Origin of the sequence: Butyrivibrio hungatei (assembly GCF_900101605.1) — a bacterium.
Classification (GTDB): domain Bacteria; phylum Bacillota; class Clostridia; order Lachnospirales; family Lachnospiraceae; genus Butyrivibrio; species Butyrivibrio hungatei_B.
On record NZ_FMUR01000016.1, the window covers coordinates 1 to 57,671 of the forward strand.

Below are 57,671 nucleotides of genomic sequence, written 5' to 3' on the forward strand. Positions count from 1 at the left end.
CGTTTAAGACGGGCTATTTCCTTGGCTTCGTCAGATGAGTAGTTACCTGATCCTCTGGTAGGGATATCACCATCATTATCTTTGAACTGGGTTTCCCACCTTGCTAAGGTACTGGTACCTATTCCGAGATTCTTAGCACATTCAACCTGTGTGAGATCAGGATGTTCCTTGCGATAGTTGACAGCATCCAACTTGAACTGCTTTGTGTGTTGTTTGTTTTTTCTTGGCATAATGAGTTCCTCCTCTTGTATTATATGCTATTTAAAGGATTAACTCATTTTAAAATGTACTAATTAGATGCTAACACTAGGGAAATATAAAACATTTTCCGATGGAATCTTTTGTTGTTACGCCAAGAGCAATGCTTGACATCGTTCTGGAAAATATTGATGATAATTATTATGGAAACATTTATTGAGACTCCAAATATGAGTGAAATATTGTATGAAGAATTCATGGAACCGTTAGGAATATCTGCTTATAAGCTGGCACAGGCTATTCATGTTCCTGTATCAAGAATTCAAGATATTCTTCATGATAGAAGGAAAGTGACTGTTGATACATCTCTGAGATTGGCGAGATTTTTTGGGGTGTCGGATCGATATTTTTTAGACATCCAAAATGATATAGATATAAGAAATCTTAGAATATCTATGGCGGATGATATTAAAATGATTCATCCGTATAATACAGCGGTGATGTAAGTGAAAAAACGAACGAATTAGTAGGTCTGAGTTGAGAAAATCAATTCAGACCTTTCTTTCAACTACTGCAAGCTTTTTAAATTATGGTATTATATTTATACAAGAACATGTCGAAAAACCATATAGATATTTCTGATATATAACAGGGGATTTTGGTTTATGAAGAAGCAAAGGATGAGGACAACTGCATTGTTAACGGGAATTTGCACGGCATTCATGTTGCTTGCTGGTTCTGTTGATGTGCGGGCGGTTGACACGGTGACTCTTCCACTTGAAGTATATGGAAAAGATGTGGTATCTGTAGCGCTACCTGCCATCAGCGAAGACGGTGAATCGCCTTTTGACTTTATTATAGATCCGCAGGGCCTTATTTTTGCTACCGATGCGGCCAAGTACGGAGGCGGAAAGGTCGAGGAGAACGCAACGATACTGTTTAGAAATCATGATGGAGAGTATGATTTTTCAAGGCGCAGCGATTCCCTTACGGTAAAAAACAGAAGTAACGTCCCTGTTGTTGTCACGATAACGGCAAGTGTTGAAAATCTCGGAGATATTGAGATTGCAGGAAATACTGACTTTGGCGATTCGGATGCATGCAGCATGTATCTTGCCGTTGTAGATGATGAAGGAAATGAAAAGCCAATTTCGGAGGATGGCGAAATATCAATCAGTACCGAGATGCGCAGCGCGCCTGATGATGCTTATATTTACAGAATTGATGAGGAGAGTGGAAGCTATTCTTATGAGCTTTCGAGGTCTCCCGAAGAGATAGATTTTGATTCGTATTCTTTTGGACTTACGGGATATTGTAATCCCAACGGAAATTGGCAGGATGTTGCTGTTCATCCGGTTGTGAAGGTTACCTGGAAGGTTGAGCCTGTTCTTTCTGATGAAGAAGAGGAAGAACCTGAACAGCAGGAAGAGCTTGAAGAAGCTGCAACTGCAGCAAGCAGCGAACTGACAGAGGAACAAGAGGAGGCAAAAGAGCCTGAATCCGATACACCTAAAGCTACGGAAGAATCCGGGCAGAAAGATTCCGAAACTACGGTGAATAAGACTGAAGCGGCGTCTACTGAAACTTCAGTTACAGAAAAAAGACCTGTTCTGGGCGAGCAGATAAATACTGAACAGGCAAATACAGCAGCAAGCGTGATTGCTTCTGTAGAAGAAAAAAAAGAAGATAAAGAAAAAACATCAGAGGATGAAGCAACGGTGATGCGTGACAGTGAGCCATCGAATGTTCAAGAGGGCATAGACGTTTCAGAAAGTATGCAGCCGCCTACTCAGGATGAAAATGCTGCGAATACAGCTTCTGCTGAACAGAGTAATGAGTAGTGAGACTGCATAAGAATAAGGATTTTTTTTACAAAAATTATAGTTTATAAAAAGTTTATATATTATTTTTTTAAAAAGGGGTTATTTTTTTAGATTTATAGTCGATAATAAAAGTGTAAAACAAAACAGAGATGGTTTTTAGGCCAGCACTAAGAACTATTTCGAAACGAGCAAACGAGTGGCAAGGAAGCCACCGTACAAATTCAAGGAGGAATTATATTATGGTAGTACAACACAACGTAACAGCAATGAATGCAAACAGACAGCTTGGAATCACAACTGGTATTCAGGCTAAGTCAAGTGAGAAGTTATCATCAGGTTACAAGATCAACAGAGCAGCAGATGATGCAGCAGGTCTTGCAATTTCCGAAAAGATGAGACGTCAGGTAAGAGGTCTTACACAGGCTTCTGCTAACGCTCAGGATGGTATCTCAGCAGTTCAGACAGCTGAAGGTGCTCTTAACGAAGTACACGATATGCTTCAGAGAATGAATGAGCTTGCTACAAAGGCAGCTAATGAAACTCTTACATCAAAGGATCGTGAGTACATTGACGCAGAGATTACACAGCTTAAGACTGAGATTGACAGAACTTCTTCAGCAACAAAGTTCAACGATCAGGAACTTCTTGATGGAACTTTCAAAGAAAAGAAACTTCAGGTTGGTGCTGACACAAAGGATATTAACCAGATTACAGTTACTATCGGTTCTATGAGCACATCAACTCTTGAGATTAAGGGAAGTAAGTGCACTGTTACAGGAAAAGATGGTTCAAATGCACTTAAGGCTATGGACGCAATCAAGGGTGCTCTTGAGAAAGTATCAACTCAGAGATCTGATCTCGGTGCTGTTCAGAACAGACTTGAGCACACAATCAAGAACCTTGATAACGTAGTTGAGAACACACAGGCTGCTGAATCACAGATTCGTGATACAGATATGGCTACCGAGATGGTTAAGTATTCGAATAACAACATCCTTGCACAGGCTGGACAGTCAATGCTGGCTCAGGCTAACCAGACAAATCAGGGTGTTCTTTCACTTCTCGGTTAATCCTAGATGGTTCACAAGAAAACTTGGTCATTTGCATAATTGCAACTACCAAAGAGGGCTCCGGAAACGGGGCCCTTTTTCAAAATGAAAATTATCAGGGGATAAAAATAATGGACAATTCCATTAATTTTTTGCGTGACGAAGTCAGAAACGGCTTCTATATACCTACAGCGATAAAGCAGGCGTGGTCTGCTACGCTTGACGTTTTAAGTAAAATAGACAGTATATGTGAAAAGCATGGAATAAGGTATTTTGCGGATTGGGGATCGTTTCTTGGTGCGGTAAGGCATGGCGGATTCATTCCGTGGGATGATGACCTTGATATTTGCATGCTTAGAGACGATTATGATAAATTCAGACAGGTCGCGGATGCAGAGCTTCCGGAGAATTTCGTTATCCACGACTATGAGAGAAAAGATAATCATTGGCTCTTTCTGGCAAGAGTCGTCAATAATTCCAAGATGTGTTTTGATCTTGAATATCTTAATGAACACAATAATTTTCCGTGGCTTGCGGGAGTGGACATTTTTATCAAGGACTATCTATATGAAGATGAGGAAAAAGAGAAATCCCGCTGTGATGAGATCCTTAATATCCTCGCGGTGGCAGATGGCATCATAGACGGACAAATTAATAAAAATGCGGTGTTACAGAAGCTTAATGAGTTTTCCGCAAAATATAATACAAAATTTCCAAAGTTAAATCCGGACAAAAAGTCTGAAAGAGAAGTTGCTGTTTCGCTGTATCGCCTTGCCGAGAAGCAAATGGCAAGAGTTAAGCCCGGAGATACGCATCGTGTCGGACAGATTTTTCCCTGGGTAATTAAATATGGAAGTAGCGCGGGCGAAACGAAATCGTGGTATGAAAAAAGTATAAGACTTCCTTTTGAGAATACCACAATTCCTGTGCCGGCCTGCTACAACACGGTACTTACCAAAAGATACGGCGATTATTGCACGGTCAAAAAGAACTGGGACGGACATAATTATCCTTTCTTTGAAGGGCAAAAGAAAGAGATGGAAGAAATCTCAGGAGAGTCTTTTGGCGGATATAAGTTTGATCCGAAAATTCTTGAAAGAGATGTCCCTGATAAAAGTAATTCTCTTAAGACGATTGCAAAAGAATGTGTTTCTGAGCTTAAGAAGATGCTTGCAGATGCGGATAAGATATGCTCGGGAAGTGAGCTTGCCGCAGAGGCTTTTGATGAACTTACAAAGCTTGTGGGTGACATTCAGCAGCTTGCGGCAGATTTTGGAACGCTTACCGAGAATGTTAAAGGTGCGGACAGAGATTGTACCGTCAAACTTGTAGGTGCGTTGCAATCCTTGTGTGATGCGCTTTGGGAAGATTATATAAAAGTAAAAGAAAAGGCAGAGAGCGGAGCCACAGAAGAAACGGCTGCAAATAACGCCGAAACCGATTTTTATAAGAGCAAAGATGCTTTAGATAAGGTGGAACAATCGGTAAAAGAAAACATTCTAGATAGAAAAGAAATTCTCTTTTTACCCATAGGAATCAGAGAATGGAAGGCTTTTGAAGACTTATATGAAAAGGAGATATCAGATCCGGACACAGACGTATATGTTGTTCCGCTTCCTCTTTTGAAAAAGAATTTTGTCGGCGAAGTTAATATGACTGATGAGGAGATTGCGGAATCTGCGCATATGAGCGAGTATCCCGTGGAACTTTCATGTATAGATTTCAGAAACTATGACATTGAAATGCATGCTCCCGATGTTGTTTATATTCAGAATCCATATGATGAAGCAAATTCATGCCATACGATTCCGCCATATTTCTATGCAAGTAATGTCAGGAAATATGCGGATAATGTGGTATATGTTCCAATCGCACCAACGGCGGAGTTTTCGAAGGATGACGGAAGCGATATGTACAATATGCGCCATTACGTTACGGTTCCGGCTGTGATCGCTGCGGACAAGGTTCTTGTTCAGTCGGAGAATATCAGAAGCTTGTATATTGATGTGCTTTCCTCTTTTGCGGGGCAGGAAACGGAAGATATATGGAAAAAGAAAATCGAGGTTGCGGATAAATATATAGAAGCGTTAACTGAAACTCTCGGTGAAAAAGCTGATAATAAATCTGATAGCGAAGCGGGAGAGAGCAGAAGGAAGAAACTCCTTGTCTGTATAGGTGCCAATGAACTTCTTGAGAGCACGGAGCGGGGAATTTCACTTACAGAGGCACTTAATTCAAAGTTGGAGATATTAAAGGAGTCGGCTGATAATATTGATGTCTCGATTTCTCTTTATCCCGAAGATAAAGAAGAATGGATTAAAGTGCAGGATTCTTTGGCAAAAGAGATATTTGATGCAATGGATAGCGCTGTTTCAAAAGGCTACATAAAAGCTACATTTGAAGATTCTAAAGATGCGGATGCGATAGCGCAGGAATATGATGCGTATTACGGAAGTCCGTCGCCGTTCGTGCCGGCGTTTTCTGTTATCGGAAAGCCCGTTATGATCGCAGATTTTGGATTAATGTGAAAATTCTTACAGTTCAGATGCAGCAGAACGCTGACAAAAGAGTTATCTATGATAAAATGTATATGATATAAGTGTCAAATGAACGGAATAATTCATATATCATATATTGTTGAGGGGGTAGTATGAATAAATTTGTACTTACGGCGTCCATGATGTGCGCTGATTTCGGTAATCTAGAGAGAGAGGTTAAAGCTCTTGAGGCAGCCGGAATAGATTCTTTTCACATAGATATCATGGATGGTAGGTATGTTAATAACTTCGCCATGTCGCTCTATGACATGGTGGCGATTGCAAGATTGAGCAGTAAACCTCTGGATGTGCACCTGATGATCGAGCATCCGAGGAATAATATAGAGCTTTTTCTAAGGTATCTTCGCGAGGGAGATACGGTCTACATTCATCCCGAAGCGGAGTATCATCCGTCTGCGACAATCCAGAAGATAATTGATCACGGAATGCATCCCGGTATCGCGATAAATCCCGGAACCAGCGTTGAGTCTGTAAGAGAGCAGCTTCGCATTGTTGACAGAGTTCTTGTAATGGCGGTTAATCCGGGCAACGCCAGCCAGATGTTTCTTCCTTTCGTTGGTGAGAAAATTGACGCGCTCCTTCACCTCAGGAAAAAAATGGGATTTGAGCTATACTGGGACGGAGCCTGCGGCGCAGAGAGAATGAAAGAATATGTTCCAAAGAAGATGGACGGTTTTGTCCTCGGTACAACTCTTTTGTTCGGAAAAAACACCGGGTATTCGGAAATTATCCCTGCGATAAGAGAACTTGATTTTTCATATCTGAAAGAGGAGCGAGTTTGATCTGATGAATATAAACAATTCCGAAGAAAAAAATATTGTGCCGCTTGATGAGATCAGTTTTCCTGATTCTTTTTTCAGAGAGGAAGTCAGAAACGGCTTTTATATCACAACGATGATGAAGCGCTATTGGGCAGGTCAGCTTCAGATGTTGTCTGATATTGATAAACTGTGCAAAAAACATGGTATTAAGTGGTTTGCCGATTACGGAACGCTCCTTGGCGCAGTGCGTCACGGCGGATACATTCCGTGGGATGATGACTTTGACATCTATATGCTCCGCGATGATTATGAGCGCTTTTTTGAGATCGCTCCAAAAGAGATGCCGAGTGTGTATATTTTTCTGTCACTTAGGGATATTGAAGAAGGATATGATAATTTCCTCGGAAGGATAGTCAATTGCAACACCATAGATTGCAGCGAGGATCATCTTTCGCAGTTCAGCGGATGCCCTTACACCGTGGGCGTTGATATTTTTCCCATGGACGGAGTCTATAATGACGAAGAAAAAGAAAAAGAGCGCTTGGAGAGGGCCCAAAAGGCAATATTGGTACATGATGCCGTTGATGCAGCAGACGAATTGGGCAATCTTGCGAAGAATATAGAATCGCTTGTCATAGATATTGAGAAGGAGAACCATGTTCATCTTCGTAGGGGAAAAAAGCTTAAACATGAGATTCAGAAGCTGATTGAAAAAATATACATGGAGTGTCCCGTATCTGAGGCGGACAGGGTAGCCATGATGCCTTTTTATCTTCAGTACGGAAATCATGTTTATCCCAAAAAATTCATGAATAAATCTTTTGAGATGGAGTTCGAGAATACGCTGCTGCAGGTGCCGTGTTGCTATGATTACAAACTGGCTTTGGATTACGGCAACTACATGGAGATACATAAGGGCGGCGGTATGCACGAATATCCGGTCTATATAAGTCAGGAGAAGGCGCTTGCCCAAAAGATCGGACATAATCCGTTCAGATATACGTTTGATTCCAATGAAATGCTTGTTTCAGTCAGAAGATATATGGAAAAAATGCTTGTTCCTCAAAAGGAGAAGGATAAAAAGACTATTCTTTTCCTACCGTGCAGAGCAATGTGGTGGGATACCATGGAAGGCTTGTGGCACAAGTACGTATCAGAGGGACATGACGTTCATGTACTTCCAATCAGTTTTTATGATACCAATTTTCAGGGCGAAGTCGGGGAAATGCATGATGAAAGAGCTCTTTTCCCTGAATATCTTAATGTCGAGGATTTCGAGAAGTTTGATTATGCGGGAGTTCATCCCGATGCGATAGTTATACAGGTGCCTTATGATGAGTGGAATTCGTCGCTTACCGTGCATGAGTTCTTTTATTCATCGAATATAATAAATGCGACGGATGAGCTTATTTATGTGCCATGCTTTGACATCGACGATCCGATTGACAGCGAGGACAAGGCATGCCGCAGTATTGAAATACTCGCAGAGCAGCCTGCGGTGGTAAATGCCGATAAGGTTCTTCTTAAGTCGGAAAAGCAAAGGGAGCTCTATCTCCGGAAATTGATAGGATTTTCCGGCGAGGAGACAAGGGCTTTTTGGGAAAACAAGATCGAGGTTTCGCCGTATGTCGGAAGAGACTGGCAGAAACGTGTGCAGAGCGACGGCTTAGCAGATGATATTAAAAACGCAGTATGTGCGCATGCAGAGAATATCGATGCTTCCGGACACGGACATGATGAAAAAAAATCTGCTGATGAAGCAGCAATGAAACAGGCATGGAGCGAATTCCTCGGTGAATATGCAGACCGAAAGGCAGTCGTTTATTACTACACCATCAGTACTCTCATGTGCCGCGGCGAAGCAGCAATCGATAAATTTGAGCGCGTTCTTGATACATTTGCGGAGACTGCAAAAGAAGGAAAACTTGTTGCAATCTTTGTTCCCCAGGATTATCTGACTGCAAACCTTGATAAGGCAGAAGATGATGTTCGTGAGAGATACCTTGCATTTGTAGAAAAAGTAAAGAACGCAGAAGGTGTTATTTGGGACGAAGATAACCAGAGCCTTGAGTTTATTGATATGTGGGACGCATACTACGGTGATACCGGTGTTATAGCTATGGAATGTGCGAACAGAAAAATTCCGGTAATGCTGGAGAACGTGGACATATAATAAATGGACTACAAAAAAATTTCAAAAAGTAGTATATTACTGAGTATCAATTTGGTGGCACTATGTAACCCAACGGGAAGGAAAGAGAGATTAGATGAAAGTTGTAATTTTAGCGGGAGGTTTCGGAACAAGGATCAGTGAAGAGAGCCATCTTCGCCCAAAGCCAATGATCGAGATCGGGGGTAAGCCGATCCTTTGGCACATCATGAAAGAATATTCACATTACGGATTTAATGAGTTTATTATATGCGCGGGATACAAGCAGGAAGTTATAAAAGAGTATTTCGCAAATTACTATCTCCACAACTGCGATGTGACTTTCGATTTTGCAAACGAGAATAAGACAACGTTCCACTCACAGAAGGCGGAGCCCTGGAAGGTAACTGTTGTCGACACAGGATACAGCACCATGACGGGTGGACGTATCAAGAGGATAAGAGAGCATGTCGGAGACGAGGCATTCTTTATGACCTACGGTGACGGCGTGTGTGACATAGACATGACAAAGCTCCTTGAGTTTCACAAGGCAAATGGCAAACTTGCGACAGTAACGGCAATCCTTGCAGGACAGCGCTTTGGTGTGTTTGATATTGATAAAGGTGATGATTCTACTATTAAAGATTTCAGAGAGAAAGCAAGCATGGACGGCGCTAGAATTAACGGCGGTTACATGGTCCTTGAGCCCGGTGTTTTTGATTATATCGAGGGCGATGCGACATTCTTTGAAAAAGAACCTATGCACAATCTTGTAAGAGACGGCGAAATGGTCGCATACAAGTATGACGGCTTCTGGAAGTGCATGGATACGGCAAGAGAAAGGGACGAACTTACGGAACTTGTTGAAACAGGTAGAGCACCTTGGATAAGGTGGTAAATATGAGAGTTTCTGATTACATAGCAGAATTTTTGGTAAAAAAGGGCGTCACCGACTGTTTCACTGTAGTAGGCGGTGGCGCTATGTATTTGAATAATTCTTTTGGCCATACAAAAGGAATGACATGTACGCACTTCCATCATGAGCAGGGCGCGGCCATAGCTGCTGAGAGCTACTCAAGATATGACGGAAGAGTTGCGGCTCTTTGTGTAACTTCGGGCCCCGGCGGAACAAATGCAATAACGGGCGTACTCGGAGGTTGGCTTGATTCGCTCCCCATGTTCGTGGTAAGCGGTCAGGTGCGTTATGACACAACAGTCAGATATGAGCATAAGCTCATGGGAAAAGAGTATGATCGCAAGGGACTTCGTTCTCTCGGAGATCAGGAGTACGATATAACCCGCATGACTGAGCACATGTGCAAGTACGCAGTTATGCTTGAAGATCCCGCAGACATAAGATATCACATGGAAAAAGCTTGGCATCTTATGAACGTCGGAAGACCGGGACCTGTGTGGATCGATGTTCCCGTTAATTTCCAGGGCGCTGAGATCGATCCCGATTCGCTCAGAGGCTACAGCGAGGAAGAAGCAGCTTCTTATGAAAAAGAGACTCCGGAAGTTTCTGATGAAACAATAAACGAAGTAATAGAGATGGTCAAAAAAGCTGAGCGTCCCGTCATCTATGCAGGCGGCGGAGTGCGTATTTCAGGTGGTTTTGACGCGTTCAGAAAAGTTGTGGATAAACTCGGAGTTCCCGTTTGTACATACTGGAATTCAATCGATGTTATAGAAACAGACAATCCGCTTTACTGCGGCCGCGGCGGTAATATGGGTGACAGACCGGGGAACTTTGCGATACAGAATGCGGATCTTGTCATCGTCATAGGCAGCAGGCTTTCAATCAGACAGGTAGGCTATACATGGGGAACATGGGCAAGAGCTGCCAAGGTCGTAATGGTCGACATTGAACCTGCTGAGATGGAGAAACACACTGTTCATGTTGATATGAAGATTCACGCTGACGCAAAAGAGTTTCTTGAAAAGCTCTATGCGGCAGCAGATAAGTGTGGCGAGACTTACGTTTCTCCTGCCGATGCATGGAGAAAACAGTGCGTGGCATGGAAAGAAAAATATCCCGTTGTATCGGAAAGTCAGCTCCATACAGGCGATAACAAGGTTAATGTATACGGATTTATCAAAGCTCTTTCTGCGGCACTTCCTAAGGGAAGTCTTACTGCAGTAAGTAACGGTGCGTGCTGCGTAGCGGGCCACCAGAGCTGGGTAGTAAAAGAAGGCACGAGATTTATAATAAACAACGCGGTAGCCAGCATGGGATATGGTCTTCCCGCAGCGATAGGTCTTTGCATCGCGGCAGGAAGAAAAGAAACAATATGTCTTGAAGGCGACGGAAGTATAATGATGAACCTTCAGGAGCTTCAGACTGTTATCACAAACAAGCTCCCTATCAAGGTATTTCTCATAAACAATGAGGGCTATCATTCGATCAGACTTACTCAGAACAATCTGTTCAAAGAGTATTCAAAAGTCGGAATCGGCCCCGAGAGCGGAGATCTCGCATTCCCGTCTTTTGAAAAGATCGCGGAAGCGTTCGGCTATCCCTACAGTAGGGTGGTCACGGGAAATGAGCTTGAAGATGCGATGAAGACGGCGGTAGATGCCAAGAGTCCTGTGTTCGTTGAAGTTTATACCGATACTGAGCAGGTTTGGGCACCCAAGAGCTCGGCGCGAAGAGAGCCGGACGGAAGCCTATCAAGTCCTCCGCTTGAAGATCTTGCGCCTTTCCTTTCAAGGGAAGAACTTGCCGAGAACATGTATATTTGACGATCGGATGAAAAGTTATTGAATTAAAAAGAGGTATACAAGTGAATTTTTTTAAGAAAAAAGGTAAGAACAGCGTTAGGATAGTTGCGTTTATAATGCTGTTGTTTATGGTTTTGACGACGGTTGGTTCCGGAATATTCGCAGCGCGCGGTATAACGGACGGCGAGGATGCATCCTCATATGATAACTCAGGAATAAGCGATATTTCTGCCGAGGATCTGTCGATTCTTTTTACTGACGGAGCGGGCAACGCGATAACTTTGGACGGTGATGCGCTCGCGTCCGATATTGTAAGTGAAGTGTCGGAGAGCGGTAATTCAGGAGAAGAAGCTTCAAATGCTGCGGGTTCCGATGCAGCGGCAGCAGGTGATAATGAGAAGGCATCTGCGGTTTCTGAAGACGGAACGTATACATCAAAAGATGATGTGGCTCTTTATATCCACACTTACGGCAAACTTCCTTCCAATTTCATCACTAAGAATGAGGCCAAAAAGCTTGGCTGGACAGGCGGAGGGCTCGATGAATTCGCCAAAGGAAAGTGCATAGGCGGAGACAGATTTGGCAACAACGAGGGAAAGCTACCCGATGGAAAGAAGTACAAAGAATGTGATATAGATACGCTGGGTGCCGATTCAAGAGGAGCAAAGCGTATAGTTTACTCAGACGACGGAAGTGTGTATTATACAGACGATCATTATGAAAACTTTGAGCAGGTGTATTAAACTATGGAGAAGGTTTTTTATATTGATTTAGCAGAAATTGCAACGCCGGAGGGACTTCAGGCAGAGCTTGTAAAAGAGCTCCCTCTTCCGGATTATTACGGCCGAAATCTTGACGCGCTCTATGATGTTCTTACGGAGAGCGGCGACGGCTGGAATATTATTTTTTACAATGCCAAATTTGCACAGTACAGGCTCGGAAAATATTTTGATGCGCTTTGCAGGCTTTGCAGGGAAGCGGCGGAAGATGTGCATGACCTGAAGATCAGGTTTTATATGTGATAAAAGTTTTTTCAACAGAAGGAGTAAAGAAACTTGAAAACTTTAGCCATTGTTTTATTTGTAATAATGTATGTTCTTATGGTGGTTCTGCCTAAGAAAAGAGCATACGTTGCGCTTTCTACGGCGCTTATTTTTGTGATCACGGGAATTCTTCCGTTTAATCAGGTGTTTTCGGCAATAGACTGGAACGTCCTTATGATGATCTTTGGAACTATGGTAATCGTTGATTACTTCATAGAATCCAAGATGCCCAATTACATTGCGGACAAGATTCTTAATGTTGCGCCGAATGTGTTGTGGGTTACGATATCGATGTCTCTTTTCTCGGGAATCATTTCTGCATTTATCGATAACGTTGCGACGGTTCTTATGGTTGCACCTGTCGGACTTGCTATCTGCAAAAAACTCAAGATCTCGCCTGTTGCGATGATCATATGTATCGCGGTTTCATCAAACCTTCAGGGAGCCGCAACACTTGTTGGAGATACAACATCCATCATGCTCGCAGGAGCTGCAGGGATGGACTTTAACGATTTCTTCTGGATGGACGGAAAGCTCGGAATCTTCTTTGCGGTTGAGCTCGGAGCGCTTGCTACGGTTCCTATCATGATGGTTCTTTTCAGAAAAGACAAAGAACCCGTAAGCTCAGATGAGAAGACTGTTGTAACCGATTATGTTCCTACGATAATGATGCTTGGGCACGTTGTGCTTCTTGTTATCGCATCCTTTTTCCAGAATAAGCCTGAGATCACAAACGGTGTGATATGCATGGTATGCGGAATCATCAATATCATCTGGGAGATTTTTCTTTCAAAGGGAACAGATAGCATGTGGCATTCGCTCAAAGCAATCGACTACGATACTATGCTCCTTCTTGCAGGTCTGTTCTGCGTTATCAGCGGAATTACCAATGTCGGCATCATTGACGAACTTGCAAATATCATAGCCGATGCGGGAAAAGGAAATGTCTTTATGCTGTACACGGTTATAGTTTTCGGTTCTGTTGCAATCTCGGCGTTTATCGATAACATCCCGTATGTTGCGACCATGCTTCCGGTACTTGGAAGTTTGTCTGCCGTGATGTCGGCAAGTCCGCTTCTTTTGTACTTCGGACTTTTGATCGGTGCAACACTTGGCGGAAATCTTACACCTATCGGTGCTTCCGCAAATATCGCCGGTGTGGGAATGCTCAGAAAAGAAGGTTACGAAGTTTCTTTCGGAGATTTCATGAAGATAGGAGTTCCGTTTACACTAACCGCGGTGTTAATGGGATATCTTTTCATCTGGTTTGTATATGCATGATAGAGTTGTTTGTAATGAAACGGATTTGGATAATCAAACTTCGTAAGGGTTTGCCAAAGTTTATGAGAGTCAGTCGTGAGAGACTGGCTCTTTTTTTAGTTGTGTTCGTGAGGGGCAAACTTGAGAGTCTGAAGATACTATCTATAGTTGTTCAAAAATTTTTTACAATAATTTCCAGTAAAACGTCTTGATGGGCATAGTCACACATGCTAGAATGTTAATGCTTGATTTATATAATTAATATGTCGATAACAGGACGATCGAATATCTTTGAAAGCAAATATGGGCTATAATTATATTGGTTGCGGTTTATGTAAACTGCAATGAAATATGATAAAAGGCGGAAAAGTAAAATGAAGAATATAACAGAACAAATGCTTGAGTTTATTGACGCATCACCGACATGTTTTCACGTGGTCGACAACCTTAAGAAGGAACTTGCCGACAGGGGGTACGTGGAACTGAAAGAGTCTGAGGAGTGGGAACTTAAGCCCGGAAAGTTTTTTGTTACAAGAAACGATTCTTCTGTAATTTCTTTCAGGATCCCCGATAAGAAATTCAAAGGTTTTTATTTGATCGCAAGTCACAGCGATTCTCCTTCTTTTAAGATAAAAGAGAATCCTGAGATGGAGGAAGTTTCTGCATATGTAAAATTAAATACCGAGAAGTACGGCGGAATGCTCTGCGCACCTTGGTTTGACAGGCCGCTCTCGGTTGCCGGAAGACTTATCGTAAGAGATGGAAAAGGCGGTTTTATATCAAAGCTCGTAAATGTTGACAGAGATCTTTTGATGATACCTTCACTTGCTATCCATATGAACAGGGATGCAAACAGCTCAGCCAAGTACAATCCGCAGACCGACTGCATACCGCTTTTTGGAGATGCAAGTTCCAAAGGGAAGTTTTTTGAAGTGGTCGCAGATGCGGCAGGTGTGAAAAAAGAAGATATCTTAAGCCACGATCTCTTTTTGTACAACAGGGTGAAACCCACATTCTGGGGCGCAAACAATGAGTATATCGCAAGTTCAAGACTTGACGATCAGGAGTGCGTATATGCCACATTCGAGGGATTCATTACAGCGAAAGAATCCGAAAATGTTGTTATGCACTGCGTTTTCGATAATGAAGAGGTTGGAAGCGGAACCAAGCAGGGAGCGGATTCCACTTTCTTGAAGGATACGCTTGTCAGAATAAATGAAGCTCTTGGAAGAACGAAGCAGCAGTATTTTACAGCAGTTGCAAACAGCTTCATGATCTCTGCCGACAACGCACATGCCGTGCATCCCAATTACAAGGAAAAGGCGGATCCTGTTAACAGACCGCTTATGAACGGCGGAATCGTTATTAAATATAACGCAAATCAGAAATATACGACGGATGCGGTATCCGCAGCCACATTTAAACTTATTTGCGAGAAGGCAAATGTTCCCTATCAGACATTTACCAATCGCTCTGATATTGCCGGTGGTTCAACACTCGGTAATATCTCGACATCGCAGGTTTCCATTAATACGGTGGATATAGGACTTGCTCAGCTTGCAATGCATTCGCCCTATGAATCCGCGGGAAGCCGTGACCCCGAATATCTTGCAGGGGTATCAAAAACATTTTATGAGAGCTGATAACAGCATCAGATGAAAGAGGGATATAGATGGGACTATTTAGTTTGTTAGGGGGAAAAAAAGAAAAGGCGCTCCGGCCCGGAGAACTTGATGAAGAAATCAGAATAGCAAGAGAGAGGGAACTTGAGAAAGTCAGAGAAGCTCATGCTGCCCTTGACTGGCCGATAATACCTAAGCTGAATCATGTGAATCTCCCCGGAATTGAGTGCTGCCTTGCAGAGACAGTACCCGAGGAACGTAAGGATGACATCGGACAGATAATATATGAGGATGATGTTTCGATAGATGAACTCAGGGAACTTAACGATCAGGAACTTTTATTTGTTCTTACGACATTTGATGAGTTTGACAGAGAGGTTCCGATTCCCGACTATGAGAGAAATCGCAGAAAAGTTTATAACGAGGTAATTCGCAGGATCAGAGATGCTGAAATTCTATATGTAATCTATGATAAGTCGACGGGATATCCGTTCATCGACCATGGATACGGCCTTTTGTATTTTGGAAAAGAAATGGCGGAAGAAGCGGCTGAACTCTACAAGAAGCAGTACCGTCAGGTTATGGTAAAAGAGGTTGAGGTTGAACCGCAGCAGGAAGAAGGTGCGGGAAGAAAAGGATATTTTGATTTCCTTTACTGCATCGGCCTTGAGGATCTGATAATCGACAACGGCGCTTACAGAGTTAAGTTCAAGAGAGATGAGATCTCGGCGGCTCCGGGTGAGTGGAACAGAGTTATTAAAGATGCACCCGTAAATCCGCAGCTTTGCTTCTCAATGCTGGATATGCTCGAAGAGCGCAGATGGCCCGTAAAATATGAAAAGAGAGATGAGATTCTTGCTCTTAAGGAAAAGAGAATGATAGGAAATCTCTTTAACGGGAAATATATAGTTCCCATGCAGTATGAGGGACATGCAGAAAAGACAGAGAACGGACGTGTAAGAATGGGAAAAGATACAAAGTTTACATTCTTCATGGTGAAAACCGCCGATGACAAGATCTTTATGCCGGTATTCACAGACGGTTTTGAGTTTGGGAAAATGAAGCTCGGACATGAGTGGAATGCCGCAGTATTTTCATTTAGTGATATCGCAAGATTTATCCGTGATAAGGACGGCGTGGCGATCAATCCCGCGGGACACAGGATCTTCATGCCGAAAGAACAGATAATTGCGATAGACAGTGCCAACAGAGCCTACAGAGAAACAAAGGCACAGCAGAACAGAAGAGCCGATGACGACAATCCTGTAAAGAGGGCTGTAAATGGCGCAATGACGCAGATGGAAAAAAATTAAGAAAAATATAATAAAACGTTCTTGAAAGTTGTATGCCAAGCAAACGATGTATGATTCAATGTTTCCTTGGTATACAATTTATTGTGATGTAGCAAAATAAATAGTCTTGTTTATATACGGATAATGGTCTAAAATGGTACTGTAAGTTATAAACAAATTTTTATGTATAGGAGCTACAGCAATGTTCGATCGTCTAATTGGTGTATATTTGGTTGAGAAAGGCTTGCTCGACAAGAGTCAGCTTGAGAAGGCATATCAGATACAAGAATCCAATTGCGCTAAGCTTGGTGTTATAGCTGTCGCAGAGAAGCTTATGACTATAGCACAGGCAGAACAGGTAAATGCCATGCAGGCATCTATGGATAAGCGTTTTGGAGATATTGCCATCGAGCGTGGGTACTTGACAGATACCCAGGTAAGCCGTCTTGTGGAGTTGCAGGGAAATCCGTACCTTGCTTTTATTCAGGCACTTACGGATATGGATTGTATTTCCATGAGTAAGTTGGCAGAGGTGGAGGAAGAATATCAGAAACTCCACGGATTTACAGAATCGGATATGGCAACACTTAAGTCCGGTGATGTTGAGAAAATCGTGCCACTTTTCCTTGAGACTGAGGACCCGATATACAGAGGAATGTTTTCCATGGGTATCAAGAATATGTACAGACTCGTGGATAGTCACGTATTTGTCGGAAAGGCATATAAGACAAAAAATATTAAGGATGAAGTCCTTGGCTATCAGAAATTCCATGGAGATCAGAATGCGTTTGTAGGCATTTCAGGTAAGTATGAAGACGTACAGAGAATGGCTAAAGCGTACACCAAGGAAGAATTTATTGAAACAAGAGAAGACGCGCTTGACGCGGTTTGCGAACTTATAAATTGTATCAACGGTTTATATGTAACAGAACAGAGTAAGGAATCAAAGTTTATAGAGCTTGAGCCCCCTGCATTCTCTGTTTCAGAGACAGAAGCTAGCTGTGATGAGATCATGGTTATGCCTGTTTATATTTGCGGCGGTGAGGTTAAATATCTCATTGCAGTATCAAAAGACACAAAAATAACGACCATGTAATAGGTTGGAGGAATATAGAAAATGAAGAACGTTTTAATAGTAGATGATTCCAGAACTTCAAGAAAAGTTTTGAGAGATATATTGGAGAGAGCCGGCTATACAATTGTAGGTGAAGCTGTTAACGGCCAGGAAGGTTTTGATGAGTACATGAAGCTTAAGCCCGACATCGTTACCATGGATATCACCATGCCTGTACTTGACGGTATTGATTCACTCAAGCTTATCAGAGAAGCCGATCCAAATGCAAAGGTTGTTATGATCACAGCTGCAGGACAGAAGCATAAGATGATGGAAGCTGTTAAGCTTGGAGCAGCAGAATTTGTTGCAAAGCCTTTTGTTGAGGAAACTGTTATCGATGCAATTTCACATTGCTGCTAATGGCTATGTGTAATCTGTGAGGCTGATATATAAGACAGAATACGTGCGCTGCTCTTTTATGGGGGCAGCGCATTAATCATTAATAAGGAGGCGCAAAGTGAACAGAAAAGTCCTTATTACCGGAGCATCAAGAGGAATAGGAAAAGCTATAGCGGAAGCTTTCGCTGCAATGGGGGATGAACTTTTTTTGACCTGTAAGCAAAGCGAAAAGCAGCTGGCGAGTTTTGCCGATCATCTTCGCAGTGAGTACGGTGTGAAATGCAGCAGTTTCACTTGCGATGCCGCAGACTATGATTCGGTGTCGGATCTTTTTGCAAGGAAGATAAAAGACATAGATATTGTCATAAACAACGCAGGAATAGCGCACATAGGCCTGCTTACCGATATGAGTGTCGCAGATTGGCGAAAAGTAATGAGTACTAATCTCGATTCGGTTTTTTTTACATGTAAATCGGCAGCTACTGTTATGTTGAGGAAACATTGTGGTAAGATAATAAACATAACTTCTGTGTGGGGATCGGTCGGAGCGTCCTGTGAAGTGGCATATTCAGCATCTAAGGGCGGTGTGAATGCTTTTACCAAAGCGCTGGCAAAAGAGCTTGCGCCCAGCAACATTCAGGTAAATGCCATTGCGTGCGGAGTCATTGACACCGCGATGAACAGAGAGCATCTGACGGAGGAGGACCTGAGTGCCCTTGAAGATGAGATACCCGCGGGAAGAATGGGTGAAGCTACAGAAGTTGCAAAGCTTGCGGTCATGCTTGCGGATTCACCCGAATATATGACCGGACAGATAATAACCCTCGATGGAGGATGGATTTAGGGTGGAAAAGATTAATGATTCTATTTTTTGATATTGACGGAACGCTTTGGGACTACAAGAATTACATCCCGGAGAGCACAAAAGAAGGAATAAGGAAGGCAAAGAAGAACGGGCATAAGTGCTTTATAAATACAGGAAGATCAAGATCTTTTGTAAGCAATCAAGAACTATTGGGAATGGGTTTTGACGGTATCGTTTCGGCGTGCGGATGTATGATCGAATACGACGGAAAGACTATTTACAACAGAATTATGGATAAAGATGATGCGATAAGAACTGTGGAAACGGTTCAAAGATATGGATTCAGACCAATCCTTGAAGGCCCGGAATATCTCTATATGGAAAGAAAAGATTTTGAAAATGATATGTACGGCAGAAAAGTTATGGCGGATATGGGAGACAGGCTTCGCGGTATTGATGATAATTGGGGAAACTGGCAGATCAACAAATTGTCATGCGCGACGACGGGATGTGATACCAAGAGCTGTTTTGCTGAGCTTGAAGATCTTTATGATTACATGATCCACAACGAGCATGTTGTAGAGATGGTTCCCAAGGGCTTTAATAAGGGGACGGGAATTGAGAAAGTCTGTGAACTCTTATCTGAAGATGTAAAAAATACTTTCGCTTTTGGTGACAGCGTAAATGATATGGAAATGATGCAGACTGCAGGAACGGCTATTGCAATGGGAAGATGCGCTGATGAGATCGCGGATATAGCGGACTTTGTCACAACTCATCTTGAGGATGACGGAATTTGGAATGCGCTTAAAAAGTATGAGCTTGTATAGTCGGTTTAATTGGTTATAAAAATTTTACTTTTAAAAAATTCGAAATAGTGATAGGATTAGATTGCGCACAATCTAATCCATTTTGTTTATATAGGAAATTTTGTAGATTTTAATCAGTTAGGAGGAAATGCAAATGTTTGATCTTATAATTATCGGTTCGGGACCTGCCGGTCTTTCTGCAGCTGTATATGCTAAGAGAGCCGGACTTAATATGCTTATTATAGAAAAAAATCCTGTGAGTGGAGGACAGATAATCGATACGTATGAAGTTGACAATTATCTTGGAATCCCGGGTGTCAACGGATTCGATCTTGCAATGAAATTCAGAGAGCATGCAGATAAGCTCGGTGCGGAGTTTGCTGACGGAATAGTTACCGGAATCGAGAAGCTTCAGGGCGAAAACGGCAAAACTGTATTTAAGGTAAATACCGAGAATGCAAGTTATGAGACACGTACGGTTGTTATAGCTGCCGGGGCTCATCATTCCAAGCTCGGAATTCCCGGAGAAGAGGAATATATCGGAAAGGGCGTTTCGTATTGTGCAACTTGCGACGGAGCTTTTTACAAGGGCAAGGTTGCGGCTGTTAACGGCGGCGGAGACGTTGCTGTGGAAGATGCCATTTTCCTTGCGAGATTCTGTGAGAAAGTATATCTCATCCACAGAAGAGACGAGCTTCGCGCTGCGAAGATCCTTCAGGATGAACTTTTTGGACTTCCTAATGTGGAAGTTATCTGGGACAGCGTAGTACAGGAGATAAAGGGCGAAGATAAAGTTACAACACTCAGAGTTAAAAATCTTAAAGAAAATACAGACAGTGACCTTAACGTTGACGGAATTTTCGTGGCAATAGGCATACATCCCACAACGGAAAGTTTTGCCAATATTGTCGAATGTGACGAAAACGGTTATATAATTGCGGGTGAAGATTGTGCAACAAATGTACCCGGAATCTTTGCTGCAGGCGATTGCAGAAAAAAAAGACTTCGTCAAATTGTTACTTCGGTGGCAGATGGCGCAAATGCAGTAACTGCGGCTCAGGATTACCTTATACTGTAAATAAATGCGTTATATACAAATAATTAGCGGAATAAGAATTTTTTGTGAAAAATATATACGAAAATTGTCCTTAAAATTTGTTTGTTGTGTATTTTTTTCAGTAATACTCTGGGAATATTGAATTTTTGGTGAACGCGTTGCAAAAGTTGACAAATGGAAGCAAATAGCGTATATTTGTATATGCGTAACAAAAATGTAACAAACCGGAGGTTATTTTGAAAAAAACTGCTAAACAGATTATGACCGCTAGTGTTGTAGCTGCAATAACAATTTCCAACATGAATAGTGTAATAGTACATGCTGCACCTTCAAGGAGAGTAACGAGCGTTTTGCCTCAGGCAGGTTTTACATACGCTCTGGGAGATAATCAAGTATCACTTTCAACTCTTCAGAACAGTATCGACGAAGAGAGTGGATCTGACAAAGGAGCGAGTAAGAAATCGGGGAAATCGGGAAGTCATGGTGATTCTTCAACAATCAGTAAGTCTGTTGCCGATAAGATCGAGTTAAGTTCTGCCGTTACCGATGCGACACCTAATGCTTCAAATATTACAAGCAGTCTTCTTCGTGATATTTTGAATGCGACCGGATCCGTAAGCGGAGACGAGGCGGAAGGTGAAGAACAGTCCCAGGATGAAACAGAAGCAAGTAATGTTGACAATTTGGTAGTTGCCAAAGCTGAGGGTTATGTAAATATTCGTGATAACCCGAGTGAGACAAATGGCGAGAAAATTGGTAAACTTTATGATAAATCTGTCGGTACTCTTATAGAAGAGAAGGACGGATGGTACAAGATCAAATCAGGTGATGTTACAGGTTGGGTTAAGGCTCAGTTCTGTATGATAGGACAGGAAGCTGCGGATTATGCTCAGGAAGTTGCTACCCAGATGGGTACTGTAAAGACTGAGGAAGGTGTTCTTAAGACCAGAAAAGGACCCGGTACAGATACCGATGTAATGGGTTATGTATCATCAGCTGAAGAAGTTATTATTCTTGGCGAAGAGGATGACAGCGAAGGAAGAAAATGGTACAAGATAAGCATGGAGGAAGGTGACGTATTCATTTGTGCCGATTACGTTAAACCTTGGCTCGATTACAAAGTGGCTGAATCTAATGACGCTGAGAAGAAACGTCTCGCAGAAGAAAAAGCTAAGACTGATGCCAATAAGAAAGCTGCCAGCAAGAATACATCCGATAAGGCTGTAAAAGATGGATATAAATCAGCTGCTTCTTATACAACAGAGACAAGCTCAATCGGATCTGCGGTTGCAGAATTTGCTAAACAGTTCGTTGGTAATCCTTATGTTTACGGCGGAACAAGTTTGACAAACGGTGCTGACTGCTCAGGATTTGTAATGAGTGTATATCAGAACTTCGGTGTAAGTCTTCCTCACAGTTCTGCTGCTGACAGAACTCAGGGTGCTGCAGTCGATGGACTTGCAAATGCACAGCCGGGTGATATCGTATGTTACTCAGGTCACGTTGCTATCTACATTGGTGGCGGACAGATTGTACATGCTTCAACAGCTAAGACAGGTATTAAGATTTCTAACGCTGATTACCGTAAGGTACTCGCAGTAAGAAGAATCTTGTAATTGAATATTGAATTAAATTTGAAAAGGAACTGTATAAACGGTTCCTTTTCTTTTTGAGCAGAGCACTTGCCGAGGTCCTTTCGAGGCTAGTGCGAGCCATGGGGATACACTTAGCAAGGTTTTTCACGAGCTTAGTGTATATCCCAGAGCAGTCCGAAGCACTTGCCGAGATTTGGATGAATGTTTTCAATAAAGTGCACATAATAACAAAAGTCAATAACAAAAAGATTATTTTTTGAGAACAAATAATTCATAAGTTATCCACAAAATATGAGAAAAATTGTCTAAAAAATGGACTTATACACGAAGTTATCCACATTATCCACGGAAATATATCGAATAAATTGATTTATCCACGTTAAAAACCATGAAATAATTTTGTGCATCATTCACAAAAAAAGCGAAAATATTAAAAGAAGTGGGTCAATTTTCGCTTATAAAATGTACTTATCGGGCTCAAAATGGTATACTGTACATATATAAAAAACGGCTGATGTGTGGTGGGAGTCAAATCTTAATATTGATGAAACATTACACAGGTCGAAGCAAAGGGGATGATTGCATGAAATTTACTATTGTAGGCAAGAACATTGATGTAACACCCGGACTTAAGGCAGCGGTAGAAGAGAAGATCGGAAAACTTGAAAAGTATTTCACCTCTGATACGGATGCCAATGTTACCCTCAGCGTTGATAAGGATAGACATAAGATCGAGGTTACCATTCCCGTAAAGGGCAAAATTATCCGTGCAGAGCAGGTCAGCAATGACATGTATGTATCGGTTGACTTGGTAGAGGAGGTTATTGAGCGACAACTTAAGAAATACAGAAGTAAGATCGTTGACAAGCAGCAGGCTGAAGTCAGCAACTTCAAGAAAGAATATCTTGAGGCTGATTACACGGATGAGGAGACTATCCGCATCGAGAGGATCAAGAAATTCGATCCAAAGCCTATGTATGCAGAAGATGCGTGTGTTCAGATGGAACTTTTGGGACATAACTTCTTTGTATTTGTTAATGCAGAAACAGATATGGTTAATGTAGTTTATAAGAGAAAAGGAAATACATACGGATTGATAGAGCCTGAAGTATGATACGAGAATTCTTTTTTGGCAAAATTAAATATACCATAGTAGTTACAGGGTTGCTGGCTGTCAGCGCAGCAACCCTTTTTTATTGTAGCCGTTTCAAAGATACCGGATCGGTTGTCATAAACGAAGTTTGTGCGGATAATTTCAGCGCATACAGAAATGATGCGGGAGAGTACACGGATTATGTGGAACTCTTCAATATGTCCGATTCGGAAGTTTCGGGATTATACATTTCCGATAGTAGAAAAGAGCTGAAGAAATTCAGAATTGACGCGGCGATTCCTTCAAACGGATTTTATGTGGCCGCTGTTTCCAAAGGTGCGGACAGTGGCTTTGGTATAAGCAAAGACGGTGAAACGATTTTTTTAAGTGATGAAGACGGCAATATGCTTGATGCTGTTACTGTTCCGAAACTTTCCTATAATGTGACTTATTCTAGAGCGCAAGACGGAAAGGGGAAATTTGATTCTTTTTCCGCAACTCCGGGAGAGACCAACAGCGAAGCTTTACATATCGAGACTTCTTTTATCGAAGGACCTGTGTTTTCTATAGAAGATGGATTTTATGAAGAGGGAACAGAGCTTAAGATCACGGCTTCGCCTTGGGTTAATATTTTTTACACCGATGACGGAAGTGTTCCCGATGAGAATTCACTAAAGTACAAGGGCGAGATTACTCTTACAGATGCGTCCGCAAAAGAAAATGTGTATGCGAATGAGATAATGTATCCGACTTACAATCCGCCGGGTTATAAGATCGACAAAGCAAATGTGATAAGTGCCGTAGCGGTAAACAAGTTTACGGGTAAGAAGAGTAAGGTTGTGACACATACGTATTTTGTGGGATTTGATAAGAAGGAAAAGTACAAGGACAAACAGATCATGTCGCTTGTATTTGATCCTGCGGATCTCTTTGACTATGAGAGAGGAATCTACACGCTTGGCAAGAAATACGATGAGTACAAGGAACTTGGCGGATTTATGGATCTGCCCGAAGATGAGGTTCCGGGAAGTTTTACGGATGCCAACGGCGAAGAGCATTACAGGAGTTATTTCACGAATTCTGAGTATTCGGGAAAAGAGTGGGAGAGAAAAGCGCATATGACTGCGTTTGATGCGGGGCATAAGGAGCTTTTTTCCCAGGATATAGGCGCGAGGATATCGGGTGAGTCCACAAGGTACGTGTATCAGAAAGCGCTTAATCTTTTTGCGAGAGATATTTATGATGACAGTAAGAAGTTTGAGAAGAGCTTTGTGTGTGACAATGAAAAGAAAGTGCGACTTCGTAAAGGTGACGGAAGGATAATCTATCAGGAGCCGTTCATACAGTCTGTGATAGGAGAAACGGGAATTCCTTTTCAGGATTCCGTTCCGGAAGTTGTATTTATAAACGGTGAGTACTGGGGAATCTACAATCTCAGAGAACAGTACGATGAAAACTATTTTGCCGAGCACTGCGGTATTCCGAAAAAGATGCTGTGGACTGAGAAAAACAGCGCTGTCGAGTGCGGCGATTCGCAGACGGATGAGAATTACAAAGCATTGTATGACCTTATGATGAATGGCGATATGAGCGATGATGCGGTATATTCTCAGGTTGAGAGTCAGATCGATATAGACAACATGATCGATTATTATTGCATGCTCCTATTTTTTAACAACACTGACATCAACGGCGGGCACAACAGATTTATGTTCAGGTCAAAAGAGCCGGGATACGGCGATTACGGTGACGGCAAGTGGCGATTTGCCGCGTACGATTTTGATATTACCTGTGAGGATGCGGAGGCTGACACGGTTTCGTATTACAGGGAGCTTGACGAGAAGATGTTTATGCCGGGATTTTTCTATGAAAGACCGGGATTTAAGGAGCTCTTTTACAATAGAATGGTTGAGCTTACGGAGAATGAGCTGTCCTACGAGCACCTGAGCAAGAAGCTTTCTGAGTGGGACAAGGTGTACCGCGAGCAGAATATCGAGACGGTCAGAAGGTTTGAAGAGGATGATTACTCCGAAGAAGAGTATGAAAAAGACCTTGCGGCGCTTGATTCGTTTTTTAAAAATAGAAAAGAAAATGTCCTTAAAATGCTTGAAAAAGATATAAAGGACAATTAGGAAAACATGGAGGAAACTTCCTGCGACGGTTTGGCATTTTGCTGAATAAAATCGTTTGTGGGGAGTTTCTTTTTATTGCATTTGCCAAGGGGGTATGCTACAATAAACCTGTTCTGACAAAAATTTGTCAATCAAAGGTTTTATATGAAAAATCAAATAAAGGACAGATAATTTTTTTAAAAAACGGAGGTAATACGTTATGGCACAGAAAGTAGTATTAGCGGGCGCGTGTAGAACGGCTATCGGCAAGATGGGTGGAGCACTCAGCAACACACCGGCAGCAGAGCTTGGTTCTATCGTTATCAAGGAAGCACTTAATCGTGCAGGTGTTAAGCCTGAGCAGGTCGATGAAGTTCTTATGGGTTGCGTTATCCAGGCAGGTCTTGGACAGAACGTTGCCAGACAGGCTTCAATAAAGGCCGGTCTTCCTATCGAGACTCCTGCAGTAACTCTTAACGTAGTTTGCGGATCAGGTCTTAACTGTGTCAATATGGCAGCTGATCTTATCAAGGCAGGAGAGGCTGATATAGTAGTAGCAGGCGGAATGGAGAACATGTCTATGGCTCCTTACGCACTTCCCAATGCACGTTTCGGATATCGTATGAACAACGGAACAGTTGTAGATACAATGGTAAACGATGCTCTTACAGATGCATTCAATCACTATCACATGATGATAACAGCAGAGAATATCTGCGACAGATGGAACCTTTCAAGAGAAGAGCTTGACGCATTCTCAGCTAACTCTCAGCAGAAGTGCGAGAAGGCTATGGCTGAAGGCAAGTTCAACGACGAGATCGTTCCCGTTCCTGTTAAGGTTAAAAAAGAAATCGTAGACTTCAAGGTTGATGAGGGCCCTCGTGCCGGAACAACTGCTGAGTCTCTTGCAAAGCTTAAATGCTGCTCAGGTAAGGAAGGCGGACTTGTAACAGCAGGTAACGCTTCAGGTATCAACGACGGTGCTGCAGCTATCGTTGTTATGAGCGAAGAGAAGGCTAAAGAGCTCGGAATCAAGCCTATGGCTACATGGGTTGGCGGAGCACTTGCAGGTGTTGAGCCTGAGGTTATGGGTATCGGACCTGTTGCAGCTACAAACAAAGTTCTTAAGAAGACAGGACTTTCACTTGACAATATCGATCTTATCGAGGCTAACGAGGCATTTGCAGCACAGTCTGTTGCAGTAGCCAAGGATCTCGGATTCGATATGAACAAGGTTAATGTAAACGGTGGTGCTATCGCACTCGGACATCCTGTTGGAGCTTCAGGATGCCGTATCCTTGTAACTCTCCTTCACGAGATGGGCAGAAGAGCAGACGCTAAGAAGGGCCTTGCTACTCTTTGCATCGGTGGCGGAATGGGTTGCGCTACAATCGTTGAAAAGTACGAGTAATATAAGAATTCAAACTGAAGCGGTCTGCCGCGCTTGCGCTGAGCAGACTGCTTTAGCTTGATGACCGCGTATATCACGAAAAAATATAAATTGAATATTCAAAGGAGATAAAGACATGAGTTTTGTAAATTGCGAAGTTAAAGACAAGATCGCTGTTATTACAATCAATCGTCCTGAAGCACTCAATGCACTTAACTCACAGGTACTTGATGACCTTAATGCTGCTTTTGACAGCATCGACGTTAATGTTGTAAGAGCTGTTGTTCTTACAGGTGCAGGCGAAAAGTCTTTTGTTGCAGGTGCTGACATCGGAGAGATGAGCACACTCACAAAGGCTGAGGGTGAAGCTTTCGGTAAGAAAGGTAACGACGTATTCCGTAAGATCGAAGAGTTCCCGCTTCCTGTTATCGCTGCAGTTAACGGATTCGCTCTTGGCGGCGGATGCGAGATTTCAATGAGCTGTGATATTCGTATCTGCTCAGAGAACGCTATGTTTGGTCAGCCTGAGGTTGGTCTCGGAATCACACCCGGATTTGGCGGAACACAGAGACTTGCACGTCTTATCGGTGCAGGAATGGCTAAGCAGCTTATCTACACAGCACGTAACATCAAGGCAGACGAGGCTTACAGAATCGGACTTGTTAATGCCGTATATCCTCAGGAAGAGCTCCTTGCAGCTGCTGAGAAGATGGCATCACAGATCGCTGCAAATGCACCTATCGCTGTTCGTGCTTGCAAGAAGGCTATCAACGATGGACTTCAGACAGACATTGATGCTGCACTTGTAATCGAAGAGAAGCTCTTTGGCTCTTGCTTCGAGACAGAGGATCAGAAAGAGGGTATGGCGAACTTCCTCAGAAAGAAAGACGATCCGAAGAAAGTTAAAGTTGTAGATTTTAAAAATGCTTGACTAGGGATTCAAAGTTCTGAAGTGTTTTGCTTGCAAAATACACTTCAGAACCTTGAAGACCGGCATTTTTATGAGGAAGAAGTGCGTTAGCACGGATTCCGAATAAAAATAGCATGACGGGAGCGTAAGCGGAGTCATGCGTAGGCATGCATATGCACATAAACATAATATTTTATATATAGGAGGATTTTATAATGAAAGTAGCTGTTATTGGCGCAGGTACAATGGGCTCAGGAATTGCTCAGACATTTGCTCAGGCAGAGAGCGTAGAGAAAGTATATCTTTGCGATATCAAGACTGAGTTTGCAGAGGGCGGATTTGCTAAGATCAAGAAGGGACTTGATAAGCAGGTTGCTAAGGGAAAGAAGACTCAGGAAGAGGCTGATAAGATCACAGGAAAGATTCAGACAGGTCTTAATGACATCTGTGCTGACGCAGATCTTGTAGTAGAGGCTGCTCTTGAGGTTATGGATATTAAGAAGAACCTCTTCAAAGAGCTTCAGGATAACATCGTTAAGAATCCTGATTGCATCTTTGCATCAAACACATCATCTCTTTCAATCACAGAGATCGGATCGGGACTTGCAAAGCCTATCATCGGTATGCACTTCTTCAATCCCGCTCCTGTTATGAAGCTTGTTGAAGTTATCCAGGGTGCAAACACACCTGCAGATATGGTTGACAAGATCAAGAAGATTTCTGAGGATCTTGGAAAGACTCCCGTACAGGTTAACGAGGCAGCAGGATTCGTTGTTAACAGAATCCTTGTTCCTATGATCAACGAAGGTATCTTCGTATATTCAGAAGGCGTTTCAGATATCCAGGGTATCGACACAGCTATGAAGCTTGGATGTAACCATCCTATGGGACCCCTTGAGCTCGGTGACTACATCGGACTTGATATCGTTCTTGCTATCATGGATGTTCTTTACTCAGAGACAGGTGATTCTAAGTATCGTGCTTGCCCTCTTCTTCGTAAGATGGTTCGTGGTAAGCAGCTCGGTGTTAAGACAGGAATCGGCTTCTACAATTACGCAGACGGAAACAAGGTTCCTACTGATAAATAATAATCACTTGCTGAGGTCTTTTCGAAGCTAGTGAGTATTATTGTTCCGGCGAGTGCTTTAGCACGAGAGCGGAACCTCTGCTTTTTAAGTATGAGAGCAGAACCTCTGCTTTTGTACGCACGAGAGCAGAACCTCATTATGAAAAATAATTATTATTTAAAGAAAAAATTTGGAGGAAATTATAATGGATTTTCAGCTTGATCAGCAACATGAAATGGCGAGAGCTCTTTTCAAAGAATTCGCAGAAAAAGAAGTTAAGCCACATGCAATAGACGTTGATGAGACAGAGGAATTCCCTATCGAAACTGTAAAGAAAATGCAGAAATTCGGTTTCATGGGTATTCCGATTCCCAAGGAATACGGCGGACAGGGATGTGACCCTCTTACATACGCTATGTGTGTAGAGGAGCTTGCTAAGGTATGCGGTACTACAGCAGTTATCGTATCAGCTCACACATCACTTTGCTGTGATCCTATCATGACATATGGTACAGAAGAGCAGAAGCAGAAGTACCTTGTTCCCCTTGCAAAGGGCGAGAAGCTCGGTGCTTTCGGTCTTACAGAGCCCATGGCAGGAACAGACGCTCAGGGTGTTCAGACTAAGGCTGTTCTTTCAGAAGACGGTAAAGAGTGGATCCTTAACGGTTCTAAGTGCTTTATCACAAACGGTGAGGTTGCTGATGTTTACATCATCATCGCTTACACAGATATCGTAGAAGATAAGAAGGGAAGAAAGCAGAAGAAGTTCTCAGCGTTCATCGTTGAGAAGGGAACTCCCGGATTCACATTCGGAACAAAGGAGAACAAGATGGGTATCCGTGGTTCTTCTACATACGAGCTTATCTTCCAGGATTGCCATATTCCTGCAGAGAACCTTCTCGGTGCTCGCGGAAAAGGCTTCAATATCGCAATGCACACTCTTGACGGCGGACGTATCGGTATCGCTGCTCAGGCTCTTGGTATTGCTGAAGGCGCACTTGACAGAACTGTTGAGTACGTTAAGGAGAGAAAGCAGTTCGGAAGATCAATCGGCGCTTTCCAGAACACACAGTTCCAGCTTGCTAACATGGCTACACAGTGTGAAGCTGCAAGGCTTCTTGTATATCAGGCTGCTGATGCAAAGAAGAATCAGGCATACTACGGCGTAGAAGCTGCTAAGGCTAAGCTTTTCGCTGCAGAAGTTGCTATGGATGTTACAACAAAGGCTGTACAGCTTCACGGTGGTTACGGATACATCAGAGAGTACGAAGTAGAGCGCATGATGCGTGATGCTAAGATCACAGAGATCTACGAAGGAACATCAGAAGTTCAGAGAATGGTTATCTCTGGCGCACTTTTGAAGTAATCACTTACATGGTATTGTGACAAAATAAATAAGGAGAAAAAATAATGAAAATTGTAGTTTGCGTTAAGCAGGTTCCCGATACAAAGGGCGGCGTTAAATTCAAACCCGATGGAACATTGGATAGAGGTGCTATGCTTGCAATCATGAACCCTGATGATAAGGCAGGACTTGAAGCAGCACTTAGATTAAAAGATCAGTACGGCGCAGAGGTTACAGTTCTTACAATGGGACTTCCTAAGGCTGAGGCTGTACTTAGAGAAGCATTTGCTATGGGCGCTGACAAGGGAATCCTTGTAACAGACAGAGTACTCGGCGGTGCTGACACATGGGCAACATCTTCAACTATCGCAGGTGCTATCAGAAACCTTGAGTATGATCTCATCATCACAGGCCGTCAGGCTATCGATGGAGATACAGCTCAGGTTGGACCTCAGATCTCTGAGCACCTTAACCTTCCTGTTATCTCTTACGCAGAAGAGATCAAAGTTGATGAGAAGGCTAAGACTGTAGAAGTTAAGAGACAGTTCGAAGACAGATATCACATTGTAAAGGCTAAGATGCCTTGCCTTGTAACTGCTCTTTCAGAGCTCAACGAGCCCAGATATATGACTCCCGGCGGAATTTTCGATGCTTTCGAGAAGGAAGTTACAGTTTGGGGCAGAGCAGATCTTAAGGACGTTGATGATTCTAACCTTGGACTTAAGGGATCACCTACACAGATTGCAAAGGCTTCTGACAAGGTTAAGAAGGGTCAGGGAGAGAAGGTTGTTCTTGACTCTGCTGATGAAGCAGTTGAATATCTGATGGGTAAGCTTGTAGAGAAGCATATCGTTTAATTAACATAGGAAAAGGAGAAGCGTCATGTCTTTAGAAGAATATAAAGGTGTATTTATCTTTGCTCAGCAGGTTGACAATGAAATTTCAAGCATTGCACTCGAGCTTCTGGGCAAAGCAAAGAATCTTGCAGAAGATCTTGATGAGAAGAAAGTTACTGCAGTATTACTTGGAAGCGAGGTTAAAGGTCTTGTTGACGAGCTCGCACAGTATGGTGCAGATAGAGTAATCGTAGTTGATGATCCTGCACTCAAGGATTACAGAACAGAGCCTTACACACATGCTCTTGCATCTGTTATCAATGAGTACAAGCCTGAGATCCTCCTTGTTGGTGCTACAGCAATCGGTAGAGATCTTGGCCCCAGAGTATCATCAAGAGTACATACAGGACTTACAGCTGACTGTACAAGTCTTGAGATCGGTGATTTCCCGATCAACCCTGTTGCAGGTCAGGAGCAGAAGCACAAGCAGCTTCTTATGACTCGTCCTGCATTCGGCGGAAACACAATCGCTACAATCGCATGCCCTGACTTCCGTCCTCAGATGGCTACTGTACGTCCCGGTGTTATGCAGAAGATTGATCCTATCAAGGGTGCTAAGGCAGAAGTTGTTGAATTCAATCCCGGATTCGAAGAGAACAACTGCTACACAGAGATCGTTAAGATCGTAAAGGAAGCTACAAGCGTAGCTGACATCCAGGCTGCTAAGATCCTCGTATCAGGTGGTCGTGGAGTTGGTTCTGCAGAGAACTTCAAGCTTCTTGATGATCTTGCAGAAGTTCTTAACGGAACAGTATCATGCTCACGTGCCGTTGTAGATTCAGGCTGGAAGCCCAAGGATCTTCAGGTAGGACAGACAGGTAAGACTGTTCGTCCCGCTCTTTACTTTGCTATCGGTATTTCAGGTGCTATCCAGCACGTAGCAGGTATGGAAGAGTCAGACATAATCATCGCTATCAACAAAGATGAGAATGCGCCTATCTTTGACGTAGCTGATTACGGTGTAGTAGGAGATCTTAACAAGATCCTTCCTGTACTCACAAAGAAGATTAAAGAAGCTCTTGCAGCTAAATAAATAAGTAAAAAGGTGCTCCACGAACCCCCTAGGGGGCTTGTGGAGCTTTTTTATTCTGCTGTATACTCTTTTATGGTGTTAAAAAAATAACAGTGTTGGAGGATATGGCTATGCATATGGCGGACGCATTGGTTGCTCCGGCAGTTGCCGGAACAATGTATGTATTATCTACAGGAGCAGCCGGAGTTTCTGTAAAGAAAGTAAGAGAGGAAAGTGATGAATCCAAGATTCCTGTAATGGGAGTTATGGGAGCATTCGTATTTGCTACACAGATGCTCAATTTCACAATCCCCGGTACAGGTTCATCGGGACATCTCTGCGGAGGAATGATGCTCTCAGCGATGCTCGGACCATTCGCCGGATTTCTTACAATGATAGGAGTGCTTCTTGTTCAGTGCCTGCTATTTGCGGACGGTGGACTTATGGCGCTTGGATGTAATGTCTGGAATATGGCATTCTACGGGTGCTTTATCGGATCTCTTTTGATATGGCGTCCCATCATGAAGAAAGGCGCTACGAAAATAAAAATTGCACTTGCATCGATATTTGGATGCGTTCTGACGTTGCAGCTGGGAGCATTCTCGGTTACTATAGAGACATTGATATCGGGAATTACGGAGCTTCCTTTTTCAACCTTCGTTGCAACAATGCAGCCTATCCACCTTGCAATAGGATTTGTTGAGGGACTTATCACATCAGCGGTTCTTATATTTATACATGAAGCAAGACCTGAACTTCTCTGGGGAATCGGCGAGAGCACAGAGAAAAGGGATGCTAAGCTTTCATTTAAGAAAACAATCATTACGATAGCAGTAGCAGCAGCACTTTGCGGCGGCGTTGTTTCACTTTTTGCATCTGCATTCCCTGACGGACTTGAGTGGTCCATGGAGCAGGTTGCGGGAACAACAGAGCTTGAAGCTCAGGGACAGGCTTACGAGACAGCGGAAGCAATCCAGGAGACAACATCTCTTTTGCCCGATTATGCATTCCCAGACAGCGAAGCGGCAGCGGGAACAAGCTTTTCGGGAATTGTCGGAGCGCTTATCGTTGCGGGACTTTCAGCAGCTTGCTGCTATGCATTCAGATTCTTTAGAAGAAAGACTGAGACTCAGACAGCTTAATGGACAGTATTGAGAAAAAAATCTTAGAACTGAACAGACTACAAGACATTCAGCAGCGTTCTCATTGGATGAATAACCTTCATCCTTTGGGAAAGCTGCTTATTAGCGTTATATACATCTTTTTGGTGACATCTATCGACAAGTATGACATCGTTACATTGATACTTATGTCGGTATATGTCATATTTACTTTTATAATCGGCGAACTTTCGGTGAAAGAGGGAATATACCGAATGAGACTGATCTTGCCGCTTGTGTTGTTCGTGGGGATATTCAATCCTTTTTTTGACAAGAGCAGTGTGATGGTTGCGGGCTTTGCGGTACGCGGCGGGATAGTGTCGATGCTCACGCTTGTTATCAAAGGGCTCTACACGGTCTTTGCAGTCTATGCGCTTATTGCGACGACATCTATAGACGATATCTGCTATGCGCTTAGGAGCATCAAGGTGCCCAAGATAATCGTTATTGTCATAATGCTGATATACAGATATATTGATGTTATGGCGGGCGAAGCGGACAGGATTTATACTGCGTACAGGTTAAGGGCGCCGGGGCAAAAAGGCATCGAATACAGATCCTGGGGCACTCTGGTTGGCCAGTGGCTTCTTCGCAGCATGGACAAGGCGCAGATCGTATATGAGAGTATGCTCCTTCGCGGATTTAGGGGCGATTTTATCCCTAAGAAAAAGGGGGTAAAAAAACTTGATGTGATATATCCGCTTGTCTGGGCGACAGTTCTTTTGCTCATAAGGTTTCATGCGTTTGGTGCATAAGCTTTGTGAATATGATGGGTAAAAATGGTTTGAGAGGTGTGTTATGAAAACCGGCGTAAACGGTGAACTTCTGAATATAGAGGGGCTGAGCTTTTCATATGAAAAAGACAATGCGGTCTTAAAAGACATTTCTTTTAAGGCAAACTACGGTGAGAGTATCGCGCTTGTCGGTGCGAACGGAATCGGTAAGTCTACGCTTATGAAGCTGATGGTTGGCTTGTATATGAACTACACGGGTGACATCACCGTTGCGGGACATAAGATGTGCAAAAAGAATCTCGACCACATAAGGGAGCACATCGGCTATGTTTTTCAGGATTCGGACAGTCAGCTCTTTTTATCAACCGTCGAAGACGATGTGGCATTCGGTCCTAGAAACTATGGGCTTTCTGAGAAAGAAGTTGAAGAAAGGGTTACAGAGGCTCTTAGGCTTGTAGGAATAGAGCGGCTTAGAAATAATAAGACATACAAATTATCGGGTGGTGAGAAAAAACTTTCGGCGATAGCCACGATTCTTTCGATGAAACCGGATATAATAATTATGGATGAACCTTCGATAGCCTTGGATCCGAGGAACAGGAAAAATCTTATCAAGGTGCTCACGGGAATCGGCGGGCTTAAAATCATAGCTTCGCACGACCTTGATTTTGTGAGAAATACCTGTGAGAGAACGATTCTTTTGGACGAGGGAACAATAGTTGCCGACGGAAGAACGGAAGATGTTATCGGAGACGAAAAGCTGTTAGAGGAACATGGACTTTAATGAGAAAAAGCGTAAACATTAATGCGTTGAGAGCTTATCATTAAAGTGATAAAATATTAATGATGTAGGTGTATGGTTTACTTCACTTAATGCTAGCAATTCAAGCGGAAGGTATCATGCATTTTTAGGTGAAAACATATGAGAGTATTCTTAAATGAAAAGGTTCATCAAAAATCATTGCTGATTGATTATCTTTTTGGAAATGGGAAAAATGAGAAAAATAATGTGAATTCCAAGGAGAAGAAATATGATAGAGACACTGTCACTATCAGTATGGAGGCAAAAGAGTTATCAATAAAAGATGCTAATGTCGATAGTTGCAGAAATACCAATATAGATAAAAGTATTGATTTAAAAAGCTATATTGATGCCGTTAAAAAAGAAAATGATAATGCGATTGAAAATGCCGGAACAAGCATAGATGGTGCGGGAGTTGAGCTAAAAACATATAAGGATGCGGTTCATGCTGCATTAACTGATAAGTATGAGAAATTGGTACAGGAGGCAAAGCGCCATTCTGATCCGGCGGCTTATATCCAGCAGAAATATTTTGATAAATCTTCACCTTATTATCAAAGTGATTTATCTGATGCTGAAAGATCTGCGGGATATAACAATGAAATGGATATGCTTAAAATGGGAAAGCTGAGTCATACTTATTATCAGGATTCTCTATTACGCGGATGTTCATTTGGAGCATATCAAAATGAAGAATATCAATTAAGCAGAAGAATGGTAAACAAGCAGGTTGAAAACATATTTAAAGAAGCAGATATAGATTTGAGTTTTTTGACCGATAAATGCATTTTTTATATTGATCCTTATACATATCATATTTCGGTTGATGGCGCTGATAAAGAGATAAAAGAGAAAATAGAAGATGCTCTTAATGTTGGTGACAACGGGAAAGAACTTTTTCTGCATATTTATAAAGCAACCCAACAGGAAAAATGTGAAAGTAATCAGATAGATAGAATCAGTAATCTAAAGTATCAAGCGAATGCAGCAATACATGAATATACCGGTTTAAATTTATATGAGATGTCACAAAGAGATGGGACATTTTATACAAAAGATGGTAAAGATATTCGTTTACAGCTTAAACAAGATATTGAAAAAAATATAAAAGATAATAAATACAATGCTCTTGAATATGTTAACCATCTACTCAATGAAGTAGGGAATATCGATTGGAAAAATACAGGTGATATGACGCTTGGCATTTCATATACACCGACCGGGCTTATGGATATAGGACAAAATATAATATTTGACGGATATAGTAAGCTTGATGGAACTAATTGGTATTCTGTATTATAGAAATGACATGATTTTTTTAAACGTAATTTTTGGAGGTAGACACATGAGAAAAGTAGTACTTGCAGGAGCATGCAGAACAGCAATCGGAACAATGGGGGGAGCACTTAGCACAACACCTGCTCCGGCACTTGGAACTATTGTTATCAAAGAGGCACTTAACCGTGCAGGAGTTAAACCTGAACAGGTTGACGAAGTATATATGGGATGTGTTATCCAGGCAGGACTTGGACAGAATCCCGCAAGACAGGCAGCATTAAACGCTGGTATTCCTGTTGAGGTTCCCGCTACAACAATCAACGTATTGTGCGGATCGGGTCTTCACTGCGTTAACCTTGCAGCTAAGCTTATCGGAATGGGAGATGCAGATATCATCGTAGCCGGCGGTATGGAGAACATGTCAATGGCTCCTTACCTTATGCAGCAGGGAAGATACGGATATCGTATGGGATCCGGAGAACTTCAGGATGCTATGATTAAAGACGCACTCACAGATGCTTTTGGCGGATATCATATGGGTATCACTGCTGAGAATATCGCAGAGCAGTGGCATCTTACAAGAGAGCAGCTCGATGAGTTTGCAGCATGGTCTCAGAACAAGGCTGAGAAAGCGATTGCAGACGGTAAATTCAAGGAAGAGATCGTTCCTGTAGAGATAAAGAAAAAGAAAGAGACAATCATTTTTGACACTGACGAAGGTCCGAGAAAGGGCGTTACAGCAGAGGGTATCGCACATCTTAAGCCCGCATTCAAGAAGGACGGCGTGGTTACAGCAGCAAATTCTTCGGGAATCAACGATGCCGCATCGGCAATAATCGTTATGAGTGAAGAGAAGGCAAAAGAGCTTGGTGTTAAGCCTCTCGGAACATGGATCGCCGGAGAGCTTGCAGGTGTAGAGCCCAGCATCATGGGAATCGGACCTGTAGCAGCTACTCAGAAAGTTATGAAAAAAGCCGGATATTCAATCGGTGATTTTGATCTTATCGAAGCAAATGAGGCTTTTGCCGCACAGTCAGTGGCTGTTCAGCATGACCTCGGATTCAGCAAAGATGTACTTAACGTAAACGGTGGAGCAATTGCACTTGGACATCCCGTTGGATGCTCAGGAAACAGAATTCTTGTTTCACTTCTGTATGAGATGCAGAGAAGAGATGTTCATAAGGGACTTGCAACTCTTTGTGTAGGCGGTGGAATGGGCTGCGCTGCAATCGTAGAGCGATAAATTACTTAAGAAAAAACTGATTGGTTCAGAGTTTTCTAAGATCGCTCCGCAGGGATGCGCATGGAGGCTTTTGATGGCTGATCGTTCAATTATGCTTGTTGATGACAATGACATCAACAGAGGTATTCTTGCAGAGATTTTTAAAGACAAGTACAACATCATAGAGGCAAGTGACGGAAGTGAAGCTGTGAGGCTTATAAATCAGGAAAGCTCAAAGCTTGCCGCCATATTGCTGGATGTTATTATGCCGGGAATGGACGGTTATGCCGTTCTTGAGGCGATGGTCAATCATGATAATCTAAACGAGAGAATTCCGGTACTTATGATCACTGCAGATACGTCGACCGAAGCGGAGAGAACCAGTTATGAAAAGGGCGCGGCTGACGTGATACATAAGCCTTTCGATCCTGTCATTGTCGACAGGCGTGTTTCCAAGGCTATTGAACTGTACGACCATAAGAACAATCTTGAGACAAAGGTTGACGATCAGACAAGAATCTTGAAAAAGCAGTTTATTTATTTGAAGAAACAAGAAGAAAGGCTACGATACAGCAATGAGAAAGTCATTGATACAATAGCGACCATCATTGAGTTTAGAAATATGGAGTCGGGATATCATCTTAAGAGGATCAAAGGATTCGTGAGGATACTTGCTCTTACGGCGATGAACAACTATCCCGAGATGGGGCTTACGCCGCATATGATAGAAGTATTGACACAGGCTTCCGCAATGCATGATGTAGGTAAGATCTCGGTTCCCGATTCAATCCTTCTTAAACCCGGACGACTTACATCGGAAGAGTTTGAAGTGATGAAGTCTCACACGACAAGAGGCTGTGAGATAATCGAGAAGCTCAAAGATATTCAGGATAAAGAATATTACGAAGCCTGTCTTGATATATGCAGGCACCACCACGAGAGATATGACGGAAGAGGATATCCCGACGGGCTTAAGGGTGAAGAAAACTCTATAGGAGCCCAGCTTACGGCCATTGCCGATGTATATGATGCGCTTGTAAGCGACCGTGTTTACAAATCTGCATATCCTGTGGATAAAGCCTATGAAATGATCAAGAATGGTGAGTGCGGAGTGTTTTCGCCAAAGCTTCTTGCATGCTTTGAATTTGCAAGACCTGACATGGAAAAACTCGTCGCACAGACCAAAGCGGCAGAGGCTGCCGAAAAAAACAGCTATTCTCCATATGGTAGTTAAAAAATATTATTGACAAAGACGCCCGTGGTACATATAATATAGTTTGTTGCCACGGGCGACATTATGTGAGTGTAGCTCAGCTGGATAGAGCGTCTGGCTACGGACCAGAAGGTCGCGAGTTCGAATCTTGTCACTCACATTACTACTTGGAAGCGTATCGGATTGATACGCTTTTTTCGTTTGTTTAAGTTTAGTGAAGCATATATTTTTTTATGGTATACTATCTTGGTATGAAAAAGATGGAATTGATAGCCCCTTGCCACTTTGGCCTGGAGGCGGTACTCAAAAAAGAAATAATAGATCTCGGCTATGACATAACTGAGGTCTCGGACGGCAGAATTACTTTCGCGGGTGATGCGGATGCGGTCTGCCGTGCAAATATCGGTCTTAGAACTGCGGAGAGGATTCTCATAAAAGTGGGAAGTTTTCACGCAGAGTCTTTTGAAGAGCTGTATCAGGGAGTGAAAGAGCTCCCGTGGGAAGAGTTCATACCGGAGCGTGGAAAGTTCTGGGTAAAAAAGGCATCAAGCGTTAAGAGTAAACTCTTTAGCCCTTCTGATATTCAGTCAATTACGAAAAAAGCTATAGTGGAAAAACTTAAACTCAGCTATCACACAGACTGGTTTAAGGAAGATGCCGAGAGCTACCCGATAAGAGTTTTTTTGATGAAGGACGAAGTCACGGTTGCGCTTGATACAACAGGCGATTCCTTGCATAAAAGAGGATACAGAAAGCTTGAATCCAAGGCGCCTATCGCGGAAAATCTTGCGGCTGCGCTTATAAAGCTTACGCCTTGGAACGGCAGCAGGATTCTTGTGGATCCTTTTTGCGGAAGCGGGACAATCCCTATCGAAGCTGCGATGATGGCGGCGAATATAGCTCCCGGAATGAACAGAAATTTCACGGCTGAGAGCTGGACACATCTTATCACGCCTCAGAATTGGAAGGATGTCAGGGAAGAAGCGCAGGATGAGATAATCACCGATATAGATGTCGATATTCAGGGCTACGACCTTGATCCCGAGATGGTGGAGATTGCCAGGATCAACGCAAGAAAAGCGGGCGTTGAGAAGATGATCCACTTCCAGACAAGAGATATAGCGGATTTAAGTCACAGGAAGAAATACGGATTTATCATCACAAATCCTCCGTACGGAGAGAGAATCGGTGATAAGGATATTCTTCCGAAGCTCTACAGAACAATAGGAGAAAGATATAAGAGCCTTGATGCATGGTCGATGTATTTGATAACAGGCTATGAGCAGGCTGAGAAATATATAGGCAAAAAAGCTGATAAGAACAGGAAAATCTACAATGGAATGATAAAGACTTATTTTTATCAGTTCATGGGACCAAAGCCTCCAAGAAGAAGCGAGTGAGCCAATTGTCATGAAAAAAGAGGAAATGAGAAAAGTAGCGGTCTTTGCAGCAGTATTTGGTGTTCTCTCTATCGCGCTTATGCTCCGCAGATCCGCAACCAAACATATACTTATAACGGATGCGGCAGAGATGCCCGTGAGCAGTATTGAGTCCGGAGATTCTTTTGACCTGCTGGTTCAAAAAGAAGATTCAAAAGACGGAAAGATGAAACTTATCATTCCTCTTGCGAAAAGCGTAAGCTCCGAGGATATCAAGCTTGAAGACAGATACTCGGATCATGAACTTCTTATCTATATTGACAGTAGAGAAGAAGGCTTTTATGGCGATAATGCAATTCTTTCAAATTCGGATATTTTGGAGAGCGCTGTCTGCTATGCCGAAAATGACGCCGGCAGTGTGTGCCTTGATTTTAAGCTTGACGGCTTTTATGCAAACGAGAGCGCGCTCACAGATCACAGCACTGTTGAGGTTGAGTTTTTCAGACCCAAAGACAGGTATGACAAGATTGTTCTGATCGATCCCGAAATAGATAAAACTTTTGGCGGCATTCTGCCCGGCAGCGGAGTCTCCGAAAACGACGTCACTCTTGATGTTGCGCAGAGGCTTAGAAGTATAGCCGAAAAAGATGTCGAGAATAAGATCAAGTTTTTTTTCACACATATGACGGATGCTGATATTTCGGATGAGAGTAAAGAACTGCTCGTAAAAGAATCCTGTGCCGATATGGCTGTCAAATTGGCGGCGTCAAAGTCTTCGGACAGGGATAACAACGGAATTGAGACGTATTATAACGGTACTTTTTTTATCAGAGATCTTAGCAATGTGAGATTTGCCGATATTGTGGAGCGAAGCTGCTCGGACAATACGGGAAACACGGCGCTTGGAATATATGAATGTGATGAGAGCGATGCTTTCATCCAAAACTCTGTGGTGCCTTCAGCCAAGATATCACTGGGATATCTTACGGGAAATAAAGACGCGGATAAGCTTGCTTCGGGCTCTTACAGGCAAAAGGCCGCTGAGGGTATCTATCAGGCGATTTTAGACGGCTATAAGGAGATGGAATGAGAATAGTATTTGCAACCGGAAATAACGACAAATTGAAAGAAATACGCGAGATTTTGGATACTCTGAACATAGAGATCATCTCGATGAAAGAAGCAGGTGTTTTTGAGGACGTGGAAGAGAATGGAAAAACATTTGCCGAGAACTCGATGATAAAGGCAACTTCGATAGCGCAGATTATTAAAGATAAGTTCCCTGAGGAAGCAAAAGAGACAATCGTTCTTGCGGATGATTCGGGACTTGAGATTGACTATCTGAACGGCGAGCCCGGCGTTTATTCGGCAAGATACATGGGAAAAGAAACATCATATACAGAGAAAAACAACAATCTTATCGAGAGACTTAACGGCGTTCCGGATAGCGAGCGTACCGCAAGATTTGTATGCGCGATATCTGCGGTTCTGCCTGACGGAAAAGAGCTTTCAACGGTTGGAACAATGGAAGGCATAATTGGATATGAGATTGCCGGAGTAAACGGATTCGGTTACGATCCTATCTTTTATCTTCCCGAGTACAAGAAGACAAGTGCAGAGATTTCCGCGGATGAGAAGAATGCTATAAGTCATAGAGGAAAAGCGCTTAGAGAGATGGCTAAACTCCTTAAAGAAGAACTGGCCTAGTCGTTTTGCGGCAGTTTTTTATATCTGCCTGTTGTTTAAGGTAATGCACGACAATGGTGCGAAACGGGAGATTGATTGATGCACAGATATTTGGTCGTGAGTGATACTCACGGTAGAGATGACAACTTTTATAAAGTTCTTGATATTGAAGGGAAACTTGACGGAATTATACACTGCGGAGACTTTGAGGGCTCCGAAGGGAAATTTGCCATTGCAGCCGATTGTCCGGTGTATTTTGTTGCGGGAAATAATGATTTTTTTTCAACGCTTGGAAGAGAGCTTTCATTTTCGCTGGACGGGCATAAGGCGTTCCTTACTCACGGACATCAGTACCTTGTAAGTATGGACCTTGAGAATCTTCGAAGTGAAGGGATTGCAAGGGGAGCTGAGCTGATTTTTTACGGACATACGCATAAGCCTGTGGCGAAGACCATGGGCGGTGTCTATATCTTTAACCCGGGAAGTCTCGCATATCCGAGGCAGGAGGGAAGAAGGCCGAGTTACCTCATTTTGACGATTGAAAACGACGATATAAAATATGAAATAAAATACCTGTAAATACGGGATTTTGCAATAAAAAAATATTTGAAAAATAAGAAAAAATGGTGTTGACAAGCCCCGAAAGTCTATTATATAATAAATCTCGCGTTACGGCTTAGACCTTAATGTGAACAAGACGGGGTGTGGCTCAGCTTGGCTAGAGCACCTGCTTTGGGAGCAGGGGGTCGCAGGTTCGAATCCTGTCACCCCGATCAGGGGATAAGCCAAAGATTAACTCAATATTGTTTATGCGGGTGTAGTTCAATGGTAGAACACTAGCCTTCCAAGCTAGATACGTGGGTTCGATTCCCATCACCCGCTTTGAGCAGAACACTTGGCGAGCTGAGAGAACTTGCTGAGGTTTTACCGAAGCTAGTTCGAACGTCTTCCGGCGAGCGAATGCGAGAGCGGAAGTTCCTTTTTATTAACGTCAAGTTCGGCAAATCAGTGCACTGCTTCTAAAACATGTGTCCGTAGCTCAGCTGGATAGAGCAACGGCCTTCTAAGCCGTGGGTCGGGGGTTCGAATCCCTTCGGGCACATTTTTATATGGTGGCTATAGCGTAGTTGGTTAACGCGCCAGATTGTGGTTCTGGAGACCGAGGGTTCGAGTCCCTCTAGCCACCCTGAGTAATCACTTGATAGATTATTTCAAATCGGTGCATTACTTGGTTCTGACAAGCACATAGTGCAAGTCTGGAACAACTTTTGTAATTGCTACAGCGGAGTATAGCGTTAAGCTCTTACAATCTTGGGCTATCGCCAAGCGGTAAGGCACAGCACTTTGACTGCTGCATACGACGGTTCGAATCCGGCTAGCCCAGTTAGCGGTGAGATGTTTCGTCGCAAGATAATTACATAATGAATACATGGGATATTAGCTCAGGTGGTAGAGCACTTGACTTTTAATCAAGTTGTCGGGGGTTCGAATCCCCCATGTCTCATTCAATGAAACTGTTCAGTCTATAGGCTGAGCAGTTTTTTGTTGCACAGGAAATTTCTCTGAAATGCTTATTCAACAAAAATGCTCCGCATGAGCTAAGCATTTGCTGAAGTTTTATCAAAGCTATTGCGTGCCATACAGAGTAGGATTGCGTAGATTGTGGAAGGGTAGTGCTGCAATTATCAAATGCCTCGATCTTTTTATGTAGGATAATTGCTTAGCAATACTGTTTATGTGAAGCGGGTGTATGACTTTTTCGGAAGATTTAGTACAGACGAGTCATGAGTTCGTATGAGATTTGCCGTAAAGATAAAGAGTTACATGACTTTTTTGAAGGTTTTTGCGCATATAGGTCATGAGGAACGTATGAGATTTGCCGTAAAGATAAAGGGTTGTATGACCTTTTTGGAGAGTTTGGGGCATATAGGTCATGAGATATGCATGAGATATGCCGAAAAGATAAAGAGTTGCATGACCTTTTTGGAAGAATTTGCACATATAGGTCATGGGCAGGCTTTGAAAATAGCGGTTTATGAAAGCAAGCACATGACCCGTGAGAGTAAAAATGAGCAAAAAGGTCATGAGCAGGTTGCGAAAATAGCGGTTTATGAAGGTGAGCACATGACCCGCGAGAGCAAAAGCGGACAAAAAGGTCATGAGGCGCATATGAGATGCGCCTCCAAGATAAAAAGTCACCGTCCCGGTATACAAAAAAGCACCAACCGCTATGTACCGCCCAAAAAAAGTCAGACCAAAATCTAATAATCTAACAATTGGAGGTCGGTACAATAAGCAGTCAGTGCTTTGCGTCGTAGACAAGCTAAATAGTCAGTGTTTTTGACATTTACAACAAGCTAAGTAGTCGGTGTTTTGCCATAGACAATCTATGTAATCAATGTTTCTGCAGTATACAATCATACGTAAGTAAATGAGAAATAACCTTAAATACGGCACTTCATTTTATAATCTTATTTGCTTTAAATTTCATGTAATACAAGTAATAGAATAGGAACAGAATAGTAGTGGTTATCCATGTTATCGGATAGCTTGCTTCTATGGTCTCAATCTGCGGGTAAAAAGGAAGAACTCCCTTTATCCATACAATTCGAAGCGCGCAGATTCCGCACAGCGTGATGATCATAGGAATAATAGCTGTTCCCATTCCTCGAAGCGTTCCTGAAAAAATCTCAACACCCAGGAAAGTGAAATAGAAAGGAGCGAGGAAATGCATCATCTGAACACCGATAGATATCGTTTCAGGACTGTCAGGCGTAAAGAATGACATTAACTCAGCGGCTTTGAAATAGAAGATCAATGTGATGGGAATGGTGATCGACAATGCGATTCCAAAGGCACACTTAGTGCTTTCTTTTACCCTGTCAAGTCTACCTGCGCCGTAGTTTTGTCCTGAGAATGTTGTAACGGCGATTCCGAGAGAACTTATACCCATCCAGAATATTGAATCAAGTTTGCCATATGCTGCCCACGCGGCGATATAATTAAGCCCGAATCTGTTGATAGAGGTCTGAATGAGCAGGTTAGAAAAAGTATACATTGTAGATTGTATGGCGGCCGGAAGTCCAATGCTGATAATCTTTACAAGCATATGGATATCAAAGCGAATCTTGCGAAGTACAAGCTTATATGAGTCGTTTGCTCTTGTAAGTAAAAAGATAACAATACATGCGCTTATGAACTGGCATATTATTGTAGCGATGGCAGCGCCTGCAACACCCATTTTGAAATATACGACAAAGAGGATATCCAAAAAGATATTTATGAAGCAGCTCACTATCAAGACATACAGAGGTCTTTTTGAATCGCCTACAGCGCGCAAGATCCCGGCTCCTATGTTGTATACAAAGTTAAATACCATTCCCATAAAGAATATGCGCAGATATGTCACGGAAGAATCCACTATATCGGGAGCGGTATCCATGAGGATAACAATGCTCCTTGAAAAGGTATAGCCCAAATACGTAATAATAAGCCCACCAACGACCGCAAGAGCGATTGCGGTATGAACTGCCTTTGATACGTCTTCGTCCCTTCTGGCGCCGTAAAATTGCGCAATAATGACCGTTGCACCGGACGATAGTCCCATGAAGATTCCCACAAAGATATTTACGATGATAGCGGAAGATCCTCCGACGGATGCAAGCCCCTCGGGACCCAGTACATTTCCGACTATCAGAGTGTCGGATATATTGTAAAGTTGTTGGAAAAAAGAGCCCAAAAGAAGCGTAAGGAAGTACATGAGCATACTTCCCAGAATAGGCCCTGTTATGATCGAATTATCAATCTTTTTGTTCATAAAAAATTATCCCTCATAAAAATATTTACAGCAGATATTATAGCAGTAGTTGTAGAATAATTAAATCGTGATTATATAGATAAAATCGTTGATTGAGAGAAAAGAACTGTAATATTTGCTGGGAAATTATCAAACACCCACAAACAATGTGTATGTCCTGTAATCCGCATAAATACAAAGAAAAGAGGCTGTTTATGAATCATCATAAACAACCTCAAACTATAATGCGGATAAAGGGACTTGAACCCTTACGTCGAAGACACTAGAACCTAAATCTAGCGCGTCTGCCAATTCCGCCATATCCGCATATGTCTAAACAGACAATAAAATGATTATACATATGTTGTGATGGCTTTGCAAGAGGGAAAAAGAAAACGCAGCCCGTAATGAACTGCGTTTTCAATAATTTACTTTTGAAATTTATATCCTATGATCAGCCGCCTTCATTGTTTCCTTCAGGTTGTGGTGGCGGATCGGGCTGCGGTTGAGGTTGTGGCTGTTCGCCCTGATTCTGACCATCCGGTGGTTGAGGCTGTGGATTTTGATCGCCTTGTGGCTGGCCTCCGCCACCGCCTCCTCCTGCACCTATCTGAGCTCTTTCGGCTGCGATAATACCTTCAATACCGGGCTGCGACATGAATTCCGCTGTGTGATGGCATGAACCTGCCATACCGCCGGTGCTTACGCCGCCCGAGAAGCCATCTGCAATTATCTCAAGTCTCTTTGGATCTCTTCCGCCGTAACCGATAGTCTTGAAAGGACATTCAGGTGATGCGGATTTGTGATCGAGCTGACATATTTCTCCCAGACTGTGAACGTCACATATTTCACTTGGAACATTGTCTTTATCAAAAATCTCACTTATTCCTCCACCACATCCTTCGAAGGGGAGAAGACCCGAAAGCGCACATACATTTTCGGTAACAATACCTGCAGGTTGCTCAAAGTGCATCGGATCGAGATCTTCATGTATCTTCTCCATGGTCTTTCTCCACAGGGATTTTGCGAGGTTATGCTCATCACCGCTACCGGGCAAATGTACGTTATTATCATAACCGGCCCATGTTGTTGCGGTATAATAGTTGGTATATCCGGCAAACCAAACATCTACGTTGCTGGTTGTTGTACCGGTCTTACCTGCGATATCTGTTTTACCGAAGTTTACAGATGTAGCGGTACCTTTTGTCACAACATCTTTCATTGCGCTTGTAAGAAGATAAGCGCTTGTCTCTTTAAGAGCACGCTCGCCTTCGGGAGCAATGTTATCAAGAAGAACATTTCCGTCATGGTCAAGAACCTGCACATACAAGTGTGGCTTATAATACATGCCGCCGCTTGCTATAGAGGCATATGCGGCATTAAGTTCCGAGCAATATACACCTTTTGCAATACCTCCAAGGGCAGTAGCCTGCTGATGACAGTCATTGTCAGTAAGTGTAGAAAAATGAAACCTATCTCTAAGATAATCGGAAGCAATTTCCGGAGTTATACGAGTTATATAAGTAAATGCCTCAACTGTCAAAACGTTAGCTGATTTGATTATTGCATATCTTACTGATTGAAGGCCTCTGTATTCAGCACCCCAGTGGTTTTTTACAGGTCGACCGGTATCATAATGAAATTCTGCATCCTTGAATGTTGTTGCAAGGGTGAGGTCACCGTGGTCGATTCCCGGTGCAAAGGTTGAAAGAACCTTAAATGTAGAACCGGGCTGTCTGGGAGACTTTGTGGCTCTGTTAAGTGAACGGTTGAATTTCTTATCGCCTCGTCCACCGATAAGCGCAACTATCTGGCCGTTCCGCTGGTCGCAGATTGTTATTGATACCTGAGGCTGAGGAACGTAATCAAGGAAAATATCTTTCTCGCCTACATATTCACCTTTTTCTTTATCGATAAGAGATTCTTTAAATTTCTCAACAGCGGCATCAACGTCTTCCTTGGACTTAAAGATCATTCTGTCTTTACCGACGTTTGGTTTTCCGCCGCCCATGAAAGTTGTCATTGCAAAGCTGTCATAGTTTTGCTTTACCGAACCGTCGGCATTACGAACAGTGATGGCAAGCTGAGGAAATAACTTTGTATTTTTTGGAAAGTTATCGGGGTTTCTGAAAACTTCGTCGCAGATACTCTGAATATGACTGTCCTGAGAGGAATAAATCTGAAGTCCTCCGGAATATACTGCCTGTTCAGCCTCATATTTGGTCATCGGCTTATTACCGGTCTGACTCATAAGTTTTTCATCCATAAGTGAGGCAATTACGTCATCAATAAGTGCATCGATAAAATAAGAGTTGGGCTTTTTGGTTCCTGCTTCTTCATTGATTGCTTTGATGCGGTCATATACTGCATCGGTTTTGGCAATATCGTATTCTTCCTGTGTGATGTATCCTTGCGTGAGCATCTTATCAAGGACGATATTTCTTTTTTCCTTATTGTTGTCAGGATGCCTTCTTGGATCGTATTTACTTGGGTTCTGAGTAATTCCGGCAATTACTGCACATTCCGAGAGGTCAAGTTCTTCTACTTTTTTGCCGAAATAATCGTTTGCTGCAGCCTGAACGCCATAGATACTCTGACCTAAGGCGATGGTATTCATGTAGTTTAAAAGAATATCTTCCTTGCTGATCTTTTTCTCAAGTTCTACTGCAAGGAACTGCTCCTGAATCTTACGTTTAATTCTGTCGAGCTTGGATTCTTTTGTCCAGGTCTCTCTGAATACCGTGTTCTTAATGAGCTGCTGGGTTATTGTACTTGCACCCTGAGACAGATCTCCTGATGAAAAAGCTTTGAATCCGGCACGGATCATACCGTGAATATCAATTCCGTTATGCTCGTAGAAACGCTCGTCTTCTACAGCAATAAAAGCGTTTGTCAGATTTTCGGGAATCTTATCCCTGTTCTCTTTGGCTATGGTCTGTCTGTTTGAATCAGCTGAGTCGATCTTCTTAATCTTATTTCCCTCTATGTCATAAACGAAAGAAGAAAATCCCGTGGGTTTAGCGAGGTTCTCAAGCTGATCGGTTTTTTCGTTGACCTGATCCTTGATTCCCATAAACACGCCGATTCCGGCGCTTGCAGTTATTATGATAGAACCTAAAATTGCTGAGATGAGAGAGTAGAAGCCGAAAAGACTGAATTTCTTTCCCCATCTGTCGGCACGTGCGCTAAGTGACTTTGCTTGCGCTACAATACCCCTTCTTCCAAAGTCCATAAAATGACCTCTCCTTTAGTATCAGTTATTCTGATTGTCACCGCCTTGGTTGTCATCGGGTTGCGGTGCAGGCTGCGGGTCCGGTTGAGGTTGTGGCTGTGGCTGTGGCGTGTTATCCTGGCTGTTCTGCCAATCGTGATTCTGGTCACCGCCATTGTCTTCGCCATGATTATCACCGCCGTGATCGTCGCCGCCATTATTATCGCCGTCATGGTAATCATTATTCTGGTCATCACCGTCGTGATCTCCCATAAATCCATTGAACCATTGTTCGAAAACGTTATTGTTCTGCCAGCTTTGCTGGTATGCTTCAACCTTATCCTGATTTCCGCTCTGTACCAATTCATTCGTGAGTATTTCAGCTATATTTCCCTGCGCCATAAATCCTGCGTCATGATGACAGTGATCGCCAAAAAAGCCATCAAAAAAACCACCGCCACCGCCACCGGAGTTGTCTCCTGTGTTGTTACCTCCTAGATTAAGAGGCTGTGCAAAGCCGTCCTTGATCTTTTCAAGTCTCATAGGGTCTCTTTCGCCGTTTATCTGGAAAGGACAAGTCGGGCATGCGGGCTTATGATCGATAAGACACATTGGCCCCATTCCGCCGGTATGCACATCACACATTTCGCTTTCGCCGGGAACATTATCTTTATCGAAAATTTCATTTATTACTTGGTCTCCGCATCCACCTGTCGGACGAAGACCTGACTTGGAACATACATCCATCTTTACAATGCCGTCCGGAACTTCGAATTGCTCTGCAGGAAGCTCTAAGTCGGCATGTATCTGTTGCATTACTTTTTTCCACATGGATTTTGCGAGATCATGTTCAGCGCCGCTGCCGGGCAAAGGATAATTGTTGTCGTAACCTGCCCAGGATGTTGCGGTGTAGTTGTTTGTAAAACCTGCAAACCATACATCTACGTTACCGGTTGTTGTACCTGTTTTACCTGCAATATCTCTGCTCTTGTCGAAGTTGACTGATGTAGCTGTACCTTTTGTTACAACGTCTTTCATTGCGCTCTTAAGAAGATAAGCGCTGGTTTCTTTGAGGGCACGTTCGCCTTCAGGCGCTGTATTGTCGATAAGCGTCTTTCCTTTGCAGTCTTCAACTCTCTGGAAAAGATGTGGTTTATAATATATACCGCCATTTGCTATAGTGGCATATGCTGCATTAAGCTCGTTGCAATATACACCATGTTCAACACCACCAAGGCAGGTTGCCTGCTGTTCAAGGTCAGTTTTTGTAAGTGTTGTGAAATGGAATTTATTCTTAAGGTAATCTGCACCAACTGCAGGAGTTATGTATGTGTATGCTTCAACTGTAAGAACGTTGGCAGATTTGATTATAGCGTATCGTACAGACTGAAGACCTCTGTATTCGGCACCCCAGTGGTTCTTAACAGCTCGGCCTCGTCCGTTGTCATAGCGGAATTCTGCATCCTTGAAGGTAGTAGCAAGGGTGAGGTCTCCATGGTCTATTCCGGGTGCAAAGCACGCAATAACCTTAAATGTTGAACCGGGCTGTCTTTTAGCCCCTGTTGCTCTGTTAAGTGATCTGTTTTGCTTCTTTTCGCCGCGTCCACCTATAAGTGCAACAATCTGACCGGTTTTTTGATCTGCAACTGTTAATGAGATCTGAGGCTGAGGAACGTATTCAAGAGATTCGTCATTCTCATTTACTTCATCACCTTCTTTAATAACAGATTCTTTGAATTTTGCAATGGCTGCATCTACATCTTCCTGAGATTTGAAGATCATTTTTTCTTTGCCGCCCATGAATTTATCCAGGTGAATACTGTTATAGTTATCAACCGAACCGTCTTTGTGATGAACAGTCAAAAGATACTGAGGATATATCTTTGTTCCCTTAGGATAATTATCGGGATTACTGTATATTTCATCACAGATACTCTGTATTTTTGTATTCTGTGATGAATAAACCTTAAGACCGCCGGAATAAACTTCGTTTATCGCCTCCTGTTTGGTCATGACTTTATCACCCATTATTTCTTCATCCATAAGTGAGTTAATAAGATCTTCAATAAGGGCATCAACAAAGTAAGAGTTAACTTTTTTGTTTTCTTCTGTTTCTTCATTCACAGATTTGATGCGGTCATATATATCATCTGATTTTGCAATGTCATATTCATCCTGTTTGATATAGCCCTGAGCGAGCATTTTATCAAGGACGATATTTCTTTTCTCTTTATTGTTCTCAGGATGTCTACGAGGGTCGTATTTGCTGGGGTTCTGAGTGATTCCGGCAATTACGGCACATTCTGAGAGGTCGAGGTCCTCGACATTTTTTCCGAAATAAGTTTTGGCAGCTGCCTGAACGCCGTAGACACTCTGTCCCAAGGCGATTGTGTTCATGTAGTTTACAAGAATATCTTCCTTGGTCTGTTGTTTTTCAAGTTCAACCGCAAGGAACTGCTCCTGAATCTTACGCTTAATTTTTTCAAGCTTGGATTCGTTTGTCCAGGTTTCGCTAAATACAGTGTTCTTAATAAGCTGCTGTGTAATTGTACTCGCACCCTGTGACATATCACCTGATGAAAGTGCTTTGAATCCGGCACGGATAATACCGTGAATATCAATTCCGTTGTGGTCGTAGAAACGTTCATCCTCTACGGCAACAAAAGCGTTTGACATATTCTCCGGAATCTTATCTTTGGTTACAACTACACGGTTTGAATCAGCAGCATCAAGTTTTGCAATCTGATTACCATCCTGATCGTATACAAATGTAGAAAAGCCCTTGGGAGTAGCAAGAGTCTCCAACTTACTTGCATAATCATTCGCCTGATCTTTTACACCCATAAAAACGCCGAGTCCGGCGCTGGCACCTATTATCGCTACGGCTAAAACTCCTGATATCAGAGAGTAAAAACCTAACAGTCCAAATTTTTTCCCCCACTTATCGGTACCGGAACTTAGCACTCGGGCTTGAGATACGATACCTCGTTTACCATAATTCATATATCAACCTCTCTTTTTATTCCTTTTATAATGTATGTTAGTATACCACTAATTGAAGATATTATAAAGAAAGTGTGTTATTATGGCTTTATGAGTGAGATTAAAACGTATAAAGTGGTAACAAAAGAAGGAACGGGCGAGATTGTTGAGAAAAAGTCCAGATTTATAGGTGCTTCTTATATAGTTGAGTCTGTTGAAGACGCAGAAAAGAAGATTGCAGAGGTGTCAAAAAAATACTGGGATGCGCGGCACAACTGCTATGCCTACGTGATAGGAAAAAACAGCGAGAATACCAGATGCAGTGACAACGGAGAGCCCTCGGGAACCGCGGGGAAGCCCATACTTGAGGTAATCACGGGCGCGGGACTTACCAATACACTTGTAATAGTTACAAGATATTTCGGGGGAGTTCTTCTCGGTACCGGAGGCCTTGTTAGAGCCTATACACAGGCCGCTCAGGCGGCTGTTGCGGCATCCGAAACGGGTGAGATGGTATACGCGAGACAGCTTACGATAGAAGTCGCATACAATATGATAAATAACGTAAAATATTTCCTTGAACAAAATAAAATTTCCATAAGCGATCCGAGGTATACGGAAAATGTTCAATATGACATTTGTGTAAAAGAAGAAGACAAAGAAAAAATCACCGAAGGCCTAATTCAAAAGTGTGAAGGGAAGATTACTATAACTGAAGGCGATGCGGGATACTACCTCATGTAAGTATTCGGAAAAAATCAGGAAGACTCTGGAAAAAAGAATCTTGCAATACATAAAAATAAGGCAGACTCAGGGAAAAAGAACCTTGCAATAAAAAAACAAGACATATATATAATGGATTGCGATTTTGTGCCACGGAAATGAGACTAACAAATCGTGAATGCTGACTTCTTTAATGGTTACTTAGTCTCATTGGAGTGTTTGGCACAATCAGAGCAATACAATATATATATGTCTTGTTTTTTATAATGTAACCCTTTTAGGGTTTACTTTTTGAATCCGGCTCTCTTACGAAGTGTAGGATCGAGAATTCTCTTACGGATACGAAGGCTTGTAGGTGTAACCTCAAGAAGCTCATCGTTATCGATGAATTCGATTGCCTGCTCAAGAGACATGATTCTCGGAGGAACAAGTCTCAATGCTTCGTCTGAAGATGAAGTTCTTGTATTTGTAAGATGCTTTGTCTTACATACGTTAACTTCAACGTCTTCACTCTTTCCGCTGGTTCCGATTACCATTCCGGAATAAACCTTGTCGCCTGTCTTAATAAAGAGCTGACCTCTGTCCTGAGCATTGAAAAGACCGTAAGCTGTAGCTTCACCTGTCTCGAATGCGATTACGGAGCCGGTCTTTCTATAGTTCATATCTCCCTTATAAGGAGCATATCCGTCAAAGATTGTATTGATGATTCCGTTACCCTTTGTATCAGTCATGAACTCACCTCTGTAACCGATAAGTCCACGTGAAGGGATATTGAATTCAATACGTGTATATCCGCCGTTTCCGGCACCCATGTTTACAAGCTCACCTTTTCTTTCGCCGAGCTTCTGGATAACGCTTCCTGAGAACTCGTCGGGAACGTCGATGTAGCATTTTTCCATAGGCTCAAGTTTCTGGCCGCTTTCATCTGTATGATAGATAACCTCAGCCTTACTTACAGCAAACTCGAATCCTTCACGGCGCATTGTCTCGATAAGAACTGAGAGGTGAAGCTCGCCTCGGCCTGAAACCTTGAATGTCTCCGTTGTATCTGTATCTTCTACACGAAGAGAAACGTCTGTGTTGAGCTCTTTGTAAAGTCTGTCTCTGAGGTGACGTGAAGTAACATACTTACCTTCCTGACCTGCGAGAGGAGAGTCGTTTACAATGAAGTTCATTGAGATAGTAGGCTCTGAGATCTTCTGGAAAGGAATTGCAACCTGCTCGTCAACTGAACAGATTGTATCACCGATCTTGAGGTCTTCGATACCGGAGATGGCAACGATAGAACCTATCTTTGCCTCCTGAACTTCAACTCTTCCAAGACCGTCGTACTCATAGAGCTTGCTGATCTTGGTCTTAACGCGTCTTTCGGGCTCGTGGTGGTTTACTACGATAACTTCCTGGTTTACTTTAACAACACCGTTATCAACCTTACCTACACCGATACGTCCTACATACTCGTTGTAGTCAATAGTGCTGATAAGGACCTGTGTGCTCGCATCGGGATCGCCGACAGGAGCGGGGATATAATTGATAATTGTATCAAGAAGAGGCTTCATATCCTTGCCTGCTTCATCAAGTGAAAGAGATGATGTTCCTGCTTTTGCGGAAGCGAATACGAACGGACAGTCAAGCTGGTTGTCATCTGCACCAAGGTCGATGAGAAGTTCAAGAACTTCATCGATAACTTCGTTAGGTCTTGCTTCCGGTCTGTCAATCTTGTTGACACATACGATAACGGGAAGACCTAAAGACATGGCCTTTCCAAGAACGAACTTGGTCTGGGGCATGGGGCCTTCAAAAGCGTCAACAACAAGGATAACGCCGTTGACCATCTTAAGTACACGCTCAACCTCGCCGCCGAAATCAGCGTGGCCTGGAGTGTCGATGATATTGATCTTGATATCTTTATAAGTAATAGCTGTATTCTTAGACATGATTGTGATTCCACGCTCTTTTTCGATATCGCCGGAATCCATTACGCGCTCTACAACTTCCTGACCTTCGCGGAAAACACCGCTCTGTCTCAAAAGTCCGTCAACCAGAGTTGTCTTACCGTGGTCAACGTGTGCAATTATCGCAACGTTTCTAACATCATTTCTCGTTTGCTTCATAATTAAATAACTCCTCAGATTTAAAAGACAAAAAACTATTATTTTTCAAACTAAAGTAGTATAACACGCGATTTTTTGATATTCAACCCAAAATATTATGCAGATTCCGAGCGGAAGTCAGAAAGTAAACGGTATGTAGTGAGTGCTTACTTTTGTGTAAAATGTGCGACACTGTTGACAGTCCATTGACGCTGGTGTAGTATCTTTATAAGAAACAGTTGGATAGAGGTTGCGTATTTAATAAGTAACGCTGCTGATGTGACAGGCACAGATGAAGCGGCATGAAAGGGAAATACGCCGAAAGGGTTGACTCCCTGAAGGTCAATTGCTTGGGCATACGGTTAAGAACCGTGTGACTGTCATCTAAGGATGGGGCGCTATCAACATTATTCTTTTTATAGTGAAAAGATTATGTTACCGGCTCCCAGTATGATTACGGAGCCGGTTTTTTGCGCTATTTATTAAGGAGGAAGAAATGGCAATATTTAAAGGAGCAGGCGTTGCGATCGCAACACCATTTAAGGAAAACGGAGAGGTTAATTACGAGGAGTTCGGACGTCTTATCGAGTTCCAGATCGAGAACGGAACAGACGCGATCATTGTTTGCGGAACAACAGGTGAAGCAGCTACCATGACGGAAGAAGAGCACATGGATGTTGTGAAGTACTGTATAGATAAAGTTGCAAAAAGAGTTCCCGTTATCGCAGGAACCGGCTCAAACTGCACAGAGACAGCAATAAAGCTCTCTAAGCTTGCTGAAAGTTACGGCGCAGATGCGCTTTTGTGTGTAACACCATATTACAATAAGGCTACACAGGGCGGTCTTGTTGCACACTTTTCAGCAATCGCCGATGCAGTAAACATTCCTATTATTCTTTACAATGTACCGAGCAGAACGGGATGCAACATTCTTCCCGAGACAGCGGTTAAGCTCTGCAAGGAGAAAAAGAATATCGTAGCCATCAAGGATGCTACAGGAAACATGTCTCAGACTATCAAGATGATGCAGCTTGCAGACGGATGCATCGATCTTTATTCCGGAGATGACGATCAGATCGTGCCTCTTATGTCAGTCGGCGGTCTTGGAGTAATTTCGGTTCTTGCAAATGTTGCACCTGCTCAGACACATGAGATTTGTCAAAAGTGTCTTGAAGGAGATTATGAGACGGCAAGAAAGCTTCAGTTCAAGGCATATCCTCTTGTAAAAGCTCTTTTCTCAGAGGTTAATCCTATTCCCGTTAAGAGTGCACTTAAGATGATTGGATTTGCAGCAGGTCCGCTTCGCCTTCCTCTTACAGAGATGGAGCCCGAGAATTGCGCTAAGCTCAAGGAAGAGATGAAGAAGTTTGGTCTTATCTGATGAAATATTGAAACGGATGGCGTTTCTTATATTAAACAGCTTGGATTATGCAGATTTGGAAAGGAAACAAAAATGACAAAAATGATCATGCACGGCTGCAACGGCCGTATGGGCAAGGTTATCATAGACCTTGTCAAGGAAGATAATGATATAGAAGTGGTTGCGGGTGTTGATGCTTATGGCGACAACAATTACGATTTTCCCGTGTACAGAAGCCTTAATGAATGTAGCACAGAAGCCGATGTTATCGTTGATTTCTCCAATGCTTCTGCAGTAGACGGACTTCTTGACTATTGCACAGCCAAGAATGTTCCCGTTGTTCTTTGCTCAACAGGACTTTCTGAGGAGCAGCTTAAGAAGGTAAAAGAAGCTTCTACAAAGGTTGCTGTTCTTAAGTCTGCAAATATGTCGGTTGGTGTAAATGCGCTTATCAAGGTGCTCAAGGAAGTTTCACCGATGTTTGCGGCTGCGGGATTTGATATCGAGATAGTAGAAAAGCACCACAACCAGAAGCTTGATTCACCCAGCGGAACAGCGATCGCGCTTGCTGACAGCATTAACGAGTCCCTCAATAATGAGATGGATTATGTATATGACAGAAGTACAAGAAGAGAGAAGAGACCTCAGAAGGAGATTGGTATATCTGCCGTACGTGGCGGAACGATCGTAGGTGACCACGATGTTATCTTTGCAGGACACGACGAGGTTGTAACTCTTTCTCACAGAGCATATTCAAGAGCAATCTTTGGAAAAGGTGCGATCCAGGCGGCTAAGTTCCTTTCAGGGAAGCAGGCGGGATTGTATGATATGTCGGATGTACTTGCCTGACTGATAGACGTAGCACCTGAGGAGAAACGTATGAGATTCAGACCTTGTATTGATATTCATAACGGCAAGGTGAAGCAGATAGTGGGGAGCAGCCTTCGTGATAAAAATGACGAGGCAAAAGAAAACTATGTAGCTTCACAGGATGCCGCATTTTACGCCGGGATGTATCGGGAGATGGGGCTTACGGGCGGACATATAATATTACTCAATCCTGTAAGCAGCCCCTTCTATGAAGAAACGAAAAAACTGGCGATTGGAGCTTTGGGGGCATGCCCCGGACTCATGCAGGTAGGCGGCGGTATAACGGCTGAGAACGCCGCAGAATTTATAAATGCGGGTGCATCTCATGTTATCGTCACTTCTTATGTGTTTAAGGACGGAGAGATCAATTATACCAATTTACAGAAGCTTAAAGAGGCTGTCGGAAAAGAAAAGGTTGTTCTTGATCTTTCATGTAAAAATGTAGACGGAAAGTATTACATAGTAACAGACAGGTGGCAGAAGCTTACTGATGTTGAGCTTAATGAGGGAACGCTTGATCTGCTTTCAGAGTATTGCGATGAGTTTCTTGTTCATGCGGCTGATGTTGAAGGCAAGCAAAAAGGTATAGAGAAGAACGTGGTGAAAATCCTCGGAGACTGGGGAAAGATACCTGTTACCTATGCCGGAGGAGCAGGAAGTCTGGACGATGTAAAAGAGCTAAAGGAAATCGGAAAGGGAAGAGTAGATGTCACAATAGGCAGTGCCCTTGAGATTTTCGGCGGTAGCCTTAAGCTGGAAGATATAATCGATATATGTAAATGATATAAAAAATGTCCAAAAAAGCCATCCAACAAATGTTGGATGGCTCTGTTGATTAATCATCTATACAATATTGCAAATTCTAAATATTTATTTTTATATTTAAGAATAAGTCGACTTGTAGTCTGATTAATTAGCTTCAACTTTTTGATTAATTAAAGCTTGTTTACGTTTACGGCCTGAGGTCCTTTTTCGCCCTGGATTACATCGTACTCAACTGAAGCGCCTTCGTCGAGAGACTTGAAGCCTTCCATGTTAAGTCCTGAATAATGTACGAATACATCGTTTCCAGCCTCATCAGAGATAAAGCCATAACCTTTCTGGTTGTTGAACCACTTAACAGTACCTTTGTTCATTGTAATA

Annotated in this window: 48 protein-coding genes, 8 tRNA genes and 1 riboswitch; of the genes, 49 read left to right on the forward strand and 7 right to left on the reverse strand. The window is 42.8% G+C overall.

Going from position 1 to position 57,671, the window contains the following annotated elements:
* A partial coding sequence (locus tag BLP87_RS12295) for a transposase (RefSeq protein WP_074462937.1) occupies positions 1 to 230 on the reverse strand: 230 nt, incomplete at its 3' end.
* A 198-nt stretch (positions 231 to 428) separates the two neighbouring features.
* On the opposite strand from BLP87_RS12295, the gene BLP87_RS12300 reads away from it, so the two are divergent.
* The 45 genes from BLP87_RS12300 (at position 429) to BLP87_RS16100 (ending at position 43,758) form a co-directional block, all read left to right on the forward strand.
* Positions 429 to 704: a HigA family addiction module antitoxin gene (locus BLP87_RS12300; RefSeq protein WP_242871863.1), complete on the forward strand. Its 276-nt coding sequence runs from the start codon at positions 429 to 431 to the stop codon at positions 702 to 704.
* A 159-nt stretch (positions 705 to 863) separates the two neighbouring features.
* A complete protein-coding gene (locus tag BLP87_RS12305; protein WP_074462938.1) occupies positions 864 to 2,039 on the forward strand; it encodes a hypothetical protein in 1,176 nt (391 codons plus the stop codon).
* Positions 2,040 to 2,260: 221 nt separating this feature from the next.
* The gene (locus BLP87_RS12310) at positions 2,261 to 3,091 is read left to right on the forward strand and encodes a flagellin N-terminal helical domain-containing protein (RefSeq protein ID WP_074462939.1); all 831 of its coding nucleotides are present in this window, start codon (positions 2,261 to 2,263) and stop codon (positions 3,089 to 3,091) included.
* 110 nt (positions 3,092 to 3,201) lie between these two features.
* The gene (locus BLP87_RS12315; protein ID WP_074462940.1) at positions 3,202 to 5,598 is read left to right on the forward strand and encodes a LicD family protein; all 2,397 of its coding nucleotides are present in this window, start codon (positions 3,202 to 3,204) and stop codon (positions 5,596 to 5,598) included.
* A gap of 122 nt (positions 5,599 to 5,720) precedes the next feature.
* Positions 5,721 to 6,410, forward strand: coding sequence for a ribulose-phosphate 3-epimerase (locus BLP87_RS12320; protein ID WP_074462941.1), 690 nt, complete (start codon positions 5,721 to 5,723; stop codon positions 6,408 to 6,410).
* Positions 6,411 to 6,414: 4 nt separating this feature from the next.
* Positions 6,415 to 8,562 (forward strand): LicD family protein, encoded by a 2,148-nt coding sequence (locus tag BLP87_RS12325; protein WP_074462942.1) that lies wholly within the window; start codon positions 6,415 to 6,417, stop codon positions 8,560 to 8,562.
* A gap of 94 nt (positions 8,563 to 8,656) precedes the next feature.
* Complete coding sequence (gene rfbF / locus BLP87_RS12330; protein WP_074462943.1) at positions 8,657 to 9,436, forward strand: glucose-1-phosphate cytidylyltransferase; 780 nt, start codon at positions 8,657 to 8,659, stop codon at positions 9,434 to 9,436.
* A 2-nt stretch (positions 9,437 to 9,438) separates the two neighbouring features.
* Complete coding sequence (locus BLP87_RS12335; protein WP_026667959.1) at positions 9,439 to 11,280, forward strand: thiamine pyrophosphate-binding protein; 1,842 nt, start codon at positions 9,439 to 9,441, stop codon at positions 11,278 to 11,280.
* 41 nt (positions 11,281 to 11,321) lie between these two features.
* Positions 11,322 to 12,002 carry a ribonuclease domain-containing protein gene (locus tag BLP87_RS12340; RefSeq protein WP_242827231.1) on the forward strand — a complete coding sequence of 227 codons (681 nt, stop codon included), beginning with the start codon at positions 11,322 to 11,324 and terminating at the stop codon, positions 12,000 to 12,002.
* Positions 12,003 to 12,005: 3 nt separating this feature from the next.
* Positions 12,006 to 12,281: a barstar family protein gene (locus tag BLP87_RS12345; protein WP_051625351.1), complete on the forward strand. Its 276-nt coding sequence runs from the start codon at positions 12,006 to 12,008 to the stop codon at positions 12,279 to 12,281.
* 33 nt (positions 12,282 to 12,314) lie between these two features.
* Positions 12,315 to 13,583 (forward strand): ArsB/NhaD family transporter, encoded by a 1,269-nt coding sequence (locus BLP87_RS12350; protein WP_074462944.1) that lies wholly within the window; start codon positions 12,315 to 12,317, stop codon positions 13,581 to 13,583.
* Positions 13,584 to 13,936: 353 nt separating this feature from the next.
* Positions 13,937 to 15,205 carry a M18 family aminopeptidase gene (locus tag BLP87_RS12355; RefSeq protein WP_074462945.1) on the forward strand — a complete coding sequence of 423 codons (1,269 nt, stop codon included), beginning with the start codon at positions 13,937 to 13,939 and terminating at the stop codon, positions 15,203 to 15,205.
* 29 nt (positions 15,206 to 15,234) lie between these two features.
* Positions 15,235 to 16,497 carry an SseB family protein gene (locus BLP87_RS12360; protein ID WP_074462946.1) on the forward strand — a complete coding sequence of 421 codons (1,263 nt, stop codon included), beginning with the start codon at positions 15,235 to 15,237 and terminating at the stop codon, positions 16,495 to 16,497.
* Between the two features lie 181 nt (positions 16,498 to 16,678).
* A complete protein-coding gene (locus tag BLP87_RS12365; protein WP_074462947.1) occupies positions 16,679 to 17,572 on the forward strand; it encodes a chemotaxis protein CheX in 894 nt (297 codons plus the stop codon).
* A 21-nt stretch (positions 17,573 to 17,593) separates the two neighbouring features.
* The gene (locus BLP87_RS12370; protein ID WP_074462948.1) at positions 17,594 to 17,950 is read left to right on the forward strand and encodes a response regulator; all 357 of its coding nucleotides are present in this window, start codon (positions 17,594 to 17,596) and stop codon (positions 17,948 to 17,950) included.
* A gap of 97 nt (positions 17,951 to 18,047) precedes the next feature.
* Positions 18,048 to 18,773 (forward strand): elongation factor P 5-aminopentanone reductase, encoded by a 726-nt coding sequence (ymfI, locus tag BLP87_RS12375; protein WP_074462949.1) that lies wholly within the window; start codon positions 18,048 to 18,050, stop codon positions 18,771 to 18,773.
* 14 nt (positions 18,774 to 18,787) lie between these two features.
* Positions 18,788 to 19,564 carry a Cof-type HAD-IIB family hydrolase gene (locus tag BLP87_RS12380; RefSeq protein ID WP_074462950.1) on the forward strand — a complete coding sequence of 259 codons (777 nt, stop codon included), beginning with the start codon at positions 18,788 to 18,790 and terminating at the stop codon, positions 19,562 to 19,564.
* Positions 19,565 to 19,697: 133 nt separating this feature from the next.
* Positions 19,698 to 20,621: a thioredoxin-disulfide reductase gene (gene trxB, locus BLP87_RS12385; protein ID WP_083334607.1), complete on the forward strand. Its 924-nt coding sequence runs from the start codon at positions 19,698 to 19,700 to the stop codon at positions 20,619 to 20,621.
* Between the two features lie 215 nt (positions 20,622 to 20,836).
* Positions 20,837 to 22,216 carry a C40 family peptidase gene (locus BLP87_RS12390; protein WP_242871864.1) on the forward strand — a complete coding sequence of 460 codons (1,380 nt, stop codon included), beginning with the start codon at positions 20,837 to 20,839 and terminating at the stop codon, positions 22,214 to 22,216.
* Between the two features lie 562 nt (positions 22,217 to 22,778).
* Complete coding sequence (hpf, locus tag BLP87_RS12395; RefSeq protein WP_074462952.1) at positions 22,779 to 23,309, forward strand: ribosome hibernation-promoting factor, HPF/YfiA family; 531 nt, start codon at positions 22,779 to 22,781, stop codon at positions 23,307 to 23,309.
* Positions 23,306 to 25,420, forward strand: a complete 2,115-nt coding sequence (locus BLP87_RS12400; protein WP_074462953.1) for a CotH kinase family protein — start codon at positions 23,306 to 23,308, stop codon at positions 25,418 to 25,420. Before hpf ends, BLP87_RS12400 begins: the two co-directional genes overlap by 4 nt.
* Positions 25,421 to 25,619: 199 nt before the next feature.
* The gene (locus BLP87_RS12405) at positions 25,620 to 26,810 is read left to right on the forward strand and encodes an acetyl-CoA C-acetyltransferase (RefSeq protein WP_074462954.1); all 1,191 of its coding nucleotides are present in this window, start codon (positions 25,620 to 25,622) and stop codon (positions 26,808 to 26,810) included.
* A 115-nt stretch (positions 26,811 to 26,925) separates the two neighbouring features.
* Complete coding sequence (locus BLP87_RS12410) at positions 26,926 to 27,720, forward strand: enoyl-CoA hydratase-related protein (RefSeq protein ID WP_026656769.1); 795 nt, start codon at positions 26,926 to 26,928, stop codon at positions 27,718 to 27,720.
* A 194-nt stretch (positions 27,721 to 27,914) separates the two neighbouring features.
* Positions 27,915 to 28,787 carry a 3-hydroxyacyl-CoA dehydrogenase family protein gene (locus BLP87_RS12415; RefSeq protein WP_026514596.1) on the forward strand — a complete coding sequence of 291 codons (873 nt, stop codon included), beginning with the start codon at positions 27,915 to 27,917 and terminating at the stop codon, positions 28,785 to 28,787.
* Between the two features lie 184 nt (positions 28,788 to 28,971).
* Positions 28,972 to 30,132 (forward strand): acyl-CoA dehydrogenase, encoded by a 1,161-nt coding sequence (locus BLP87_RS12420; protein ID WP_074462955.1) that lies wholly within the window; start codon positions 28,972 to 28,974, stop codon positions 30,130 to 30,132.
* Positions 30,133 to 30,176: 44 nt separating this feature from the next.
* Positions 30,177 to 30,968, forward strand: coding sequence for an electron transfer flavoprotein subunit beta/FixA family protein (locus BLP87_RS12425; RefSeq protein ID WP_026514598.1), 792 nt, complete (start codon positions 30,177 to 30,179; stop codon positions 30,966 to 30,968).
* 25 nt (positions 30,969 to 30,993) lie between these two features.
* On the forward strand, positions 30,994 to 32,040 hold the full coding sequence (locus BLP87_RS12430; RefSeq protein WP_074462956.1) for an electron transfer flavoprotein subunit alpha/FixB family protein: 1,047 nt from the start codon (positions 30,994 to 30,996) through the stop codon (positions 32,038 to 32,040).
* A 110-nt stretch (positions 32,041 to 32,150) separates the two neighbouring features.
* The gene (locus BLP87_RS12435) at positions 32,151 to 33,161 is read left to right on the forward strand and encodes an energy-coupling factor ABC transporter permease (RefSeq protein WP_074462957.1); all 1,011 of its coding nucleotides are present in this window, start codon (positions 32,151 to 32,153) and stop codon (positions 33,159 to 33,161) included.
* Positions 33,161 to 33,934, forward strand: coding sequence for a cobalt ECF transporter T component CbiQ (gene cbiQ, locus BLP87_RS12440; RefSeq protein ID WP_074462958.1), 774 nt, complete (start codon positions 33,161 to 33,163; stop codon positions 33,932 to 33,934). Before BLP87_RS12435 ends, cbiQ begins: the two co-directional genes overlap by 1 nt.
* 43 nt (positions 33,935 to 33,977) lie before the next feature.
* A complete protein-coding gene (locus BLP87_RS12445) occupies positions 33,978 to 34,697 on the forward strand; it encodes an energy-coupling factor ABC transporter ATP-binding protein (RefSeq protein WP_074462959.1) in 720 nt (239 codons plus the stop codon).
* A gap of 138 nt (positions 34,698 to 34,835) precedes the next feature.
* On the forward strand, positions 34,836 to 36,017 hold the full coding sequence (locus BLP87_RS12450) for a DUF4885 family protein (protein ID WP_074462960.1): 1,182 nt from the start codon (positions 34,836 to 34,838) through the stop codon (positions 36,015 to 36,017).
* A gap of 43 nt (positions 36,018 to 36,060) precedes the next feature.
* Positions 36,061 to 37,236: an acetyl-CoA C-acetyltransferase gene (locus BLP87_RS12455; RefSeq protein ID WP_026656774.1), complete on the forward strand. Its 1,176-nt coding sequence runs from the start codon at positions 36,061 to 36,063 to the stop codon at positions 37,234 to 37,236.
* Between the two features lie 73 nt (positions 37,237 to 37,309).
* Positions 37,310 to 38,449, forward strand: coding sequence for an HD domain-containing phosphohydrolase (locus tag BLP87_RS12460; protein WP_074462961.1), 1,140 nt, complete (start codon positions 37,310 to 37,312; stop codon positions 38,447 to 38,449).
* Positions 38,450 to 38,514: 65 nt separating this feature from the next.
* Positions 38,515 to 38,588: transfer RNA gene (locus BLP87_RS12465), tRNA-Arg, on the forward strand.
* A gap of 91 nt (positions 38,589 to 38,679) precedes the next feature.
* On the forward strand, positions 38,680 to 39,828 hold the full coding sequence (locus tag BLP87_RS12470) for a THUMP domain-containing class I SAM-dependent RNA methyltransferase (RefSeq protein ID WP_074462996.1): 1,149 nt from the start codon (positions 38,680 to 38,682) through the stop codon (positions 39,826 to 39,828).
* A gap of 25 nt (positions 39,829 to 39,853) precedes the next feature.
* The gene (locus BLP87_RS12475) at positions 39,854 to 40,897 is read left to right on the forward strand and encodes an N-acetylmuramoyl-L-alanine amidase family protein (protein WP_176756649.1); all 1,044 of its coding nucleotides are present in this window, start codon (positions 39,854 to 39,856) and stop codon (positions 40,895 to 40,897) included.
* A complete protein-coding gene (rdgB, locus tag BLP87_RS12480; RefSeq protein ID WP_074462963.1) occupies positions 40,894 to 41,514 on the forward strand; it encodes an RdgB/HAM1 family non-canonical purine NTP pyrophosphatase in 621 nt (206 codons plus the stop codon). Before BLP87_RS12475 ends, rdgB begins: the two co-directional genes overlap by 4 nt.
* Before the next feature lie 78 nt (positions 41,515 to 41,592).
* A complete protein-coding gene (locus tag BLP87_RS12485; protein ID WP_074462964.1) occupies positions 41,593 to 42,072 on the forward strand; it encodes a metallophosphoesterase family protein in 480 nt (159 codons plus the stop codon).
* 119 nt (positions 42,073 to 42,191) lie between these two features.
* Positions 42,192 to 42,266: transfer RNA gene (locus tag BLP87_RS12490), tRNA-Pro, on the forward strand.
* 38 nt (positions 42,267 to 42,304) lie between these two features.
* Positions 42,305 to 42,375 (forward strand) — tRNA-Gly (locus BLP87_RS12495).
* Between the two features lie 146 nt (positions 42,376 to 42,521).
* A tRNA-Arg gene (locus BLP87_RS12500) sits at positions 42,522 to 42,595 on the forward strand.
* 10 nt (positions 42,596 to 42,605) lie between these two features.
* A tRNA-His gene (locus BLP87_RS12505) sits at positions 42,606 to 42,679 on the forward strand.
* Between the two features lie 126 nt (positions 42,680 to 42,805).
* A tRNA-Gln gene (locus tag BLP87_RS12510) sits at positions 42,806 to 42,877 on the forward strand.
* 47 nt (positions 42,878 to 42,924) lie between these two features.
* Positions 42,925 to 42,997: transfer RNA gene (locus BLP87_RS12515), tRNA-Lys, on the forward strand.
* Positions 42,998 to 43,287: 290 nt separating this feature from the next.
* Positions 43,288 to 43,758 carry a hypothetical protein gene (locus BLP87_RS16100; protein ID WP_074462965.1) on the forward strand — a complete coding sequence of 157 codons (471 nt, stop codon included), beginning with the start codon at positions 43,288 to 43,290 and terminating at the stop codon, positions 43,756 to 43,758.
* 193 nt (positions 43,759 to 43,951) lie between these two features.
* Here BLP87_RS16100 and BLP87_RS12525 read toward each other — a convergent pair whose 3' ends face one another.
* From BLP87_RS12525 to BLP87_RS12540, 4 genes are all read right to left on the reverse strand, one after another.
* Positions 43,952 to 45,310 carry an MATE family efflux transporter gene (locus BLP87_RS12525; RefSeq protein ID WP_074462966.1) on the reverse strand — a complete coding sequence of 453 codons (1,359 nt, stop codon included), beginning with the start codon at positions 45,308 to 45,310 and terminating at the stop codon, positions 43,952 to 43,954.
* 225 nt (positions 45,311 to 45,535) lie between these two features.
* Positions 45,536 to 45,616: transfer RNA gene (locus BLP87_RS12530), tRNA-Leu, on the reverse strand.
* Positions 45,617 to 45,743: 127 nt separating this feature from the next.
* Positions 45,744 to 48,521 (reverse strand): transglycosylase domain-containing protein, encoded by a 2,778-nt coding sequence (locus BLP87_RS12535; protein WP_074462967.1) that lies wholly within the window; start codon positions 48,519 to 48,521, stop codon positions 45,744 to 45,746.
* Positions 48,522 to 48,542: 21 nt separating this feature from the next.
* Positions 48,543 to 51,503 carry a transglycosylase domain-containing protein gene (locus BLP87_RS12540; RefSeq protein WP_074462968.1) on the reverse strand — a complete coding sequence of 987 codons (2,961 nt, stop codon included), beginning with the start codon at positions 51,501 to 51,503 and terminating at the stop codon, positions 48,543 to 48,545.
* Positions 51,504 to 51,593: 90 nt separating this feature from the next.
* Between BLP87_RS12540 and BLP87_RS12545 the strand changes: the two genes are divergently transcribed.
* Entirely contained in the window at positions 51,594 to 52,226 is a 633-nt protein-coding gene (locus BLP87_RS12545) for a YigZ family protein (RefSeq protein WP_074462969.1), read from the forward strand.
* 263 nt (positions 52,227 to 52,489) lie between these two features.
* Here BLP87_RS12545 and typA read toward each other — a convergent pair whose 3' ends face one another.
* The gene (typA, locus tag BLP87_RS12550; RefSeq protein WP_074462970.1) at positions 52,490 to 54,319 is read right to left on the reverse strand and encodes a translational GTPase TypA; all 1,830 of its coding nucleotides are present in this window, start codon (positions 54,317 to 54,319) and stop codon (positions 52,490 to 52,492) included.
* Positions 54,320 to 54,534: 215 nt separating this feature from the next.
* Positions 54,535 to 54,707, forward strand: a riboswitch (Lysine riboswitch).
* A gap of 87 nt (positions 54,708 to 54,794) precedes the next feature.
* Here typA and dapA point away from each other — a divergent pair.
* From dapA to hisA, 3 genes are all read left to right on the forward strand, one after another.
* On the forward strand, positions 54,795 to 55,679 hold the full coding sequence (gene dapA, locus BLP87_RS12555; RefSeq protein WP_074462971.1) for a 4-hydroxy-tetrahydrodipicolinate synthase: 885 nt from the start codon (positions 54,795 to 54,797) through the stop codon (positions 55,677 to 55,679).
* Positions 55,680 to 55,751: 72 nt separating this feature from the next.
* Positions 55,752 to 56,507: a 4-hydroxy-tetrahydrodipicolinate reductase gene (gene dapB / locus BLP87_RS12560; protein WP_074462972.1), complete on the forward strand. Its 756-nt coding sequence runs from the start codon at positions 55,752 to 55,754 to the stop codon at positions 56,505 to 56,507.
* Between the two features lie 30 nt (positions 56,508 to 56,537).
* Complete coding sequence (gene hisA, locus BLP87_RS12565) at positions 56,538 to 57,311, forward strand: phosphoribosylformimino-5-aminoimidazole carboxamide ribotide isomerase (RefSeq protein WP_074462973.1); 774 nt, start codon at positions 56,538 to 56,540, stop codon at positions 57,309 to 57,311.
* Between the two features lie 152 nt (positions 57,312 to 57,463).
* Here hisA and BLP87_RS12570 read toward each other — a convergent pair whose 3' ends face one another.
* Positions 57,464 to 57,664: a cold-shock protein gene (locus BLP87_RS12570; RefSeq protein WP_022755461.1), complete on the reverse strand. Its 201-nt coding sequence runs from the start codon at positions 57,662 to 57,664 to the stop codon at positions 57,464 to 57,466.
* Positions 57,665 to 57,671 lie beyond the last annotated feature (7 nt).

Bases quoted from the DNA above. Each gene is read 5' to 3' on its own strand.
- BLP87_RS12405 (WP_074462954.1), top strand. From the start codon at position 25,620: ATGGCACAGAAAGTAGTATTAGCGGGCGCGTGTAGAACGGCTATCGGC.
- rfbF (WP_074462943.1), top strand. From the start codon at position 8,657: ATGAAAGTTGTAATTTTAGCGGGAGGTTTCGGAACAAGGATCAGTGAA.
- BLP87_RS12300 (WP_242871863.1), top strand. From the start codon at position 429: ATGAGTGAAATATTGTATGAAGAATTCATGGAACCGTTAGGAATATCT.
- rdgB (WP_074462963.1), top strand. From the start codon at position 40,894: ATGAGAATAGTATTTGCAACCGGAAATAACGACAAATTGAAAGAAATA.
- BLP87_RS12570 (WP_022755461.1), bottom strand. From the start codon at position 57,664: ATGAACAAAGGTACTGTTAAGTGGTTCAACAACCAGAAAGGTTATGGC.
- BLP87_RS12470 (WP_074462996.1), top strand. From the start codon at position 38,680: ATGAAAAAGATGGAATTGATAGCCCCTTGCCACTTTGGCCTGGAGGCG.
- BLP87_RS12305 (WP_074462938.1), top strand. From the start codon at position 864: ATGAAGAAGCAAAGGATGAGGACAACTGCATTGTTAACGGGAATTTGC.
- BLP87_RS12365 (WP_074462947.1), top strand. From the start codon at position 16,679: ATGTTCGATCGTCTAATTGGTGTATATTTGGTTGAGAAAGGCTTGCTC.
- dapA (WP_074462971.1), top strand. From the start codon at position 54,795: ATGGCAATATTTAAAGGAGCAGGCGTTGCGATCGCAACACCATTTAAG.
- BLP87_RS12535 (WP_074462967.1), bottom strand. From the start codon at position 48,521: ATGGACTTTGGAAGAAGGGGTATTGTAGCGCAAGCAAAGTCACTTAGC.
- BLP87_RS12315 (WP_074462940.1), top strand. From the start codon at position 3,202: ATGGACAATTCCATTAATTTTTTGCGTGACGAAGTCAGAAACGGCTTC.
- BLP87_RS12355 (WP_074462945.1), top strand. From the start codon at position 13,937: ATGAAGAATATAACAGAACAAATGCTTGAGTTTATTGACGCATCACCG.
- hisA (WP_074462973.1), top strand. From the start codon at position 56,538: ATGAGATTCAGACCTTGTATTGATATTCATAACGGCAAGGTGAAGCAG.
- dapB (WP_074462972.1), top strand. From the start codon at position 55,752: ATGACAAAAATGATCATGCACGGCTGCAACGGCCGTATGGGCAAGGTT.
- BLP87_RS12445 (WP_074462959.1), top strand. From the start codon at position 33,978: ATGAAAACCGGCGTAAACGGTGAACTTCTGAATATAGAGGGGCTGAGC.
- BLP87_RS12525 (WP_074462966.1), bottom strand. From the start codon at position 45,310: ATGAACAAAAAGATTGATAATTCGATCATAACAGGGCCTATTCTGGGA.
- BLP87_RS12455 (WP_026656774.1), top strand. From the start codon at position 36,061: ATGAGAAAAGTAGTACTTGCAGGAGCATGCAGAACAGCAATCGGAACA.
- BLP87_RS12425 (WP_026514598.1), top strand. From the start codon at position 30,177: ATGAAAATTGTAGTTTGCGTTAAGCAGGTTCCCGATACAAAGGGCGGC.
- BLP87_RS12545 (WP_074462969.1), top strand. From the start codon at position 51,594: ATGAGTGAGATTAAAACGTATAAAGTGGTAACAAAAGAAGGAACGGGC.
- BLP87_RS12415 (WP_026514596.1), top strand. From the start codon at position 27,915: ATGAAAGTAGCTGTTATTGGCGCAGGTACAATGGGCTCAGGAATTGCT.
- BLP87_RS12400 (WP_074462953.1), top strand. From the start codon at position 23,306: ATGATACGAGAATTCTTTTTTGGCAAAATTAAATATACCATAGTAGTT.
- BLP87_RS12430 (WP_074462956.1), top strand. From the start codon at position 30,994: ATGTCTTTAGAAGAATATAAAGGTGTATTTATCTTTGCTCAGCAGGTT.
- BLP87_RS12335 (WP_026667959.1), top strand. From the start codon at position 9,439: ATGAGAGTTTCTGATTACATAGCAGAATTTTTGGTAAAAAAGGGCGTC.
- hpf (WP_074462952.1), top strand. From the start codon at position 22,779: ATGAAATTTACTATTGTAGGCAAGAACATTGATGTAACACCCGGACTT.
- trxB (WP_083334607.1), top strand. From the start codon at position 19,698: ATGTTTGATCTTATAATTATCGGTTCGGGACCTGCCGGTCTTTCTGCA.
- BLP87_RS12450 (WP_074462960.1), top strand. From the start codon at position 34,836: ATGAGAGTATTCTTAAATGAAAAGGTTCATCAAAAATCATTGCTGATT.
- BLP87_RS12475 (WP_176756649.1), top strand. From the start codon at position 39,854: ATGAGAAAAGTAGCGGTCTTTGCAGCAGTATTTGGTGTTCTCTCTATC.
- BLP87_RS12360 (WP_074462946.1), top strand. From the start codon at position 15,235: ATGGGACTATTTAGTTTGTTAGGGGGAAAAAAAGAAAAGGCGCTCCGG.
- typA (WP_074462970.1), bottom strand. From the start codon at position 54,319: ATGAAGCAAACGAGAAATGATGTTAGAAACGTTGCGATAATTGCACAC.
- BLP87_RS12540 (WP_074462968.1), bottom strand. From the start codon at position 51,503: ATGAATTATGGTAAACGAGGTATCGTATCTCAAGCCCGAGTGCTAAGT.
- BLP87_RS12380 (WP_074462950.1), top strand. From the start codon at position 18,788: ATGATTCTATTTTTTGATATTGACGGAACGCTTTGGGACTACAAGAAT.
- BLP87_RS12320 (WP_074462941.1), top strand. From the start codon at position 5,721: ATGAATAAATTTGTACTTACGGCGTCCATGATGTGCGCTGATTTCGGT.
- BLP87_RS12460 (WP_074462961.1), top strand. From the start codon at position 37,310: ATGGCTGATCGTTCAATTATGCTTGTTGATGACAATGACATCAACAGA.
- BLP87_RS12345 (WP_051625351.1), top strand. From the start codon at position 12,006: ATGGAGAAGGTTTTTTATATTGATTTAGCAGAAATTGCAACGCCGGAG.
- cbiQ (WP_074462958.1), top strand. From the start codon at position 33,161: ATGGACAGTATTGAGAAAAAAATCTTAGAACTGAACAGACTACAAGAC.
- BLP87_RS12420 (WP_074462955.1), top strand. From the start codon at position 28,972: ATGGATTTTCAGCTTGATCAGCAACATGAAATGGCGAGAGCTCTTTTC.
- BLP87_RS12410 (WP_026656769.1), top strand. From the start codon at position 26,926: ATGAGTTTTGTAAATTGCGAAGTTAAAGACAAGATCGCTGTTATTACA.
- BLP87_RS12310 (WP_074462939.1), top strand. From the start codon at position 2,261: ATGGTAGTACAACACAACGTAACAGCAATGAATGCAAACAGACAGCTT.
- BLP87_RS12485 (WP_074462964.1), top strand. From the start codon at position 41,593: ATGCACAGATATTTGGTCGTGAGTGATACTCACGGTAGAGATGACAAC.
- BLP87_RS16100 (WP_074462965.1), top strand. From the start codon at position 43,288: ATGAGATTTGCCGTAAAGATAAAGAGTTACATGACTTTTTTGAAGGTT.
- BLP87_RS12325 (WP_074462942.1), top strand. From the start codon at position 6,415: ATGAATATAAACAATTCCGAAGAAAAAAATATTGTGCCGCTTGATGAG.
- BLP87_RS12435 (WP_074462957.1), top strand. From the start codon at position 32,151: ATGCATATGGCGGACGCATTGGTTGCTCCGGCAGTTGCCGGAACAATG.
- BLP87_RS12370 (WP_074462948.1), top strand. From the start codon at position 17,594: ATGAAGAACGTTTTAATAGTAGATGATTCCAGAACTTCAAGAAAAGTT.